The sequence below is a fragment of the Rickettsia fournieri genome (assembly GCF_900243065.1).
GTDB classification, from domain to species: Bacteria; Pseudomonadota; Alphaproteobacteria; order Rickettsiales; family Rickettsiaceae; genus Rickettsia; species Rickettsia rickettsii.
Genome location: NZ_LT978482.1, coordinates 1,922 through 59,592, shown reverse-complemented (window position 1 = coordinate 59,592; position 57,671 = coordinate 1,922). Strand labels below are relative to the sequence as shown.

The following is a 57,671-nucleotide window of genomic DNA, read 5'->3' as shown; positions in this document are numbered from 1 at the left end:
TTAAATGTTTCTCTTGATCATATTGATACATATATCGGCATTTCTTCTCAAGGAGAAGGAGCGTTAACTGAAGGCTGGGATAGAGATATAGTAAAATGGGATAGATATGTTTTTACTTATAAATATCGTGATAAAATCAAGGAATTTAGAGAAAAAGATGAATATTTCCAAATAGTAAATAAATATTTAGAAGCTTTGCTTGAAGAACATGAATGCCATGAAATAAATCGCATATGTCTTGAAGCTGGTAATAAATTATTTTTTAATCAATATAGTGTTAATCGTCCATGCTGGAGTGAGCAAATTAACTATCAATGTAGTAGTGAGCCAAAATATGGGTGTGATCATTTAAAGAAGCAAGGTTGTGAACTTGCAAGGAGCAATTGTGTTAAGCAAGCTGCTAGTATTTGTTTGCAATGGCACAAAGATTATATATGTATAGCCCAGAAAAAAGAGCTTAGCTCCTCTATAGCAGGATCAAAAATGTTTTGTTTAGGAGGGAATTGTCATACTGCAACTATTGTGCCAAATAATGATATTGCAAGTATTGGGCACCTTGCCATGTTAAATGAAATGAAAAAAGATATGCAGACAAATCCGATTTCAGTATTTAAGGGGCATGCCAGCAGTTGCCGCAAAGTAAATATTGGCAATTTTCTTAATTGTTGTTCTGGATTCAAAGGTTGGGGACGGGATCTAGGGCTTAGCAGGTGTAATGCAGAAGAAAAAGCCTTAGCCTTAAAAAGGGCAAAAGGTCAGTGCTACTATGTTGGGACATATTGTGCCAAGAAAGATAAAATATTTAAGACATGTATTACTAAAAAATCTACTTATTGTTGTTTTAATTCAAAACTTGCAAGAGTTTTTCAAGAGCAAGGTAAAGCTCAATTAGCTATTAGTTTTGGCACAGGGCAGCAGGCTAATTGTCGTGGGTTTACAGTAGAAGAGTTACAAAGAATAGATTTTTCTAAATTTGATTTAGAGGAGCTATTTAGTGATTTACTTGATCATGCTAAAAGTAAAATGAATAAGAGCTTTCCGCAGCAACTAAAAAATCAGATGCCTATAATGCAACAACAAAGGTTTAATAATAATCGTACTGATTCAAATTTATCTTATTAAAATAATGAAGTGGCTAGTAAACACAATAATTAAATCATCACTAGCTATTATATTATTAGTAATTAATTTATTGTTATTAATTAATGATTGGTCAAATCATGCATTTGCCGGTACTATGGAGTTAGATAGTAGTAATAAAAATGAAATGATTAGATTTAATGTAAATAATCAGTTTTGGCAACAACCTCAAGGGTTTTTATGGTATAACGAGGATCATGCTTACAAGCCAGAAATATTAAAATTTTCTCAAGATAAAAAAAAGCAAGAGCCAGAACTTGAGCCTTATGATGAAAGGATAGACGCTTTAAAGAAGGAATTTAATAGAGCACAGCACAAAGCCTTAGATGATCCTACTCTTGAAAATGTCATTATTGCTCAAAGGTTACATAAACAAATTTTAGAAAAATCACATAAATTTGCTACCATGTGGCAACTAGCAACGATATTAGATTACAAGCTAGTAAACATGGATGAACCAGTAAATTCCTTACATAAAAAATTATATGAAGTAAGGCAAGAAGAAGAAAACAGCAAAAAACTAAGATTGTTAGCTAAGGATTGGGGATTAATTCTGCAAGTAAATCAAGGATGTGAGTATTGTCATGCATTTACTCCCATTGTACTAGAATTTGCCAATAAATATAAATTTCAGCTGTTATTTGTCTCCAATGATGGAGAAAATTTTGAACATATAAAAACTACTAGGGATACTGGGTTGCTCAGTCGTCTTAATCCTACAAATTTTGTTCCGGTATTGTATTTAGTGGATAGCAGCGGCATACAAATATATCCAGTTGCAAGAGGAATTATTAATGAAGATAAAATTGCTAAAAATATTTTATTGATAGTTCAGCACTATAATGGACTAAAGGTTAGTGATTATGATTGGTAACAATAAGTTTAGAAGAGTGATCTATATAAAGCATGTGATGTATATTCTCATGATAGTTTTATTGTTACAAGCAACAACATCTTATGCTTGGGATTTACAGGATGTATTTCAAGGCATGAGCGTTAATGTCACTAAACCTGGTGCGTATCAGACTCAAGCAGCTGGCTATTATGCGGCAGGAGGGTTATCTATCAGAACTAATAAAACATCTTTCAATCCGATTTCTATTACTCCTCCCTCGTTAAACATGAGCTGTAGCGGTATTGATTCTTATCTTGGTAGTTTTTCGATTATCTCAGGAGATGAGCTAGTCCAGCTGATGAAAAATATAGGCTCGCAAGCAAAAGCTTATGCATTTTCATTGGGCCTTAAGACCTTTGCTCCGCAAATAGAAAATGCCTTAAAAGATTTAAGAAATCTTGCTATGGAAATGAATCAATTTGCTAAGGGCGATTGTGAAATGACTAAAGCTATTTTCGCTTCCATTTTGCCTAAAGATTCAGCCATGAGAGAATCAGTTTGCAAGGATTTACAATCCAGCTCTGGCTTTGATTATTTTGCTGCCGGTAAAAAATGTCGTAGTGATTTAGAGCAGAAACAAGCTTTAGCGAATATCCAAAATAAAGATCCAGAGCTAATGCTAGATAATTATAATATTTTTATCAAGGCAGCAGAAAAAGCAGGGATTCCTGAAAATATGAGAAATGCCATTATGTCAATGACAGGAACTATTATAGTTCGAGATAATAATGTCTATTTTCTTGCGTCACTTGCTCAAGATGAAAAGAGCTGGATTGCTCATTTAAAAGGCGGTGAATCTGCCTAAATTTATACTTGTGATAATATTCATTGTTTAAATCCAGTAATAAGACGCAATATTGTTATTTCGCCAGATCAATCATATCAAGGCAAGGCTAAAACAAAACTAGATGAATTAAAGAGTAAACTGGCAAGCAACAATGAGTTTAGTAATGCAGACATATCTTTCCTATCTTCAATAGGGGAAGCATTTCCAATATATGATTATATTACCTTAGAAGCAATATCAGGAGTTACTATTTTAGAGAGTTCGTCAGAGTTAATTGCTAGTTACAGTTTATTGCAGCATTTAAAGGAAGTAATCTCTGAGGTCAGAAAAGCAGTAACTATGCTAAAATCCAAGCAAGTAGCAGATCATCATTTAACTGCCTACTTAAAAGCTTTAGATCGAGTACAAATTTTTGCTCAGGAGAAATGGAGTAATATGCTAACAAACAGCGATCAAATAGAGCGAAGAGCAAGATTAATAGAACAACATTTAATCGCCAAAGAGAAGGCTTAAAAATTAATTATAAATTAAATTAGCAAGCAGATAAGCACAAGTACCAAAATAAGCACAAAGCAGATAAAAATATAAAAAGAATATGGCAGATTACGTAATACATATATTTGGGGAGATATATTATGGCAAGTTTTTAATGGCATAGGAAGAGTATTTAGCTCAAATAGTGAGTATTTTACACCGGTAGGTAAATTTGCTTTGACAATTGGTGGAATTTGGGCAGCAACTCGTGCTATTTTTAGAGGCAATATCGGTATTTTTGCCGTGGAGTGGTTTTTTCCATCTTTTTTTATTTTTGTATTTTTATTTGCTCCAAAAGCAAAGGTGTGGCTTAAGGATGAAATATCAATGCAGGCTCCTGTGAAAATTGATAATATTCCAATAGGTGTTGCTTTATTTGCGTCAGTATCATCAAAAATAAGTTATTCCTTATCAGAGACGCTCGAAAAGCATTTACTTCCACCTAATGAAGGGTTATCAAGCAGGAAGAATGGGATTATGTTTGGAGCAAAAGTAATTGGTAAAATTAAAGATATTCAAATAGAGGATCCAGTAACTTTAAGCAATACAAAAGAATTTTTAAGACAATGTTTTATGAAACCTTATATAATTGGTAATATTTTAGGTAAAAAAGCAGAAGCACAAAGAGCAAGTGACATCATTGCTTTTATCGAGCAAAATATGCCCAATAATTTTGGTATTTATTATAAAGATCCAAGTAATTCTGCTATTTCTTTTAAAACCTGCAGGCAGGTAACTCCTCTAATTAAGGCAGCTGTTAATAAAGAATTAAATGATGGCTTGTTGACTCAATTTGCAAATATCATAGGGATTACCTCTGATAGGCAAGAGATATTATCTAGCAGATTACAAACTATGACCTCTGACACTCTAAAATATCTAAAAAAAGAACAAACAGATATTCATCAGTGGATGAGGCAAGCAATGTTACTTAATGCTAATCGTGAAGCTTATGATGACTTGCGAGAAAAATTCTCACTTCCTAGAATATATCCTCAGTTAGTTAGTATGAATGCTACCCGCGGATTATTTCAGCAATCATTTTCCTATCTTATTGCAGGAGAGATGGCAGCAAATATAATGCCTATCTTACAATCAGTATTTTTTGCCTTGGTGATTTGTCTCATTTTTGTAGTATTTCCAATGTCGCTGCTGCCGGGCGGTTATACTATCTTTAAGACCTGGATAACCTTGATTATTTGGGTAACTAGCTGGCCAGTATTTTTTACCGTAATTCATTGTTTAGGGATGATTAGCCTAGCTGGTAAAAGTGCAAATCACCTTACTGGTTTAAATATCTTATCACAGGGGAGTTTTTCAGAAATTCTGTTGCATGAGTTTGCAACGTTTCAGATGCTAGCAGCTTCAGTTCCGATGTTATCCTGGGCAGTATTAAAGGCGTGTGCCCATGCAACAACTACTTTGGCCAATCAATTTTCTCCAGTACCGGTTGCAAGTAATATTGGTGCTAATATTGCTGATAATAACCTTGCTATGGATAATTATAGCATCGGTAATAGAACAATTGCTCAGCAAAATCTTACCCCAACTCTGCAATTGGCAGGAGGGATTATTGATGATGGAGGAATGAGAGTAACCAGTACTGATAACGGTAGACAAGTGCTGACTCAAGCAGTAGACTCACTTGTTAACAATTACCGCTCTTCTAAATTATTACAGGATAGTTATCAATCTCAGTTTATGAGTTCACAAAATTATCTTGACTCACTCAATGATCGATATAGTGATTTAACTACTACAGGAAATTCTATAGCAACTGAAATAGGCAAGAGATTAAGCTATGAAGAGGCAAAATCCATTGGTATTACTGATAGCCAGTATCTAGCCTTGCAGCAGATGAATTCAGACAGCACATCTGCTACTGATCATACAGGTAGTAGTAATAGAAAAGGAACTAGTACTAGCACTACAGGAAGTATTGGTGTGAATACTATGTTTGGTAGTGGAATTATTGGAGTTACATCAACTAATCAACATGAACAAGATAAAGGGCAATCAGTAAATCAACAGCAATCATATAATGAAGCATTATCTAAGATTAAAAGTGCTACTAAAGATGGCAGACTAAGCAGTGCAAATAGTAATACGCAGTCACTTAGCAATAATCTAAATAGTAATTTTTCTGAGCAACAATCTGTAGGGCAAGAAATAGCACAAACTAAACAAAATATCGAGCAATTAAGTTATAATATGAATTATATAGCACAAAACTCTGCTGCTATTGATCGTAATTTAAATGAACCAGTATTAAACGCAATAGTTGCTAAAAATATCCCTGGAGTAAGTAGCAAAGAGCAAGCTGCTACTTGGGCTAATAATCATAGACAAGAAGCAGAGCAAATAGCTTTAGACATAGCTAAAATTAATAATACTATACCGCAAAACTTAAATTCTGAAAGTAATATCAATATTCTAACTAAAGAAAGCTTGAGATCAAGTTTTGATGAAAATAAACAACGATTAAATGATCAAGCTGCTATTAGTAGTATTGATGATAGAAAAAATGATATTTATGATAAAAATGTAAAACAAATGCTAATTAATAATGTAGGTAATAATGAAGTAGAAAAAGTAAAGATTCTTGAGCAGTTATCTGATAAAGTAAAAGATAAGATGGAACAAATTGAAGATGAATTTAATAAAACTCCTGAATCAACAATTGTCAGAACTGGCCAGCAAATAGCGGATAATCTTGGCATTAGTGATAAGGCAATAAAGAAAAGAAACATTAAACTACCAGGCTATAAAAATGAAAATAATTGAGGATAGATTTATGCAAAACATCGAAAAATTAGCATTCATATTTATCTTATCATTAATATTTTTCAGTACTGCTTTTGCAGAAAACTTGATTAATCCTACTAATGCAAAACAACAACAAATCGATCAACAAAGCAAAATTCAGGATCCAAACATTTTAGCAGAAGAATATTTGAATATTGGTAGAGCATTTTATAAATTAGGTAAATATGAAGAAGCAATTAACAATTATAATTTAGCAATTAAATATAAACCTGATTGTGCTAAGTGCTATAACAATAAAGGCATGGTATTAAATGATTTAGGAAAATATGAAGAAGCAATTAATAATTTTGATTTAGCAATTAAATATGATTCTAGTTTTGCAGAGACATATAATAATAAAGGAGTATCGTATAAAAAATTAGGTAAATACCAAGAAGCAATCATGTTATATGATATAGCTCTAAAATATAAGCCATATTTTGCAACAGCTTATAATAATAAAGGTAGTGTGTTAAATGACTTAGAAAAATATCAAGAAGCAATAGAAAATTATGATTTAGCACTTCAATATAATCCACGATATCCAGAAGCATATTATAATAAAGGGATATCTTTAATAAACTTAGGGCAGTATCAGGAAGCAATAGAAAACTGTGATTTAGCGATTAAGTATAAACCTGATTATGCAAACGCTTATTATAATAAAGTGACATCTTTAATGCAGCTAGGAAAGTATCAGGAAGCCATTAAAAATTTTGACTCAGTTATCAAATATCAATGTGACAATGAAGATACATATAATTTAAAAGGGTGTATATTCAGTATATTAGGTAAACAGCAAGAAGCTATTAAAAATTATGACTTAGCTATTAAATATAAACCAAATTTTGCATCGGCATATTGTAACAAAGGTACATCTTTTAGAAAATTAGGTAAATATCAAGATGCAATTAAGAGCTATGATTTAGCTATTAAGTATAAATCTAATTATGCTGAAAGTTACTTAGAAAAAGGTATTGCTTTAGTTAATTTAGGTAAACATAAAGAAGCTAAAGAAAATTTTAACTTAGCTCTTAAATACAAATCTAATCTGATAGAAGAATATGAAGCAATAATTAAAGCTTTAAAGCAATTAGGTAATGATCTGATGGCTAATGAGTTTGAAGAAAAATTAAAGATATTAAAAAATAATTTATAATTTATGCAACCACAAAATCAAAATAATTTTACTCGTGGTTCACAAATTTTTGCTCATCAGATGAGAATGCTTGGGCAAGGCAGTATTAATGCTTTAATAGCCGGGTTAGTATTTACTGTAGTTTGGTTAATGTGGCGTATATATCAGAAATTATCCTTAGTAAGCTTATATTATTTTATTATAGAGAGATATGCGGAGTTAAAACTTGCTATAGGAGAACATTTTTATCCTATAGATCAAATAGGTATTAAATTTTATTATTTAGAGCAAAAAGCTTGGGTTTACCGTAATGCTGAAGAATTTGTTCATAAATTTTGGCATGTTACACCGCATTCGCATAATATCAATCAATTTGGGCAATTCTTATTGCATTCAGCTTGGCAAGAAGGTATTATTACTTTTACTATTGGTCTGTTTACTGCTATAATCTTTTTTATGTATCGAGGTAAAAAAGCTGTTATCCAAGATAAGATTAGGGGAGCAGATTTTGTCGAAGCAAGTATTTTAGCAAAAATGCTTTATAAAAACAAACAAGCTGCTAATATTTGCTTTTCTGGATTACCATTGGTTAAAGATAGTGAGAGAAGACATATTCTTATTACCGGTACTACAGGTAGCGGTAAAACCAATATGATAAATGAGCTATTACCTCAGATTAGAAAAGAGTGTGGTAGAGCAATTATTGTTGATTTAACAGGTAGCTTTACTGATCGATTTTTTGATCCCAAATGTGATAAGATACTTAATCCCTTGCAAGAGAATACTTCAGCATGGCTACCGTGGAATGATTGTCATGACATTTGGGATTATAATGATATAGCCAGTAGTTTTAGCAATTATAATCCCAAATTAGATGATTTTTTTGCTAAAAGTGCTGAGTTAGTATTAGCTGAAGGATTAAGATTATACCAGGATAGTAAAGACATCAAAAAGCTAATAAATACTATTCTTTATGCAAATAATAAAGAATTTGTTAGGATCTTTAAAAACAGTGCAGTGTCTGGTATAATTAGCAGTAGTGCACCTGAGACTTCTTCAGGTATTCAAGCAACTGTTAGTAAAAATATTGAAGCTCTGCAACATTTAAAGCCTGATGGTAGTTTTAGTATTAGAAAGTGGTTTACTGCGGACAAAGGTTGGTTATTTATAACTAGTACTCCTAATCAAAGAGTAATGCTACGACCACTTATTGCTGCATGGATTAGCATAGCGATAAAAGCATTAATGAATAGGAACATCAATAATACTCATAGTAATATGTGGTTTGTGATTGATGAGCTACCAGCTTTACAAAAGATATCTTCACTCCCTATAGCTTTAGCTGAAAGCAGGAAATATGGTGGCTGCGTTGTTGCAGGCATGCAAAACATTCATCAATTAGAGGAAATATATGGTCATGCAGGAGCAGCTTCAATGCTTGATCTATTTGGCAGTAAATTTATTTTTCGAGTAAGTGATCAGCAGACAGCACATAAATCAGCTTTAATGCTTGGTGAGCAAGAAATTATTGAAACTCAAGAAAGTCTCTCATACGGAGCTAACTCCATGCGTGATGGAGTGAATATGAACCACCTAGAAAGAAGAAAATTATTAGTAATGCCATCTGAAATTATGAATCTAGAAGATCTTACCTGTTATGTAAAACTTGCGGGTAACCTCCCAATTACTAAATTACAAATGAATTTACAAACTTGATTTAAATCTAAAAAGATAAAACCATTTTAATGGCATTTTTAAAAGATTTTAATTGTTTGATAGGAAGGGATACCTTATAAAGAAAAATCCTATTATAATGCCCCTTTAAATCGCTCATTTAGTATTACGAGTTTTAGAGGTAAGCTGTGTATAAAAAACTTTTTTGTTATTTCAGAATTTTTTATAAATGATTTTTCAAACAGCAGAGTAAATTTTACAAGAAATATGTTTACTCTAAAGAACTAATAAAAGCTTCATCAAGACCGGTTACACTAGAAATTAAAGCAATATTGCAACCTTGAGCTAACATTTTCTTTGCTACCTCTACTGCTTTATTATATTCCCCTTCAGCTTTTCCTTCAGCTTTTCCAATTTGGATACCTTTAGCTTCACCAACTTGTAAGCCTTCAAGAATACCTAGTTCTTTTCCTTCTTGTTGCCAATGCTCTGCTAAACTTCTCATAAGCCTTGTCCCTATTTCTGGATTTAACTTTGTTGATAATAAATTCTCTAGTTTTATTTTATCAGCTTGCTCTATCTTCGTCAATGTATAATATAATATCATTTCTAGATAATCATAGCCTATCGTTATTTTTGTTAATTCCGGTAATATATCTGATATTTCTTGCCATCTCTTTAATAATTCTCTCTCATGTATATGCTTGAGAAAAAATTCTAATATCCCTGACCATATCCTTTGTTTAAACTCTTCATCAGGAATTTCATGGACATTCACTAACTGGTAATCATTAATCCATAATTCTTTTGCTAATTTGTTATTGGCAAACAAATCCCACAAATTCCTTGCAACATTATATTTCTCCTGACCATTGAAGAATATCATGGGGTATATTAATGGTAAAGTCTTAGCTTTAGGATTTTGTATTAAATATCGCTCACAAATATTAATCATATATTTAAATAGCCTAAAAGCCATAAAATGATCTGCTTTTGATTGATGTTCTACAAGCAAAAATAAATATCCGTCTTGTTTATCAAATTTGCATGAGAATAAAACATCAGAGATAGAATCTTTTAAAGAGCTTTCTACAAAAGTGGTATTTTCCATTGCTAAACTAGGAAAATCTATTAAACTTTTAATATCTGGGGGCAAGTGTGCATTAAAGAACTCATGGGCAACTAGAGGATTCTCGAGAGCCTTACGAAATATCTTATCATGCTTAGCTTTCTTCTTATCCTTATCTGGATCACCCAGCAGGTTTCCTTGTTCACTCATATATTTACATTTTTTAAACTTGATAAATATTTATTACACTATACTCTAAACTCTTATTCCTTGACTAAGCTTGTGCTTAGATACTTGCTTTACCGCACTTTTTATTTCTTTAGCTATTTCTGAGCTTGGACTTACATATTGCATTACTTGTTTATCCCTTCCTATTGCATTTAAGTAATCTTCAGGGACGAGATGACTTTTACCTTGAAAATCATATATTACTATATCAGAAAATTTTTTATCACCAAAATTATAATTAGGATCAAATTTACTTTTCATAATTTGTAAATCCTCTTGTATCTTCTTCTCTATTGCTGCTATGCAAATCTTGTTACTATAAGCAGTACAAGAATCTATACCTTTTTCTCTGTAGAGTTGCATAGCAGTATCGATATTTTCTGCTGTGCCAAACTTGGCTAGAGCTTTTATTTGCTGTTGCTGCAAATTATTTAGTTCGTTATTATCGTTATTTGCAAATTTTGAACATAGTAATTCTATAGATTTAATTTGTGATTTTCTATTATCATTTGTTTTCAATGATGATTTAAGTTCAGCTACATTACTAGCTGCTGTTAATTTTGCTATTTCAGGCTCTAGAAGATTTCTAATAGATTTTGCTCCTTGAGATTTTAACATATCATTAAAATCGCCTTTTTCTGGTGGTCGTATTATTGAGTCGCTCCTTTGCTAATTAATTCTTCTTGAGCCTTAATTACAGTATTAACTGATACTGCTTCTTTACCATCATTATCGGCAGCAATTATTATTCTTTCTCCTTTGATAGGCTCATAGTTCCTGATGTTACTTATACCTAAACTACAAAGAATTTTGCCTTTAATACCAGCTTCTGCAATGCTTAAAGCCGTCTCTACCCCTTCTGCTATAATCGTTACATTACTTGCTGAATTATTACCATCTTTACTGCTTTGTACGTTCTGCTGTTCATTATTTTTACTAATCTCAACAAAAGAACCTCTGATTCTGCCAAAAGAACGTTTATTAACCTCAATATCAGCTTTATTATTTGTGTCTTTATTTAAATAAATAGATTGACCTCCGGTAATATTGCCATCTTTATTTCTGGCAAATGCTATTATTGCAGGATAATATTTCTTACTGCTATTATCCCACATCATATCAGTTCTAAGATCAAAGCTTAGTTGGTATCTTGTTAATACTTCTTTAATTCCACGATGTTCTGATAAATATCTTTTTGCTACATTATTTGGCATGACATATTTTATAGAGTCTGATTTTTCATATAAGCTTATAGCTCTATTAATTTTTACTATTTCAGCCTCTTGCTCTGTTTGAGTTTTAATTTGTTGATTTTTGTTTGCTGCTAAATTTACTGCTAGATATTTACTGTTTGTTGACACACCAACCATATTTTGTAAATATTTCTTAGCTTCTACAAAATCACAATTTCTTTTTCTTTGTACTAAGGTAAATAAATCTCCTCCCTCTCCTTTACTAAAATCATACCATATGCCGGCTTTACTGCCATTTATCTTCATTGCTATTTTACCATCTTTCTCCCAGCGAAGTAACTGGCTATTTGATAAATGCTTATTTGGATTACCAAGTAAGCTTCGTCCTATTTCTTCAGCTTTAAATGATAATTTTTGTTTTAATTCCAGTGCTTTTTGTTTATTAATAGCATTATAATCTATTTTATTCTTTGCCATAATATCCTCTTGTAACTTGACACTTATTGTTGTATCTTGTTTATTACAATTCGTAAGGTTATAAGAAGAGCTTTTTCGCTCTTCTTGGGCTTTATGGCTTGTGGCAAGATTTGTGCTAGTGCTTCTTAGGATCTCTGCTACTTTAGCAGGTTGCTTTAACTTCACTCTTAAGTGATAATAGTTATCATTACTGTGTAATCTATCCTTAATATCTTCTACTACCTCTTTAAACCAATTACCTACTTTATCTATAATATTAGGACTCTTATTTTGATCTTGAATCGCTACTAATTCTTCTAAAGTTTTAAAATTAATGCTAGATAGCCTATTATCTATTTTACTAAGTTGTGATATTAAACTGGCCATATTCCTGGTAGCTTTCCTATTATAGTAAAGTTTTACCTCTTCTATATGTCTAGTCATGGCTACATAAGAATTTCTGCTATTTCCTGCTAGATTATGTAATACATAGACATCTTTAATTGATGCTCCTTGAGCCTTATATACTGTAGATGCATAGCCATGTTTAAAGCTTACTTCTTGAGGATTAAATTCTATTTCTTTCCTACTATCTGTTTTAGCAATAAATTTATCATTACTTACTGAAGTTATCGTTGCAAATTCACCATTTTCTATTTGTAAATCTTTATTTGTACTTTTAAACAAAATACGATCTCCTGCTATATAATCTTCATGCTTTTCAGATGATAGATAACGTCTATATTCTTTACCGGTAAGTAAACCTCTAGCTTTTAGTAACTCCCTGATGCCTTGATTAATACTATCTACTTCAGCATTACGCATGGTAATTATTAAACGCTCATTTAGAGCAAATTTGCTGTTACTCCAATCATTAATTAATCTTGCCATTGATTCTTCTAATGTATGATCAATCTTTAAACCATTATGCTGTTCTAATAACTCCAGGCCACCGGCAATATCTGATCTTGCAAAGCATGAAGCCATTTCTCTTGCCAATACTTTACTTTGTCTTCTAATTCTACTCAACTCATACGAGCCAAACCTACTTGCAAATACAGCAAACATTCCTCCTCGCTCAACGGAAGTGAGTTGTCTCTCATTTCCAGCAAGTATTAAATTACAATTATTACTCCTTGCTACTTTCAGTAATTCTAAATAATCACTATTACCTACCATTCCTGCTTCATCTACTACTAGCAGGCTATTTCTTGGCAGATCAGCTTTGCCATTATATAATTTAAATAAAAATCCTTTTACTGTATAACATTGCCGGTAACCTTTACTTGTAAGCTCTGATGCTGCTTTATGAGTAGGAGCTAGTCCTATAATATTTTGTCCATGATGAGTAGCAATTTTATAAGCCTCAGCAAGTACTTGCGACTTACCGGTGCCAGCTCTACCTTGCAAGATCCTAATCCCTTGATTATTAATTAAAATATGCTGCAGACTTTCTCTTTGTGCTTCATTAACACTTGCAAGATTATCGATAGCACTTTTAAGCTTAATAACATTATTAAAATGAACCTGGCTATTTACCTTATCAGCTATTCTAACTATCCTTAATTCTTCATCCCGTATGTCTATAGTAGTATAGTATTTAGTATCCGTGCCATCTTCATTATATAGTTTTACCAGCCTATCTGAATGTAATACTTCCTTTACCAGTTTTTGCTTTTCTGATTCTTCCGGGATTTCTTTTACTGCTTTTTCCATATCCAATTTAGTAAAAATAGCTTGATGACGAATAATACGGTTTAATACCCCATCTGCTCCTTTAATGATTTCAAGATGTGCTAGCTTACATATTTTATTTTGCTCAGATATTTCATTAATAATACTTCTCATTCTAGTAGGGCCAATATGTTGCTGTGGCATAAAACTTATGGGATCCACACGTTTTTCTAAACCTAACTGAGCAAAATATTTATTGATTACTTCTTTAGCTCTCTCATGAATTATCTGATCTTCTGGGATAATAAATGCTTTGCCCTTAACTTTGGCAAATTTAGGATTTAAATCTACTGCCTTAGCTCCTAAAGCTTTACCATTTTCTGTAAATCTTCTGGTAGTCACAAGCAGATGAGCATGCCAATTCTTTTCTCCATCATGTGGCTGATGAATATCAACCTGAACTCCTAGACCATTTCTTACCCATCCCATCTCTTCGATTATTTTATGGGACTGTTGCGAGATGAGAGGATAGCAGGTATAATTAAAAAAAACAAAAAATATGTTCATATGTCTGAGTATCAAATGATAATGGTAAGTTTAGATGAGTTAATAAGTGTGGATCATCAATATCGTAAATTCAAAAGTTTATTCAATTTTAAAGCAGTTGAAGCTGAGTTATTAGCAGTAGAATGCGAAGCTAACTATAAAGGCTATGGTATAGTGAGGCTGTTTAAATGTTTGCTGCTGCAATTTATGGAAGACTTATCGGATCGGGAATTGGAACGTTATTTAGCTGATAGCACAGCGGCAAAATGGTTTTGTGATTTTGCTCTTACAGAGAAGACGCCTGATTATAGTGTATTTAGTAAAATACGTAAAAAAATAGGCACTAATTTACTATCAAAAATATTTGTAAAATTCCGAGATCAACTACGAGCACAAGGCTATATGGGTGAAGTATTTACCTTTGTAGATGCTTCTCATTTAATCTCAAAAGCTAATCTTTGGGAGGAACGTGATAAACTAAGAACACAAAAATATGATAAATTGAATAATGAGACTCTGCCTAAGGTTGTAAAGGATAAACAAGCTAAAATTGGCTGTAAGGGAGCAAATAAATTTTGGTATGGTTATAAAAAACATGTGAGTGTCGATATTCAATCAGGAATGATCAATAAGGTTGCAGTTACCCCTGCAAATGTTACTGATAGCAAAGGTTTTAAGCATGTTATGCCAAGCTCCGGTGCTACATATGTTGATAAAGGTTATTGTACAATCTCTGCCAAGAATGCAGCAGCTAAAAAGGGGTTCCATCTTTGCTCAATAAAGAAAAATAATATGAAAGATAAGAATTTTGACCTTGATAAATATTATACGAAAATCAGAGCACCTTTTGAGAGGGTATTTTCAAAAGATAATAAACGGGTTAGATATATAGGAATTGCCAAAAATCAATTCTCTGAATTTATGAATGCCATATGTTTTAATTTAAAACGATTAGTGGTTTTAACAACTTTAATAGCTTAGAGAAATTTGTTAATAAAAATCCTAACTCTGTAAACAAATCTCTATTAAATTACTATACTATTGAATAAATTTTATCTCAATATTAAACAGAATTTCTTTTTAAAAATATTTGGACAGAGCTAAATATTTATTTATCTGTTTTCCTCTCATTTTACTATTAAAAATTATCTCGCAACAGTCCCATAATAGGTAAACCTAAAGGTCTAAGTTTACCTTTTCGTTTGGGAATATACACACGCTTGATCGGTTTAACAGATGATAGATTATTATTTGCTAACTTCTCCATTAACAAATTTCTTTCTTTATCTGTATTAACAACTATTTTATCAATACCAGGGCTTCTTCGCCCTCGATTGATTTGGGTAATACTATACTACTATAGACATACGGGATGAAGAATTAAGGATAGTTAGAATAGCTGATAAGGTAAATAGCCAGGTTCATTTTAATAATGTTATTAAGCTTAAAAGTGCTATCGATAATCTTGCAAGTGTTAATGAAGCACAAAGAGAAAGTCTGCAGCATATTTTAATTAATAATCAAGGGATTAGGATCTTGCAAGGTAGAGCTGGCACCGGTAAGTCGCAAGTACTTGCTGAGGCTTATAAAATTGCTACTCATCATGGACAAAATATTATAGGACTAGCTCCTACTCATAAAGCAGCATCGGATGGTAAAGCTGAGCTACCAAGAAATAGCCTGCTAGTAGTAGATGAAGCAGGAATGGTAGGTAATAGTGATTATTTAGAATTACTAAAAGTAGCAAGGAGTAATAATTGCAATCTGATACTGGCTGGAGATGAGAGACAACTCACTTCCGTTGAGCGAGGAGGAATGTTTGCAGTATTAGCTAGTAAATTTGGCTCATATGAATTAAGTAACATTAGAAGACAAAGTAAAGTATGGGCAAGAGAAATGGCCATGCTTTTTGCCAAATCAGATATTACTGGTGGTTTGCAATTACTAGAACAGCATAATGGTTTAAAGGTTGATCATACATTAGAAGAATCAATGGCAAGATTAATTAATGATTGGAGCAACAGCAAATTTGCTCTAAATGAGCGTTTAATAATTACCATGCGTAATGCTGAAGTAGATAGTATTAATCAAGGGATCAGGGAGTTATTAAAAGCTAAAGGCTTGCTTACCGGTAAAGGGTATAGACGCTATCTATCACTTAAGCAGTATGAAGATTATATGGCAGGAGATCGTATTTTGTTTAAGACAACTAACAAAGATTTACAAATAGAAAATGGTGAATTTGCAACAATTACTTCAGTAAGTAACGATAAGTTTGTTGCTAAAACAGATAGTAGGAAAGAAATAGAATTTAATCCTCAAGAAGTAAGCTTTAAACATGGCTATGCATCTACAGTATATAAGGCTCAAGGAGCATCAATTAAAGATGTCTATGTATTACATAATCTAGCAGGAAATAGTAGGAATTCTTATGTTGCAATGACCAGGCATATAGAGGAAGTAAAGCTCTATTATAATAGAAAGGTTACCAGGAATATGGCCAGTTTAATATCACAACTTAGCAAAATAGATAATAGGCTATCTAGTATTAATTTTAAAACTTTAGAAGAATTAGTAGCGATTCAAGATCAAAATAAGAGTCCTAATATTATAGATAAAGTAGGTAATTGGTTTAAAGAGGTAGTAGAAGATATTAAGGATAGATTACACAGTAATGATAACTATTATCACTTAAGAGTGAAGTTAAAGCAACCTGCTAAAGTAGCAGAGATCCTAAGAAGCACTAGCACAAATCTTGCCACAATCCATAAATCCCAAGAAGAGCGAAAAAGCTCTTCTTATAACCTTACGAATTGTAATAAACAAGATACAACAATAAGTGTTAAGTTACAAGAGGATATTATGGCAAAGAATAAAATAGAAATTCTATTAATAAACAAAAAGTAGTAGAATTAAAGCAACGATTATCATTTAAAGCGGAAGAAATAGGTAGAAATTTGCTAGGCAGTCCAAACAAGTATTTATCAAATAGTCAAGTGTTACGTTGGGAGAAAGATGGCAAAATAGTGATGAGGATAGGTGGCAGTAAAGCTGGCAGATGGTATGATTTTAGTAAAGGAGAGGGAGGAGATTTATTTACCTTAGTACAAAGAGAAAAAAATTGTGATTTTGTAGAAGCTAAGAAATATTTACAAGATATGGTTGGTATATCAAACAATAGCAAGTTATTAGAAGATAAGATAAAAGAGCAATTTGACCAAAAAGTTAAGAATCAAGATCAACAAGCGAAATATGCTGAAATATCTAAGATAAAGAGAGCTGAAGAATTATATGAAAAATCAGATTCTATAATCTATATGACGCCAAATAATATAGCAAAAAAATATTTATTAGAACATCGTGGAATTAAAAAAATATTAACAGGATATCAACTAAATAATGATCTTAGAACCAATATGATGCGGGACAGTAATAGCAAACAATATTATCCTGCATTAATTGCTTTTGCTAGAAATAAAGATGGTAATATTACCGGTGGACAATCAATTTATTTAAACAAAGACACAAATAATAAAGCTGATATTGAGGTTAATAAACGTTCATTTGGCAGAATCAGAGGTTCTTTTGTTGAGATTAGTAAAAATAATGAACAGCAGAACATACCAAACAGTAAAGATGGCAACAATTCAGCAAGTAATGTAACGATTATAGCAGAGGGGCTCGAGACCGCTTTAAGTATTAGGGAAGCTGGTATTAAAGGCAAAATTCTTTGTAGTTTAGGTGTAAGTAACATCAGGAACTATGAACCTCTCAAAGGTGAGAGAATAATAATTGCTGCTGATAACGATGGCAAAGAAGCAGTATCAGTTAATACTGTAATTAAGGCTCAAGAAGAATTAATTAGCAAAGGAGCGACTGTATCAATAATACGACCACCGGAAAAAGGTGATTTTAATGATATGTTAAAATCTCAAGGAGCAGAATCTATAGACAAGCTTATAGAGCCTGAAATAGCAAAATTAACAGCAGCAGCTAGCAATGTAGCTGGCCTTAAATCATCATTGAAAGCAAGTGATAATAGCAAATCCCAAATTACATCTATAGAATTATTATTTTCAAAAATGGTAAATAACGATAATAACGGACTAAATAATTTGCAGCAACAGCAAATACAAGCTCTAGCAAAGTTTGGCACAGCAGAGAATATCAATACCGCAATACAAATCTACAGAGAAAAAGGTATAGATTCTTGTATGCTCTATAGTAACAAGATTTGCATAGCAGCAATAGAGCAGAAGATACAAGAAGATTTACAAATTATACAGAATAAATTTGATCCTAATTATAATCTTGGTGATCAAAGATTTTCTGATATAGTAGTATATGATTTTCAAGGTAAAAGTCATCTCGTCCCTGAAGATTACTTAAATGCAATAGGAAGGGATAAACAAGTAATGCAATATGTAAGTCCAAGCTCAGAAATAGCTAAAGAAATAAAAAGTGAAGTGAAGAAAGTATCTGAGGTAAAGTATAATCAAGGAATAAGAGCTTAGAGTGTAGTATAATAATATTTATCAAGTTAAAAAATGTAAATATATGAGTGAACAAGGAAACCTGCTGGGTGATCCAGATAAGGATAAGAAGAAAGCTAAGCATGATAAGATATTTCGTAAGGCACTCGAGAATCCTCTAGTAGCCCATGAATTCTTTAATGTACATTTGCCTAAAGAGATAAAAGCTTTAATAGATTTTCCTAGTTTAGCAATGGAAAATAGCACTTTTGTAGAAAGCTCTTTAAAAGATTCTATCTCTGATGTTTTATTCTCATGCAAATTTGATAAACAAGACGGATACTTATTTTTGCTTGTAGAACATCAATCAAAAGCAGATCATTTTATGGCTTTTAGGCTTTTTAAATATATGATTAATATTTGTGAGCGATATTTAATACAAAATCCTAAAGTTAAGACTTTACCATTAATATACCCGATGATATTTTATAATGGTCAGGAGAAATATAATGTTGCAAGGAATTTGTGGGATTTATTTACCAATAACAAATTAGCAAAAGAATTATGGATTAATGATTACCAGTTAGTGAATGTCCATGAGATTCCTGATGAGGAGTTTAAACAAAGGATATGGTCAGGGATATTAGAATTTTTTCTCAAACATATACATGAGAGGGAATTATTAAAGAGATGGCAAGAAATATCAGATATATTGCCGGAATTAACCAAAATAACGATAGGTTATGATTATCTAGAAATGATACTATATTATACTTTGACAAAGATAGAGCAAGATGATAGAGTAGAGCTAGAGAATTTATTATCAACAAAGTTGAATCCGGAAATAGGAACAAGGCTTATGAGAAGTTTAGCAGAGCATTGGCAACAAGAAGGAAAAGAGCTAGGTATTCTTGAAGGCTTACAAGTTGGTGAAGCTAAAGGTATCCAAATTGGAAAAGCTGAAGGAAAAGCTGAAGGAAAAGCTGAAGGAAAAGCTGAAGGAAAAGCTGAGGAAAGAGTTGAAATAGCAAAAAAAATGCTATCCCAAGGTTGTAATGTTTCTTTAATTTCTAGTGTAACCGGTCTTGATGAAGCTTTTATTAGTTCTTTAGAGTAAACATATTTCTTGTAAAATTTACTCTGCTGTTTGAAAAATCATTTATAAAAATTCTGAAATAACAAAAAAGTTTTTTATACACAGCTTACCTCTAAAACTCGTAATACTAAATGAGCGATTTAAAGGGGCATTATAATAGGATTTCTCTTTATAAGGTAAACATCCCCCTATCAAACAATTGAAATCTTTTAAAAATGCCATTAAAATGGTTTGATATTTTTAGATTTAAATCAAGTTTGTAAATTCATTGGTAATTTAGTAATTGGGAAATTACCCGCAAGTTTTACATAACAGGTAAGATCTGGTAGATTCATGATTTCAGTGTAATAGTTGAGATTAAATCTTATATTTAGTAAAATAAATTAATTATTAAATGGAGATGAAAAATGAACTTAAATCAAAAAATAATAAAGCCAAAAATAGGGTTACTAGAACTAGCTAAGAGTCTTGGTAGCATATAGTCAGCATGTAAAGCGATGGGCTATAGTAGAGATAGTTATTACAGATTTAAAGAACTGTATGAAACTGGTGGCGAAGAGGCATTGTATGAAATTAGTCGAAGAAAGCCAATAATAGCGAATAGAGTTGATCCAGCGATAGAGAAAGCAGTAATGGATATGGCAATAGAATATCCAGCATATGGACAGCTAAGAGTATAAAATGAGCTTAAGAAGAGCGGTATACTTGTATCGCCTGGAGGAGTGAGATCAATTTGGTTACGTAATGATTTAAACAATATCAGTAAAAGGCTTAAAGCATTAGAAGCAAAGATGGCTCAGGATGGTATTGTTCTTACTGAATCTCAATTACAAGTGCTAGAGAAGCGTCGTAATGAAAAAGAAGCTCATGGAGAAATTGAGACGCAGCATCCAGGTTATTTAGGATGTCAGGATACGTATTATGTAGGTAATTTCAAAGGTATAGGTAAGGTTTATTCTCAGGTATTTATTGATAGCTATACTAGGGTAGCTGATGCTAAACTATATACTGATAAAACAGCTTTAACTGCTGCTGATATGCTTAATGACCGCGTGTTACCATGGTACGAGACTCAAGGGATACCAATACTTCGTATTCTTACAGATTGTGGGGCAGAATATAAGGGAAATATAGAGCATCATGCTTTTGAATTATTTCTAAGTATTGAAGGTATAGAGCATACTACTACTAAAGCATATTCTCCTCAAACAAATGGTATGTGTGAGCGTTTTAATAAAACCATGAAACAAGAATTCTTTGATACAGCTATGCGGAAAAAGATTTATACAGATCTTGATGATTTACAATTAGATTTTGATATTTGGTTAGAGCATTTCAATAATGAGCGACCACATTCAGGAAAATATTGTTATGGAAAAACTCCTATGCAAACTTTTAAGGATAGTAAAAAATTAGCTGTTGAAAAGAATAATGAAATCTTGTATCTTGAATACGTCTCTGACAGTCAAAATTTAACTGACAATCAGGTGCAAAATTTATAGTGTCTGTAAGATCAAATCTTGACTTCTACAAGTAATTCGCTTGTACGGTTCTTTGGGAGGAAAGCACCAATATGGTGCCTACCTACCCGCTTGCTTACAAATTTTTTAGCGAATAAAGCTTCTTTTCTATTATAATCTTCTTGTTTTGTGTTTAATAACGCTGCTGCTCTAGATTTAGTGGTTTCTGCTATGTTTTTATCTATAACTAGCAATATATCCCCTTTTTTTACTATTTCTCCTTGATGTGCTGAGACTTGTTCAACTACTCCGGTGGCATTGGCATAATAATCACGACTATTATCATTCTGGCATTGCCCTACAATATTAAATATGTCGTAAAGCTCGGCAATTTGTACTTTAGTTGCTTTTACTCCTGTAATTTTTTCTTCTTCCTTTTTACTTGCCATAGTAGAAAGCGAGATAAGTAAGGTAAAAAGAACAATAAGTTTTGCAGACATCATATTATACTCTAAGGTGAATAGGTGTCATCATAGTAGTTTGTCCACGGCATCTAGGAAAAGCAACTAAAAGTGTATGTTGTTGTGACATTTTTAGCTGGATACTGTGGACAAGCTACTAGATGACAAAGTATGCTTTTTAAGTTCCTCATCCGTTAACCATTTATATTCTTTTTCTAGAATTTCAAATCTAATTTTTTCTAATTGTGCATCAAGAACAGGTTCAGGAACGATAGCAGAACCGGTAAACTCAAATCCTTGATAGTTAATTTTTAGTTTCTTACAAATTTCTTGTAATGATAATAAATTTTCTTCTATATCATCGATAAATATTATTGATTGTGGATAATAATTTGTTTTTCGTAATACATACTCAAGCATGCTTCCTTTATCATATTCCGCAGTGTAAATTATTCCGTCTTTTAATGTAGGTTTACCGTAACCGGCATTAAAATCTTCTATTATTATCTCATCTTCTAAAGGTGAAAATTCTTGAAAATTTACCTTTAATTCAGTGAGTTCACGAATTCTCCATTCGATCATATCTTCAATTACGCCGAATTTACCGGTAGGAAGTTTAGTAAGACCCATTGCCGGTACATTTTTTTCCGTAAGTAGAGCAAATATCGTTAAGATATCTGGGTTAACAAATCTAGCTTTCCTATCTTTAAGAACAATACTAAGTAATAATTCACATTCTTTTCTAGTAAGTCTTTTTTCAATGTTCTTCATTAATTCTTTTCTATAATCATGTGTTAACCTAGATTCATCACTATCCATTACAATTACTTCATCTACATCAAAAAGCACCAAGCTAGTATTATCGGCTTGTTTTACCGCTTCTATAACTTCTTTAAAATCATGAACTTTATTTATTTTGCTATACATATTTATTGTTTATTTAATATTACTTAAGAGTCTAATTACTTCTTCTAAGGAATTTGTCATTACCTTTAAATCTTCTTCTCTAGATAAATTATGGTGACCGTCTTTAATTAGCTTCATTACTATTTGTTTGCTCGTTATTTTTTCTAATAATTTTACTGAAACATTATAAGGCACGTCTTCATCTAACATCCCATGAATTAGATGTACCGGTATCTTTATATCAATCTGTTTCTTTGTCAATAATAAATGTTTTTTTGCATCTTCTATCAGTTTATAGCTTATAGGATATTTATGCTCACAATTTTTACCGCTTACTTCTAGTATTCCCTCTTTTTGCATCTTATTTTGATCATTTAGAGATATATTTTGCCAAATATTTTCAGTACAATCTGGAGCAGGGGCTACACACACAAGTCCCTTTATTTTATCAGGAAATCTTAAAGCCGCAAGAAGTGCTAGCCATCCTCCTATGCTCGAACCTACTAATATCGCCTCCGTATTAATTAATTTGTCTAAAATTAGTGATACTCCTTCTAACCAATCACTAATTGTTTGATCCTTAAATTGTCCTGATGCGTTTCCATGGCCGAAATTATCAAAAACAATAAAATTATAATTGTTTTTTTTACAATAATCTATTAAATAGATAGCCTTAGTTGATTGCATACTAGACATCAAGCCGTGTAAAAAAATTACAGATGGAATATTTGTATTAATTATTCTATAATTATCATAGACAATAAATTTGTCTTGTGTTTTATTATAAAGCTTGTGCATTTTAAATAATTATTTTAATAGATTGAGATTTAATGCCTTCATTAAAGTCAAGTAAACGATACAATAAATATACTATTTTGCAAGTAGTGCCTGCTCTAGTTTCAGGAGGGGTTGAAAGAGGTACTATAGAAGTTGCAAAATATCTTAAAATTCTCGGTCATACTCCTATCATAATTTCAGCAGGCGGTACTCTAGTTAAAGAGTTAGATAAGGAAGATATATTGCATATTGAAATGAATAGTAACAGTAAAAATCCTTTTGTAATTCTGAATAATGCAAAATTGATAGCAGAAATAATCAAAAAATATAATGTTGATATAGTTCATACAAGATCAAGAGCACCGGCATGGAGTTCATATCTAGCAACAAAATGGACAAATGCTAAATTTTTGACTACCTTTCATGGGGTTTATAATATTCCGAATAGTTTTAAAAAATATTATAATAGCATAATGCTAAAAGGCAAGAAAGTTGTTGCCGTGTCTAATTTTGTAAAACAACACTTGCTCGAAAACTATAAAATTGATGAAGATAAAATAGTAGTAATTGAGCGTGGAGTGAATTGTGATTATTTCGATCCCGCAAATTTAACGCCGGAAAAACTTGAAAAATGTTGTGATAAATATGATGTACCGAGTAACGTGCCGATAATATTAATGCCTTCTAGAATGACAAGCTGGAAAGGACATCTTGTTCTAGTAGAAGCATTAAGTAAATTAAAACATAGAGACTTTTATTGTTTAATGGTCGGTGATATATCTAGACATCCCAATTTTACTAATAGAGTAAAAGAGCTTATAGCTAATCTAAAACTTCAAAATAAAATTCAAATTTTCGGTAATGATTCGGATATAATAAACCTATATGGGATTTCCGATATTATCATTTCTGCCTCAATCGAGCCTGAAGCTTTCGGGCGTACTATTATAGAAGGGCAGGCGATGGAGAAGCTTGTTATTGCAACTAATATCGGCGGGGCAGTAGAGACAATAAATAATAATATAACCGGTTTCCACGTAGAGCCAAATAATGCCGAAGCGTTAGCACAGAAAATCGATTATTGTTTCTCGATTTTAGGTACTGATATTGCTAAGAAAATCCAAGAAGCGGCAAGACATACGGTAATTAATCATTTCTCTCTTGATCTGATGCTAAGAAAAAACCTTGAAATCTATAAAGAAATCTTAAAAAACTCCCATAATTGAACATCTAGATTTAGTATATACTCATGATAAATGAAAAGTAGTCAAGTATACAGGGTTGAATAGAATAGCTATTCTCCTAATAATTTTATTTCAGCATACAAATCTTCAAGATTTATATACTGATCATAAAAATTATTATAGTCATGAGATTTACCGTCATGATGCACTACAAGCATTAAAGTTTCCGGTAAAAATTCTTTTAAAGTTTGTTGTGCATTTTTTATAGATATTTTATCAAGATTAGCAAATACCTCGTCTAAAATTAATATTTTAGGGTTTGAAATTATAGCTTTAATGATTCCAAATTTTTTCTTTTGACTTGCCACTTGGTGCATTTATTACATCATAATTTTTATCACTTAAGTGCGTAATTAATGTACCTAGATCTAATTTTATAAATAGTGTGTTAATTTTTTCTTCTAATAATTGCTTATTACTTTTAATGATTGATTGATCAAGGCAGGAGGTTATTATTTCAAATAAAGTAGATTAAACCGGTATGTAACTATTCTGATCAATAAATATTATTTTTGGATTTTGATAATGGGTAGGTATGGCAATTTCACCAACGCTATGGCATGGATCAGCAATACAATTGACTAAACTCTTTAAAAAAGTAGTGTTGCCTTTTCCTAAGGAAGCTGAAAGAAGATCATGTGCTCATAGTTTGAATACTAATTTTTCAAAACTCAAAATAGTGCTTTCTTCTATAATTAGGTTATAATCAGAAATTACAAGTTCATCGTTTGTATCATTAGTAGACCATGTTATTCCTTTTTTATTCTCAGAAGAAATTGCCTCTATTAATTTTGTAATTCTCGCTTGTGATATAACTGCTCCACTAAAGATTATTTTTCATGAGGAACTTGTTAAGAATGATTTTAAGGTTTCAAGCCAAGGATTAAGTAGTAGAGCTTGCTCAGTCGTAATCTCTCCATTTTTTACTTTATAAATATAGTAAAGTGATTTTATGAATTTATCGGAGATATCTAGTACAGTAGTTATAGTATTTTTTGTGCTATCTAAAAACAACATTTTCTTTGATATTTCTTTTTTAGCTTTAAGTTGCTTGGCATATTGATTTTGTACAAATTGAGCAGAATCAGTTAACAAGATATTTGAAGTATTAGAGGATATATTTCTTACTATAGAAGCTTTATTTTCGTTAATTTTCTCTGTTTCTTGCCTGTAAGAAATATCCAGTTGATATAATATATTTAAAAATCCTTGCTTAATATTTTCAAACGCATTAAATATAATAGCTCCTGGAACTAAATTCATTATATCTTGCAATGCAATAAGCTGTATAATTTTTTGAGTGGTTAAATTCCCTAATTGTAAAATTCCAATAGTGAAAGTATTATTAAGATCATTAAATAAATTATTAGTAATAGCTTCTATATCCTTTAATCCTAAGATTTTACTTTTATATTCCTCGTTTAGTAACAGTTCTAAAGTTTTTTGTTCGATTAAATCTTGAGTATTTTGTGTTAAAGAAGCTTTATATGATTGGAATAGTGTGCTGATTATATTTTTTCCACACCATAAAATACTGATTTTTGCTCCTTGAGAAACAAGAGGTCCTATAGCAGCATTAGGGTCCTGTATGAGTAAGGTTAATGCAATTAATGTATTGCCATCATTTCCGGTATAGTTAATAAAACTACTATTTATGTATGCTTCAATTAAATCTAAAACCCTTGGGTTACATCTTTAATTTCATTTTTTGAATCATTTTTAAAATTGTTAGAAAGTATATTAGGATCAATTACCCTAATATTAGGAGTTAAGTTTATCTGAATTTCTTGTAAATTTTCCTGATAATTTAAGAAATCAGTCCCATAATATGCTAAGCCTACTATTGCAGCTGTAGAAGTTAAATAAATTGGTACTGAATAATTAGGAAAAGTTGTGATGAGATTTGTAGTAATAGGGTAGATTAAACTTCCTTTAAATGTGGCAGAAGTAAGATAATGTTTCTGAAAATATCCTTCGGTTATTAAGATTTCATCAGCAAGAGTTGCCGAAACAAAAAAACTGCTTTCTGTTGTCCCATTTACAATAAAACCAGTTATACCTCTAATTATTAAATGCGTTCCATATGCTAACTTCTTGGAAAAGGTAGAATCAGCGTTATTTTTATTAAAAATAGATATCGTTATTGTGAGCGGGCGTTGTTGTGTGTATCGAAAAAGGCACTCGGTGTTATACCGTGGTTTGACCACGGTATCCAAAAACAACTGAAAAACTGATCCACGCAGCAATACCTTTCGAGCGATTGAAAGTAGCGTGGCACCTCCATAAAAATAATAAAAAAATGCTAAAAATTAGCATTTTTATACTTCCTTGCTTCGTCAAAAATTACAGTTTTTTCTTAGCTCAGACGTTAAATTCTTAACTAATCTATCTTTAATAAACGCTACTGAATTAGGTGATAAGTTGTATTATAGTATAAAGAAAAAATGTAGGTGTAGGGAAGAAAGTAAAAAGGCAGATAAATAAAACCTGCCTTTTTATAATTATTAACGGGAATATAACTCGATTACTAAATGCACTTCTGCTTCAAAAGGATATGGGACATCAGAAAGAGCAGGAACTCTTAAATATGTACCGGTTAATGAAGGTACATCAAATGATAAATACCCCGGTGTTGTTTGACCTTGTTTTGAAACGGATTCTTGGATAAGCGGTATTTGTTTTACGGATTCTTTAACTTCTATAACATCGCCTGCCTTTAGTCGTATGCTTGCGATATCGGCTTTCTTACCGTTTAATTTAATATGTCCGTGTGAAACTAACTGTCTTGCAGCAAAAATAGTTGGAGCTATATTCATTCTATAAACTACAGTATCAAGTCTACTTTCAAGTAACCCAATGAAATTTTCACCGGTATTACCTTTCATTTTTTGAGCAAGTGCAAAAATATTTCTAAATTGTTTTTCAGTGACACGACCGTAGTGGCATTTCAATCTTTGCTTAGCTTTTAAATGTAAACCATAATCTGAAGTTTTAATCATGGTATTCTGCCCATGTTGCCCGGGACGATAATTTCGTGTATTGAAAGCATCCTTGCTATCACCCCATAGACTTACTCCAAGTCTTCTACTAGCTTTATATTTAGAACGAACAATTTTTGTCACTGATAATATCCTTAACTTATTATTTATTATTTGAATTAAAAAAAATATATACATTTCTTGCATCAAAGTCAATCATTGATTTTTAACCTAAAACTTTTTATATTTAATTAAAAAATATTTCATATGAGTTCTTTAGTAAGACCAATTAATTTAGGTAAAATCAATCATTCACAAAGTACTGTTAAAGACTATATTTTACTTATGAAACCGCGTGTAATGTCGCTTGTGATTTTTACGGGTTTTGTAGGTATGTGGCTTGCTCCTTATTCCGTGCATCCGTTTATTGCTGGTATTGCAGTTGTTTGCATAGCTCTTGGGGCAGGTAGTGCAGGGGCAATTAATATGTGGTACGATAGAGACATCGATAGCTTAATGAAACGTACCCAAAAAAGACCGATAGTAAGAGGAGTTATAGAATCTGATGAAGCTTTATCTTTTGGTTTGATAACGGGATTTTTTGCAGTATTTTTTATGGCTTTATGTGTTAATCTACTTGCATCCTTTTTACTGCTATTCACTATTTTTTATTATATATGTATTTATACTATCTGGTTAAAGCGTCGTTCTATACAAAATATCGTTATTGGTGGAGTATCGGGAGCCTTACCTCCTGTGATAGGTTATGCAGCGGTAAGCAATACTATATCTCTAGAGTCGATTATATTATTTTTGATTATTTTTATTTGGACGCCGCCGCATTCATGGGCTCTTGCTTTATTCTGTAACGATGACTATAAAAACTGTAAAGTACCGATGATGCCTGCAGTAAAAGGGACTTTATATACTAAAAAACAAATTCTAATTTACAGTATTCTTTTATTTATTGTTTCGCTAATGCCTTTTTTTATTGGAATGAATAATTTTATATATTTAATAATTTCTGGTATTCTTGGGGTAGTATTTCTATATTATGCCGGTTCTTTATTCTATGACACCCCTGATAACAAACAAGCTAAACGATTTTTTGTCTATTCGATATTTTACTTGTTTTGTATATTTTTACTTTTGTACTCAACTAACACTATATCCACTATTAGCTGAGAGATAAATAGTGTTGGGTTACTTTTATGGAAGATAAAATTGAAACCCAATGTGAAGAAACATATTATAAGTGTATTTTCATGCAAGTGATTTTTTATTTATAACTGTAGTTTTTAAATTTTATGCTTTTGTTTCGTAATTTTGATAAGTAGGAAGAGTTAGAATATATATCGTATTTTATTCCATGGGAGCAACCTGTCATGCAACACACTCCATCGTTGGAGAAAACTACTCTTAATACCGGCTTTATAACGTACCGCCTTGCCTCCATATTCTCTTACTTTATTTTCCTGTATAATTTGGTTGCCAAATTAAAGCTTTACTCTCTAATCTATTTGGGGCAATATTTCTTTCATGCTGCTTATTATGCGTTAAAAATATGCATTCCGCTTTTATAAACGGTTTATATTGGTTATTTATGTATTGAGCTAAATCTTCAAATAACTTTGCATATTCGGTAAGCCAGCCTTCATAAGCAATAATAGGAGCAAAGTTTAGATGAACTTCGTAACCTGCTTCAATAAAAATATTCACCGCTTTTATTCTCTCGATAATTGGACTCGTTTTTGGCTCTAATATCTCACTCATTCTTGCCGGCATCACACTAAATCTAATCCTTATTTTGTTTTCATGATTAAAATTAAGTAATTTAGGATTGACATATTTAGTAGCAAAAGTTGCTTTAGCACGTGGATCTTCTTTAAAGAAATTAAATATCTTTAACCAATTAGTGTGTTTCCAATGCAAACTTACATCGGTAGAACAACCTATATCATATGTCCAATATTTAGAATCTGTTTGATTGGAAATTTTAGTCGGTAAATTTGCTATATGTTTATCCAATACGTCAAGTATTTGATCTATATTTTCATTGATATATAATGTCTCATAGTTATGACGCATAACATAACAATAACTATTGCTGCAACCTCCGGCACAGCCATACATGAAGTTAGGCGTTATGTAATCAGCTGATCTTCCATTAGGACATACGTGCAAAGCTTTCGTATTTTGTACTATTTTCTTAATCATACGATTTTAAATTAAAGTTTATTTAAAATACTTACTTAGCTTTACAAACTTCAGATTTATTTACTTACATTGAAATTGTAGTTATAAATTATTAATTACAAATATATCATAAGTTATGGAAAAACCAAGCTATCTAAATTTTGATAATAAAAGTTATAAATGGAAAAATGATATTGAGTATCGTAAATGCCCGGAAAGCTATAGAGTAGGTAAAGGTGAGCAAGGAGTATGCATTTGTCAACCATATAAAAATGAAATTTTGCCTTATTGGAAGTTTAAAACTTCTGAAATTGCTAAAGAAAGTAGTGAAAAAATATCTCGATCTTCATAACAGATATCCAATATCAAGAAGAAAAAGACAATCTACGAAAATTCGTTGAAACTGATCCTGAAGAACTTTCAAATTTTATTGAAACTTATGATAAAACTGAAAAATATAACAATAGAGAAGCTGAAATTTTTCATAGTTTAAGTTCTATTTTAATGGAAAAACAACAAGATAATGCGATTAAATCATTAAAGAAAGCTATTGAACTAGATCCAAGTAAAGCATACTCTCACGAAGAGTTTTTTAATAAATTACATAAAATAAATCCGGAGGAAGCACTCGCTTCTATCAAAAGAGCTATAGTGTTAAATCCAAATAGAAAATCATTATATGAAGACCTTATTATTTTGCTGAAAAAGGCAAATTATGATGAAGAAGCAGCAAAAATTACTCAAGTAATTCCAGATTTCCCTAAAAACATATCTAATTTGGTATTAGATACTGAGGAAACAAAGGATGTGTATCCAATTAGGTTTGGCACAGGAATAACTGTATCAAAACGTGGGTATTTATGAGTTTTGCACTGTCATCTAGTTTGCTTGCTAACTAAGTCTAGAAAAAATAACTTCAACATTGTTACTACACTATATTATATGTTGTGCTGGATGATGACATAGAGAGGAATAATAAGTCACACAACACCCGTGACGGTCACATTAAAACAGTTTCTTCAATCCTTTTTGTAGAAGCTTATTCACAGGATCTGCTTGTTGGTTTTCCTGCAGAGGGCTGCTTTGTTTCTCTGTATTTGTATCCTTTTTCTTTCTGAGACCCAAAGCATCTTTAATAATATTTTCAGGTTTCTTCTCTCCGCTTTTTAAGTCTTTAATAACGCTATTAAATACGTTTTTAACTAAATATGTTTGAAAGGCTTGAACGTCTAATTTATGCTGCGGATTATTTATGAATCCGTATAGTTTAACGGCTATAGGCGGTAAATCCGCAATAGTAACGCTTGCACTAACATCCATCATATATTGTGTAAGTTAATTTGACCTCTTGCATTTGTTGTGGCAGGTGAAGCATCTAAACTACATTCATTTAAATTAAGCTTGCCTTGCGTTATATTTCCGCTGGCAATTAAATTTTTAAAAGATGTGGATCCGCCACTAAAGGAGCTGCTAATAAGTCGCAATACTCCTTCGGTATTTTTAGCATTATTTACCGCATCTGCGATTCGGTTTAAATCAAATCCGCTTATTTCCCCGTTATCGCTATTTACGTTAAATTGTCCATTTAGATTATTAACATATGTATAAACGCTATTACCGCGAGAAGTAAGATCGGCTTTAAAGCTTAGTCGCCCATCAGTTATTTTTATTTTATCCGATTGCGGAGTGAAACTTTTGAGATAGGCATTTTTTAAATCGATTTTAATTGCAGCGTTTTGATCTTTGGCTGAACTCACATAACCGGTGCTACTTAGTTCGCCACCGTAAATGCTTGCATTAACTGAAGTAATATTCAGCGTGCCGCCAGTGATATTTAATTTTGCTTTTAAATTATTTATGATTAATGAGTCGTTAGTTAATTTATCAATATTTGCGGATAATTGCCCTTCAATTTCATTTAAAAAACCTAAATTAATAGGATTATTTGACCAAGGAGAATTATTTTTATCTGTAGGTATGTTTTGAGTAGCAGGACTATTAGTTTTATTTGGAGCAGGAGTAGGACTATTACTTGTAAGAATTTTATCCAAATTAACTAACGGACTATATAAGTTAAGATTAAAATTGGGCTTCTGAGTTGCTAAATTAATATCTCCTTTAATAGATATATTAGTATTAAAAGCGGATATTTTATTATTAATATGGAAAGTATCTTTAATTTTTTGCACTCCTCCGTTTAACTGCAATACTCCAATCTTACTTAAATTACTTACTCCCATAAGAGACATAAACGACTCAAAATTATTAATTTTTAGATTGTGCGAAATAGTTATATCTTGTGCTAAATTTTTAAGCTCAATATTTCCCGTTAGATTACTATTTGCAGCCGATAAATTAATATTTTGTAATTTTATTGCTTGAGAATTACTAATTACATTAGAAGTAAGTATAAGTTTTTGGTTAATAATAGACGGTAATTTATCGGTCTTTAGTTTTAGAGCATCAAGTATAGGTTTTAAACTATCAGCTTGTAGAATAATATTTGTCTTATCTAAATTAGAGCTAATTTCGGTTATAATGTTACCGGGATTGATAATAATATTTGATTTTAGGTTATTACGCTCTATATCATAATTTGCATTTGCTAGTAATTCTATATTTGGATAATTAAGTCTAGCATCTTTAATAGCTATATTTTTACTATCGGCAGTAATTGCCGTAGTTAGCTCGTAGTCATTTTGTAAATCAGCAGGCATACCTAAAGTTTTAGTATTACCTTTAATATTTGCGTTACCTATGAACGAATTATTTTTGCTATCAAATTTTCCTTCGATTTTAATTTTTTCACTGGCAAGATTAATATTGGCACTTAACGGAATTATTTTACCGATTTCTTCAATATTTCCGTCTATATTAATTTGCTGTTCCAAAGCCTTTAAAGTTAAAGTCAAATCTATAGGACCTTTAAGGCTTTTAATTTTAGTCTCTAAGTTAATATCGTTAAATATTTTCTCACTGTTTTTTGCTATATATATTACTTTGCCGTCTATAATTTTAAAATGACTAATCAAAATAGGAAGTGCTAATTCAGTTTTAGTATCGGTAGATTCTACAGGGCTAATTTCATTTGTTTTGGATGCATTATTAGGTGTAGAAAATTGCCAATTTTTTTGTCCATTACTTAAAACTTCTAGATTTATAATCAGTTTTTGCAGTTCTATAGAAGCTACTTCAATTGCTCCTCTAAAAAGAGGAAAAAGTCGCAATGACGCTTTAGCACCTTCAACGGAAACTAGATGAGGTTCTTTTGTACCGTTTATTGATGATAATTTAATTTCTGATAGTGATATTGCGGGATTCGGTAGTAAAGCTAATTTTATGTCGCCGTTAATAGTTAAATCTCTATTTGTAGCCTCTTTAACTTTATCTATTACTATTCCTTTATAATGATTTAAAGGAATAAAGAAAGGAATAACAATTAATAATAATATTATACTTATAAATATAATAAGTGAGTATTTTAAAGTTTTAGGCATAGAGCTTAATCTTCTATTTATATACATATATTAATTATAGTATTTAAGGATTAATTGTCAATTTTATATAATTTACTCAATTAAGGATTGAAATAATTATATTCTATGTCATTCCCACGAGGCGTTGTTGCGTGGATCGGTTTTTCCGTCATTGCGAGTAGGCATTGTTGCGTGGACCGGTAAAACCCACTGTGTCACCCCGTGGCTTGACCATGGGGGCCATAAAAACAATAAATACTAATAAATTTAGTATTTTTAACTGGATCCCGTGGTCACGCCACGGGATGAGACAGTGATGAATAAGAATCGTAGGGTACTATAAAGAAATTGAAAACTACGGTAAATTATTCAAGCTTCTCTTTAATAATTTAAAATCACATAATCTTTAGTTATAATAGGAAAAAATTCTTTATTGAAAGGTAATAATTCGGTTGTTTGATCTGAAAATGCTATTTCAATTATGTCACCGGCACCAAAGTTAAGAATATTTTTAATTTTGCCTATTTCTTTATGATCTTGGTTTAATACCGGTAAATGAGTTAAATCCGCTATATAAAATTCATCTTCTTCTAGTTCTGGTAAACTTGCTCTTAAGCAAAATATTTTATAACCTTTTAAATTTTCAGCTTCATTTCGAGTAGCTATATCATTAAATGTACAAATTAATTCTCCTTTGGCATTTTGGCTAATTAGCTTAATATGTATATTTGCTCCTGACTCATTTACTAAATTTCTTTCAAGTATTTTTGTAGCAGGGTCGGTAAAAGATTTTAACATTACATGACCTTTAATTCCATGACATGATTTTATTACACCGACTAAAATTAAATTTTCTAAAGAATTCATTAATTTGCCTTTAAATTTTGATGATTATATATAATAATATATTTAAAAACTTTTTTACAGACATGATAAAAAAAATAGCTGCCGGCGTCATAATTTGTTTCTCATTATTGTTATTTATAATGTTTGGTGCATTATCGTTTGTTAACTATAATTCGGTTACTAATAATTTTACCAGTCATTTAGGAATTGCGAAAGAAAATATCGGAAAAATAAAGATGAATAAATTTCCTTTGTCCTATTTAGTTATTGAGACGATAAGAGAAGAAGGAAAGTTAGATTTAGAGCAGATTAAAATTCATTTTTCGTTGTGGTCGCTTATAAAATTTAATCCTAAAATTAATAAAATAGATATATTAGATGCTAAATTTTATTCACATTCTAATGTATTAAATATTTATAATCATGAAGAGTTAATAAAGAATTTCTTTAAATATAAATTACAAAATATAAATCTAAATGTTACTAATCTAAGTATTATTAATAAACAAGATTATTCTATTTTAAATTTTAATAATTGTATATTAAAAAAAGAAAATGCTTTATCGTCTAATTACATATTTAAAACTACAAGTAACTATATAGGTAAAATTTCAGGTTCAATTAATAAACGTGACGATATAGTAGATTTTAGTCTTAATATTGATAATAATGATTATGGTTTTAAGTTATCGCAAATTTACAAAGATTCTAAGCTTACTAGCGGTAGTGGTGAATATCAGATTAAAAATTTAGCATCGGTAGTGTATAATATATTACCGGATTTAAATCATCTTTTTAATAAATTTAATCAACATGAGGCAATAAACATTAAATTTAATATTTCAAATAATGAAGATGAAATAGAGCTAAAAGACATAGTCATAGCATCGTCTTTTATTATTGGTCATGGATTTGTTAACATTGCTAAAAATGATAATATTACTACTAATGTAAAACTAGATTTTCCTAAAATAGATTTAAGTTCGTTAATTTCTCCAAATGCAGAGGTAACATTTAATACTTCTTCTTCAAATATTAGATTTATTTTTGCCGATAAATTACTTAAAGCAGACGTGGCAATTAACGAAATAATTTTAAGTAATAATGAAGCACTAGAAAAAATAGTCTTTTCTTCTAACTTATCAAAGGGTACTTTAAAGATAAATGAATTTTCAGGTAATATTAAATCAGGTGGAGAATTTAAGCTTACAGGTAATGTAACACAGAATGCCGTTAGAAGTATGTTCGATGGACAGCTATATTTAAAGCACAACGATATAAATTCGTTACTGAATATTTTAGGATTTAACGACGTTACTATTAAAGAAGCTATTCCTTTTAGCTTGTCATCGGATTTAAAACTCACTTTAATAGATTTATTTTTTAAAAATTTATTACTCAAAACAGATAATTTAAATTTATCAGGAAATTTTTCTAGTAAATTTATTGCTCAAACACCTCGTTTAGACGCTACGCTTAATATATCTTCGCTTGACTTAAGCAGTAGAACGTATCCAATAATTTCGCCGCTTATCGAATTTACAAAAAATTTAACTAAAGATATGAAAGCGCTAGATTATCCAAGTAAATTCATCCCTATTAGAACAATAGGATATTTAGCTCATTTAGATATTCTGATAGATAGCGTTAAGTATAACGATCATGTATTTGACAAAATGAATTTGCTTGCTAAAATCGTACCAGCTAATATAAAAATTAGTAATTTAGATTTTAAAACTGCTAACAGCTATTTATCAACTAGCTGGAACTTAGATGCATCGAGTGTATTACCGTCTTTGACCGTAGAAATTAAGGACGGTAATCTTACGACTGATTTATTATCACCGGCAGGAATGCTTAATTTAAGAAATAAATTAATAAATGATTATAGTTTAGATAAAGCTACCTTACAAGTTTCCGGTACATTGTCGACATTATTACAAAATGATTTAATATTGAAAAATGTTAAATTTTATGTAGCAAATAATAATAATTTATTACAATTTAATAATATTGAAGCAGAATTATTAGGCGGTAAGCTTCAAGGTAACGGCAATATTTTATTAAAACCTTATGCTATAAATTTCGTATATGCTTTAAATACAATAGATTTAAACAAAGTTTCAGCTCTTATGCCTAAAATATTTACTGCAAGTGGTGGAAAAATAAGTATAAGCGGTAGTTTAGGAACTAACGGTAACACTCTTCAAAGCCAGCTATATAACCTGACTACAAAATCACAATTTGCTATAAACAATATAGATGTTAATAATTTTGCAATTGATTCTTTTATAGAAAAAATTGATACAGCTGATTATAAGGTACAAAATTTAGATAAAGATATAAATAGTGCTATAACCACAGGACAAGAAAATATTAGAGGTATAAGCGGTGATATTGAACTACAAAAAGGTATTGCCCTTTTAAAGAAAGTAAAATTTGCAACACAATATAGTAGCGGTGCGGCCTCTTTTGCAGTTAATATATATAATTTTGATATGGATGCATCTAGCATTTTATCATTTTACGTGCCGGCAAGGCTTGTTAAGTTAAATACCTCAAATACAAGTTCTGATAAAGATAGCTTGGCACATCTTAATATAAAAATGCAAGGGAGTATTTTTGCTCCTAAGAAAACTTTTGATAGTAGTGAGATAAAAAAATTACTTATACCCCAAACAACTGAAGACACAACTACTACAGATAACCATTAAAAAATAAAAATAAATGACTAATACTAAAACTTTAGAAGCAAATATTAGCTTTGAAGAAGCTTTAAAAGAGCTTGAGGAAATTGTTAAAAAAATAGATAACGGACAAGAGAGTCTAGAGACGGCAGTTAATAGCTTTGAAAGAGGTATTTTACTTAAGAATCATTGTGAGAAAAAACTAAAAGAAGCTCGGTTAAAAATTGAAAAAATTACTAAACTTGCTGATTCTACAGTAGTCTTAGAAGAGACGGAAGTGTAGTGTTGACATAAAGCATACATTGTACTAATATCATAAGATGACAAAGAAATGTAATTATAGCTTTTCTGCTGAAAAAAATTATAAGTTAATAAGTGAGCGCAAGGTAAGTTTTGAAGAAATAATATCAGTTATAGAAAGTAATTGTTTATTGGATATAATAGAACATCCAAATCCTAATAAATATTCAAAGCAAAAAATGTATATAGTTAAATTTAATGAATACGCCTATTTAGTGCCTTTTATTATTGAAGTTGATGGAACAGTTTTTTTAAAGACTATTATTCCACGTCGCAAAGCTACTCAGAAATATCTAAAAATAGGAAAAAGTAATGAGAAATAAAGAGAATATATCAAATATAATACTAGATGCTGAAGAAAACGCATTGCTGGAGTCTTTTGAAAATGATGAATGGCAAAGAATTAAAAATTTTGAACAAGAGAAACATATAGCACAAGTGGCAGCAGCTAGTTATTTAAAAAAAGATACTCGAATAAATATTCGTATTTCTAGTAGTGATTTAATGAGAATAAAACAAAAAGCTGCTTATGAGGGATTACCTTATCAAACTCTTATTTCTAGTATATTACATAAATATTCAGCAGGACATGGTTAATAATACCTATGTAATCATATAATTGACTTTATCTATACCGTTCCTAATATTGTTTTGATGAGTTTTTGTGCTGGATGTTTATATTTAACAAAATACATTATTCCTAATAATTTTCAAAAAGAAGAGCTTGGAAGTTTTGGTGGGTTTTTATCGGGTGTAGTTTGTAGTATGTATGCGGTATCAACCGGTTTTGTATTAATTTATTTACTCGGTAATTTTAATAAAGCACAAGAAGGGGTGGCAGCAGAATCTATAGTGTTGATGAGGCTTGCAGATAGTGTAGGTTGGCTTCCTCATGAAATGAGACCTACAATTTATCTAGATATTAAAAATTATACCAAAGGTGTAATGCAGCGTGAATGGCAATTAATGAAAGACGGCAAGCAAATCGGTCATGAAGCTCTTAGTTTCCTCCAAGATATTAATAAGAGACTACAAGCTTATAAAGCAAGCGAGCAAATGCAGCTATTGACTAAGCAGGAAATCATCATTGAGGAGATAAAAGAGCTTTATACAGTAAGGTATAACAGAAATGTCCTATTTCCCCTTAAATATTCAATATTGGATAGTTGTATGTATAATGACTGCTATTAATTTAATTTTTGTCTGTATGCTTGGCACCAAGCTTTATTTACATAAGATTTCGGTTGGTTTAGTTTGTATCACTTCATCATCAATGCTTTTGTTATTATTTATATTAGACAAACCTTTTCGAGGTCCTTTCGCCGTAAATCAATATGACCTTATTAAGGCTATACATTATATTGAGAGATTAAATTAGTGATATCTGTAACAACATAACGCCATAATTTATCCATGCCTTTAGTAATACCTATACGAGCAGTAGTAGAGTAGGGTAGCTTTAAGCCGATATCACCGACAAAAAATTCGTTGTTATTTATAAGATCGCATTTATTATGAGAAATATTAATTCCTAAATATTTGCATAATTTACCCGGACCGTTGAGGTATAGATTTTCAGGCGAAATAACATGTACGCCTCTTATTAAGGTCGCAGCAGGGAAGCCTTGAGCTTCGGTTACGAAATTTAAACAATAATACATTCCGTAAATTAAATAGACATAGCTAAAGCCTGCAGGACCAAACATTATATCCGTTCTTTTTGTTCGCCCTCTTGCTGCATGGCAAGCAGGATCATTCTGTCCTATATAGCTTTCAGTTTCAGTAATGATAGCTGTTTTACCTTGGAAATAAAGAGCTTTACCGATTAACTCAGTGCTTACTACATTAGTATCTCTTGCAAAAAATTCACGAGGTAAAGGGATTAGTTTATTCATGTTTTTGAAAAAAATATTTAAATTCTTATGCCATTTTGTAGGAGTGAAGTTAGTAATTTCATATTCAGCTATATTATTTATATAAAAAGGATCTTCTCTTAATATATCTTTAAGCTGACTTAGTTTTTCTATATTAGCTAAAATAATACCGCCAATTCTTGGATGTATAGGACCTAATAAAATATCCTTTATCATAACATGTATCTAAACATTTTCTATGTTCCGTAATAAATTTTTCAACAGAAGAAAGGTCTAAGCCTAAGGTATATTTAAGGTTTACAATAAACATAATTTATATTTTTTTATTAAGTGTTTTAGAATTTTTTATAGAGATTGGAACGGTATCATATCCGCCGTCGCAAAACGGTTGACATTTGATGATTCTTTTAAAGGTAAGCCACAAGCCTTTTATGCTGCCGTGTATTGATATAGCTTCTTTGGCATATTCAGAACAAGTGGGGTGAAACCGGCAATTATTGCCAAGTAGTGGAGAAATGAAATATTGATAAAATCTAAGTAATAATAATAAGATTCTAGTCATTTTGAAGTTTGTCTATTATTTTTCCCATTTTTTCTTGAGTTAGATCTTCATAATAATCGTCATTAATCTGTACGACCGGAGCGTTAACGCATGCTCCCAAACATTCTATCTCGCTTAAAGTAAATTTTTGATCTTCAGTAGTTTCTTTGAGTTTTACACCTAATTTCTTTTCGCAAATTTTCATTATATCATCACTACCACGCAGCCAGCAAGGAGTAGTAGTACATACTTGAATATGATATTTACCAACTCGCTTTAAGTTAAACATAGTATAAAATGTTGCAACCTCATAAGCCCGTATATAAGGCATTGCTAACATATTTGCGACATATTCGATAGCAGGAACAGGTAGCCAGCCGCCGTTTTGACGTTGTGCTAGATCAAGCAGCGGAAGTATTGCACTTCTTTTTCCATGCGGTGGATATTTTTTTATAATCTCTTCTGCTAGATTTAAATTTTTCTTATCAAATGTAAAATTTGTAATTTTTGTATTCATATATTTTTAGTACGGTATAGTTTTATGTCATTCCTGCACAAGCAGGAATCCATAGAACTATTTAATTAAATCTTTCCATTCAGGATTAGTTTTTTCTATCAGTTCTATTTTCCCACTACGTTGCCATTTTTTCAAGTTTTTTTCTCTTGTAAGTGCTTCTTGAATATCAGTAAATTCTTCTTTATAAACAAGCTTTATAATATTATATTTTGCGGTAAAACCTTTTATTATTTTTTGTTTATGTTCATAAGCACGACGTATTATATTATTAGTAATACCAATATATAAAGTACCATGCTTATTAGAGCATAATATATATACCCAATACATTTTTTTGTTTTTTAGTTTTATTTTATGGATTCCTGTTTTCGTAGGAATGACAGAGCAACGCAAGTACAAGCCCACGGCATGACAAATATATTACCTATCTATCTCACCAAATACTATATCAAGCGTTGCAATAATAGTAATAACATCTGCCATTAAATGACCTTTAGACATAAAATCTAGTCCTTGCAAATGAGCAAAGCCGGGTGCTTTAATACGACATCTATAAGGTCTATTACCTCCTTGCGAGTATAAATATATACCAAATTCGCCTTTAGGGGCTTCTACGGCTTTATAGGTCTCGCCGGCTGGGACGTCATATCCTTCCGTATAGAGCTTAAAATGATGAATCATTGCTTCCATAGATTCTTTCATTTTGGCTCTTGTCGGTGGTGTTAATTTAGGATCATCGGTTTTAACTGCACCTTTCGGCATTTTTTCTATACATTGCTTGATTATCTTGATTGATTCGTACATTTCAAGCATACGAACGAAATATCTGTCGTAACAATCACCGTTTTTGCCGATTGGTACTTTAAAGTCCATTTCATCGTAAACGTCATAAGGGTTTGACTTACGTAAATCCCAAGCTATACCCGAACCTCTAAGCATTGGTCCTGAAAACCCCCAGTCCATTGCCTCTTTTTGAGACGCAACGCCGATATCTACTAAACGTTGTTTCCATAATCTATTTTCATTTAGTAGACTTTCAATATCGTGAAGTTTAGGAGGAAACTGTTCTATAAACTTATCTATATCCTCAAGTAAACCTTCGGGTAAATCTGCTGCAACCCCGCCCGGTCTAAAGTAGTTTGAATGCATACGAGAGCCGGAAACATGCTCGTAAAATTCCATGATCTTTTCTCGCTCTTCAAAGAGCCATAATAAAGGAGTAGTAGCACCGATATCTAAAGCTTGGCTGCCAATATTCAAAGTATGGTTCAAAATCCTTGTTAGTTCTGAGAATAGTACCCTGATAAACTTAGCTCTTCGTGGGACTTCGCATTCTAATAACGACTCGACAGCTAAAGCAAATGCATGTTCCTGACACATCGGTGAAACATAATCAAGACGATCAAAATATGGTATAGCCTGCAAATATGTTTTATGCTCAATAAGTTTTTCCGTACCACGATGAAGTAACCCAATATGAGGGTCGGCATTATTTACTACTTCCCCGTCCATCTCAAGGATTAACCTTAAAACTCCGTGAGTTGCCGGATGCTGTGGACCAAGGTTTAGAGTTATAGTTTTGGTGTTGTTAGTCATAGTATTTTTCCTACTGTCACCTAGTTCGCTTGACCACGGGGTCCAGTCTTTTTTATTTTTTCTGGATCCCGTGATCAAGTCACAGGATGACATTTATTTTATTTCTGGATTCCTGCTTTCGCAGGAATGACATCGGTTGCCTTCTCATCACCTGGCAATACATAACTCGGGCTATGCCAGTGCGAGCTAAAATCAAACTCACGATATTCTATGTCTAAATCGACCGGTTCATAAGCTACTTTCTTTAGCTTCTCATCATATTTAACTTGTGTATAGCCTGTTAACGGGAAATCTTTACGTAATGGATGCCCCTCAAATTCGTAATCGGTTAGTATGCGTCTTTTATCGTCATTACCCTCGAAATTTACCCCGTACATATCATAAACTTCACGCTCATACCAACAAGCGGCACTAAATATATTCATTGCTGAAGGTATAGTTTCTTTTTCAGATATATATACTTTTATTATAAGACGCTTATTTAATTTTAAGCTTAATAAATTATATACTACTTCAAACCTTTTATAGTCAATTGATTTGGACTCGCCTACATTGTCGCTCGTCGCTTTCCTATTAGTTATAGGCTTCGCGCCTTGCTCCTTGTGGCTAAGCCCAACTGAATTGACTACGTTATTCTGAGGAAAATCAGCTCCAAATAAATCAGTAAGTAAAGTGAAGCGTAATTCTTCCGATTCTTTTAGAGCTTTTAAAAACGGCAATAAAAAATTCGGCTCGATTTTATAAGCTAGGTAATCTTTAACCGTGATCGGAGTTATTAAAATGCTAGATTTAGCTGCAAGTCTTTCAATGAGTTTGTCTAGCGTCATACTTAAAACCTGTAGTGCGTTTAATTTTTTTCTGTAACTGCATAAGCCCGTAAATTAATGCTTCAGCGGTAGGAGGGCAGCCAGGGACATATACGTCAACCGGTACGATTCTATCACAGCCACGCACTACCGAATAGGAAAAGTGGTAATAGCCGCCGCCATTGGCACAGCTACCCATTGAAAGCACCCATTTAGGTTCAGCCATCTGATCATATACTTTACGTAGAGCCGGTGCCATTTTGTTAGTAAGCGTTCCTGCAACTATCATAAGGTCGGACTGTCTTGGACTTGGTCTAAATAACATACCGAAGCGATCCATATCATATCTACTTGCTGCTGCCTGCATCATCTCAACAGCACAACAAGCAAGCCCAAAAGTCATAGGCCATAAGGAATTAGCTCTCGCCCAGCCTATAACGTCATCAACTTTAGTGAGTAAGAATCCTCTATTAGAAAGCTCATTACTTAATAATTCGTCTTCTTGATAAAAATTATTTTTCATATTACTACCAGTCTAAAGCTCCTTTCTTCCATTCATATATGAACCCGATAATAAGTACGAATAAGAAAAACATCATTGAGAAAAAGCCTATTTTACCTATCGTATTAAGACTAATAGCCCAAGGCACTAAAAATGCAATTTCAAGATCAAAGATAATAAATAAAATAGCAACTAAGTAAAAACGTATGTCAAATTTTGCTCTTGCATCGCTAAAAGGCTCAAAACCGCACTCATAAGGTTCTAGCTTATCTTTATTATATTTTTTTGTCGATAATAGGTTAGGTAGAATCATTATTAAACCGGAAACCAATACCGCAATACCGAAAAATATAGCAATCGGTAGATATTCTTGTAAAAGTTCTGAGTTTTGTAGCATATGTTTTTTATTATATTGTTCCGTCATTGCGAGAAGAATTGCACAGTAATGCGACGAAGCAATCTCAGGATATTTGATGAGATTGCCACGCAGCCTACGGCTGCTTGCAATGACGTAGATTTAATGACACTTAACTCTATATTTACCTCAAATAGCATCAATTATCAATGATAATATCAGGTTTAACTAGTAGCTTCATTAAAACTAGTACCCAAATACCGCTTGATATCCACCATATTTGCCAAATATTATATGAAATCATGCCGATAATATAGTAATTTATAAAACATGCATAGGAAATTGCTTTGAAATTTTTATTTTTGAGATTACTAATTTGTTTGAGATATTTATAAACTAAGCATAAAAATAATATTAAACCTATTATACCGAGTTCAAGAGTAATTTGTAATATATTATTATGAGGATGAAGCGGCAAAGGATGCCATTTTTCTCCGTTGTAATCGATCATTTCACTATCATCAGCTTCGATATATTTAGAAGAAGCTAAGCCATAGCCTAAAATCGGCTTTTCAATGATTTTGTTTGCGACGAAATGCCAAATAAATAAACGATGAGCAGCGGAAGGTTGTGTAGCTAAATATTGTTCAGATAAATCTTGTGGTTCTATTTGTTTAGCTATCACAGGAAATAGTAACGAGCCGGTAATTAAACTTATTGCGATTAATTTGAAAAATATCGGCTTCATAAATCGTGTTAAAATAAATATTACTCCTCCTATACCGAAGCCTAAAAAACTTGCTAAACTATCGGAAATACTTAGTAAATAAAGTACTAATATATATAGCATTAATGCATGTCGTTTTTTACCGTTAGAAAGTAAAATTATAATCGCTACCCAAGCGGTAATTGAAAGTAAAGCACAACCACGATCTAGCATATATAAGCCAAAACTAGTTTTGAATATTCTTGTTAAAAATCCATGAGAAGAATATTCGATGAAGAATAATAATATTGCTGTGAGAATTCCGAATATTAAGGCTTTTTTAAGCTGTAAGCGATTTTGAAAAGGAGAAGAATTACTAACTGCAAAGCCAAGAAATAAGAGTATAAAAACTTGAGTAAAAGTAGCTAAGCTATTAATAAGATGAATTGCGAATAAACAAGATATAAAGCACCAAGCGGTGAATAACATTGTCATCCCGTGAGCTTGTAGTGGGATCCAGTCTTTTTTTATTTTTTGGATACCGTGGTCAAGCCACGGTATGACATTGTTACTGGATTGCCACGCTCCTTTCAGTCGCTCGCAATGACTATTAATACTTCGCAGGAATGATATAAGCAAAAAAATTGTAACAGTAGCTGCAGCGGATAAGCCCGCCAGCATCCCAAGGCTTGGAATTAAAAATATTAAACTTGAAATTAAATATTGCATCTAAAAACAATCTTTAGCAAAAATTTCGTAGATTGGGTGTTCAAACGTTGAAAGTGAAATGCTTGAAGAAATCATCCATCCTTGAAAGAGTAAATTAGGATCTTCGTCTATTTTATATTCCGTTATGGTCATCAACAAATAATTATCTTCATTATATGGATCAAGGTTTTTTATACATTTGTGCAATTTGATTTTTATATTACCAAAATATTTTTCTTCTCCGACTTTAAAATCTATCTCTTCAGAAGTAGCAGTAATGTTATTTAGAGCAATAATTTTGCCATTTGTATAATTCTTAAACTCAGAACTATCATTAATATTATCGTTTGGATTTAAAATAGGATGATTTTCATCAAGAGGGATAAATACGTCATTTTCAATATCTTCGGTTGTAGTAACCGACTCTAAATTTTCTGCGAATATAGGAAAATTAATGCATATAGTAATGATAAAAATAATTTTTAGTAATTTCATAGATAAATATATTATTTTTCAAAATTATATACTATAGGGGATTAATGGCAATGATAATTTATGATAAGGTTTTAAGGTCATTGCGAGCGATTTCAAGGAGCGTGGCAATCTCAGGAATCTTGCCTGAGATTGCTTAGTCAAAACTTACAATTTTTCCTCGCAATGACGATGTAGGTACAATATGCTCCACTCTAAAGAACTCTTAAATTCTATTTTACGACAGGATTTTCATAGTTTTATAATTAAGGTATTTAATACTATTAATCCTGGAGCGGAGTATTATCCAAGTAAGCATATAAGAATAATTACCGATTATTTAAATGCCGTGTAAAGCGGTGATATTAATCGTTTAATAATTAATATACCGCCAAGGAGCTTACTACAATCTATTTGTGTTAGCGTTGCTTGGCCTGCTTATTTATTGGGGGTGAATCCTACCAAAAGGATTATGGTTGTCAGCTATTCTCAAATACTTAGCATTAAACACTCACTAGATTGTCGGTTCATTTTAAATTTTGATTGGTATAAAGAACTTTTCCCAAGTACTATCCTTAGTAAACCCCATAATCAAAAAAGTAAGTTTTTAACGACAGCTAATGGCTTTAGATTTGCAACATCGGTTGGAGGATCAGCAACAGGTGAGGGCGGTGATATCTTAATGATCGATGATCCTCATAACCCCACGCAAATTCATTCTTATAAAATACGTAAGAAAGTTATAGATTGGTTTGAGCAAACTTTTGTTAGCAGACTAAATAATCGTAATAAGGGAGCGATAGTTTTAGTTATGCAGCGTCTGCATACGGATGATTTATCCGGTTATCTACTTAATAATAGCAATTCATGGCATCATTTAAAAATTCCGGCGATTAGCATTCAAGATTACTCCTTTAAATTAATGAATAAAGAATATCAATATCTTAGTGGTAAAGTTATTAGACAGCTATAAAGAACCTCCTGATTGTTTAATGAAATTAGAGCAGGAAATAGGTAGCTATAATGATAATGCTCAATATTTACAAGAACCGATAGCACAAAGGTCATCGTTACTGAATATGGAAGATATTAGCTTTTATGAAAATCTACCTTCAAGATTTGATTATTTTGTGCAAAGCTGGGATACGGCAATTAAGATTTCCGAAGATTCCGATTATAGTGTTTGTAATATATGGGGGATTCTTGAACAGAAATATTATCTAGTATCATTAGTACGGAAAAAAATTAATTATCCTGAGCTTAAGAATTTGACGGAAAAACTAACTAGAGAATATCAGCCAAAATTTATATTAATCGAAGATAAAGCAAGTGGTCAACAATTGATTCAAGATATAGGATTTTTAGGTGGTAATATTAGAGTGATAGGGATTAAGCCAAGCTTTGATAAAGTTACAAGATTCGCCTCGGTAGTTCCTTTATTTCAATCAGCTAGTGTTCTAATACCTAAACAATCAAGCATAATTTTAAAGGAATTACTGAATTTTCCCCATATTAAAAATGACGATATAGTAGATTCAGTTAGCCAGTTCTTGAATTTTATGAAGGATAAATCGTTTAAATATCCTGCAAGGATTAGGAGTTTAATATAAAAATAGTTGCTTTTTTGTATGGATGTTGGTAGTATTTACGTTATTCCCGTGAAAGCGGGAATCCAGTACAAATACAATTATCTGTTTATGGATTCCTGCTTTCGCAGGAATGACATAGGATTGTGGTATGATAATGATTAGGCTGGGTAGCAAAGTGGTAATGCCGTGGACTGCAAATCCTCTATTCGTCGGTTCGATTCCGACCCTGGCCTCCATTATAGAAATTAAAACATCTTATGGCATTTATTGCGCAATTCCTAGAAATGCTTTTAGCCGAGAGAGCATTGTCAAAAAATTCAATACTTAGCTATAAGCGTGACTTATTCGATTTTCAAAATTATCTTGCTAAACAAAAATTATCCGAATTAAATATTACTACTGAGAATATTAGAGACTGGATTGAGTATCTAGCAAGTAATGATTTGCAAGCACGCTCAATCAACAGAAAAATCTCAACTATAAAAAGTTATTATGAATTTTTAATTAGCGAAAACCATACCGCGTTTAATCCGGTTCTTAACGTAGATTTGCCCAAATATCAAAATAAACTTCCCGAAATATTATCTATAACTCAAATTAAATCGTTACTTGAACATTGCTCTCACGATAATTCTCCTGAAGGTATCAGGCTTAATGCTATGATTCATTTGCTTTATGCTAGTGGTCTTAGAGTCTCGGAGCTTGTTAGTCTTAAGCTTGCTGATATTCTGACTAATAAAACGTCTAAAGGAGAAGTAAGAAAAATATTTTCGGTACTTGGTAAAGGTAATAAGGAAAGAGTCATAGTAATAAATGAACAGGCAGTTATCAGTATTGCTAAATATCTTGCAATTAGAGATGTTTTTGTGAATAAAGCTAAACCAAGCAATCTAATTTATTTATTTCCCTCATCAGCTTTAGCGGGTTATATGACTAGGCAAAATTTTGCTATTCTGTTAAAATCTGCTGCCCTTTATGCAGGACTTAACCCTGAGTATATTTCTCCGCATATATTACGTCACAGTTTTGCAAGTCATTTGCTTGAGGGCGGAGCAGACTTAAGAGTAATTCAAGAGCTGCTTGGTCACGCTGATATATCTACTACCCAAATATATACTCATCTTCAAACTAATCATCTCAAAAAAGCATTGTTGCATCATCCTCTCAATAAAAATTAATTTATCTTAATCTTCTATAAAGTACTTGTTAATATTTCTTAACTAAATATAATACTCCTTATTAAATGTAAGGAATAAATTATATGAAGCTAAAAGACATTATGAGCTCTTGTATTAGTAAACCTAGAGAAATTGAAGAAGAATATCCTGGATTAGCTCAAAAGAAAGAATCAGGATACAATGTTTATGCCGGGTTAGGATGCAAAAATCAAGAAGTAAAATTTAGCAACTATTATGAGTTACTTAAAAAAATTCAACAAGGAGAAATAACTTTAGAAGTTCTAGAAAATTTAAGGAAATTAAAAATAGATGATAAAAAATCTTTTCTAGCAGATGTAGAAGAGATTATATCTAACAATAGGTTACATGAGCTTAATGCAACAATAATGAAACATGCTTTAGATTTAGTTGATTATAAAGATGCAGCTTTTTTACTTCGTAGAACAAAAGAGGATAGTATATTTCGAGATCTAATATATTTAGAAGCAAAAGAAAACATGTTGACTGTAGAAATTGATAAAAAAGGAACTTTGAAAATTAACCTTCCTAGTGGGGTACTTGAGCTTTACAAGCTATTAATTGATAATTTCTATTTGAAAAAATTTGCGGAGGAGGCATTGCAGAAAAAATTATATCAAGCATTGTTCAGTGATCTCAACATTCCTTTTGAAGAACTAATTGAAAAAAAGGAATTGCAGAAAAAATTATATCAAGCATTGTTCAGTGATCTCAACATTCCTTTTGAAGAACTAAATTTTTTTGAATATTTTATGGAATGCTTAAAAGGCTTGTATATTAAAAATAGTTTAGCACAAAGCATAATGAGTTTATTTGTAAGTAGAGATATTAAAGAACATGCTGTATGTGAAGAATTACTTGAATTAGATACATTTAAAAAATTATTTGAGGCAAAAATGTCATTATATGGAACTTCTGATGATTCTAAATTATTAGTAGTTGATTATGTATTAAATGATGTACAAGGTGTTTATATTACCAATTTAGCATCTTCAAATATTTTAGATTTAGTAATGCATAGTCAATCGAATAATGAAACAATAGAATCAATAGAAATTTTGGGTAATAGCTCAGAACCAGTATGACTTTGCTAGATACTGTTTTAAAGTTTTGATTATAAATATAGTAAAAACATCTAGAAATTAATTTAATCTATCATTAATATTTAAATAATTATAAGTGAGATTAATACTAAATATGGCTACAAAAAATAAAAAAGAAACAGTGAATACTGAAACAAAAAATTTAGCAAATTTAGTTATCCAAGAAATAGGTAACAAAAATTTTGATTTTGTTGTTTTGCAAAAGATGCAGCAGGCTTTTAGTACTGCAAGTAAGCAAAAACAAAGAGAAGCTTTTATAAGTTTGTTAGATAAAAAGCTTAATAAAGAGCAATTACATAAACTCAATCAAGCAATAATGGAAAATGCAAATGAATTAATGCCGGATAACGATCCTAATTTCGTTTGTCGTACTCCTAATAATAAAGTTTTTCAAGAAATATTATTATTGGAAGCCAAACGTTCAGGTATGAAAGCAAAATTTAATGATAAAGGAGAATTACAATCTCTTGATGTAAAAGATATAACACAGGAAATATTAGATCACTATCGTATTTTACAAGAAAAATTTTATCCCAAAAGAGATTCTAAAGATTTGATAGATAGTAGAATAGCTCAAAGTATTAATTTTTTATTATATGCTCCACTTTTCCGAGAATCAGATATATATACAAAATTAGGTTTAAAATCTGCTGAGATAGAGCGAGAAATACAAGATCCTAACGGTAAGTATGCTAAACAATTAGTAGATGCTAAAATAGGAACTAATATAAATTTTAATACCAAAGAAAATTTAGAAAATAAAGCACATGAAGGAAAAGAAACTAAGATATCTTCAATAATTGAAAAAGCAATAACAAAACTCAAGAAAGACAAAAAAGTAAATATTGAAGATAAGAGACAAGGAGAAATAAAAAGGCATTTATCTAAATCCTTAGAAGGAGCTTCTGATTATATATTAACATTCAAAAAAAATGATTTAGTAGATGTAATATATCAAGGATTAGATAAAAGACAAACTTGGTGGTCAAAGATTGTTAATTATATAGGTAAAATCATATTCCATTTCTAAAAAAAATCTTGAGAAAATAGGCACAATAATAAATAGTGAAATGAAAAATTCTCATACTCCTTTAAAGATAGAAGTACAAGAACAGTTAAAACAAATCTCAAAAGAGTTAAATAGATTAAATAATCTGGTATTGCCGTTAGAGGCTAAAAAGGTTCAGGAAAAATCTAAAAAACCGCCTGTTCCTCCAAAACCTGAACACCTCAAAAAAAGAAATCATGGATTGTGATGATTTTGTTGTGTGACTTGAAAAATACAGTTGTCATCCCGTGATTTATTCACGGGATCTAGCTTAAAATACTAATATTATTAGTATTTTTTATTGTTTGTATGGACCCCGTGGTCAAGCCACGGGGTGACACAGTGGATTTTATTGGTCCACACAAGCAAGTCTTTTGCGGGAATGACATTAATCCCTACAATAATTTATAATTTATTACTTCCCATAATATTATAACCGCAATCTACATAATGGATTTCACCGGTAACACCTTTAGATAATTCACTAAATAAATATACTGCTGCTCCTCCTACATCTTCTTGGGTAGTATTACGTTTTAACGGTGCGGTTGCAGCGTGAGATTTAAGCATAGTACTAAAATCACCTATTGCACTAGATGCTAAAGTTTTGATAGGTCCTGCCGAAATAGCATTTACCCTAATATTATTTTCTCCCATATCGTTTGCTAGATATTTTATACTAGCCTCAAGTGCAGCTTTGGCTACTCCCATAACGTTATAATTAGGTATAACTTTTTCAGCGCCGTAGTAAGTTAATGTCACAATGCTTCCGCCGTTATGCATTAAGGCTTCTGCGGACCTTGAGAGTTCTAAAAGAGAGTAACATGATATATGTAAAGAATTATGAAAATTTTCTAAGCTAGTATAAACATAACGTCCTTTTAATTCATTTTTATCGGCAAAAGCCATACCGTGAAGTAAGAAATCGAAGCTACCCCATTTCTCTTTTATATCATCAAATAAATTACTAATTGATTTTGGCTTCGTAACATCAAGTTCGCTAACAAAATTACAACCTATTTCCTCAGCGAGTGGTTTAACTCGTTTTTCTAGTACTCCCGATTGATAAGTAAACCATAGCTCTGCTCCGTGTTTTTTAGCAAGCTGTGCAATCGCCCACGATATTGACATATTATTTGCAATACCTGTAATTAAGCCTTTTTTTCCTTGTAGTAATCCTGTAGTCATTTATTTACTCATTATATTAAAACTTGCTGAAATGATAGCATGATGTATTATTTTGTAAACAAATAATCGATAAAAATGTATAAACCTAAAATCATATGTTTACTGCTCGGGATATTAAGCGGTTTAGTTTTTGCTCCGACTTTCTTTATACCGGCATTATTAACGTTATCTTACTTATGTTATATAGTTCAAAAATCCGAAAATTGGCAAGAAGCCACAAAATTTGGTTATTTATTCGGTTTTGGGCATTTTTTAAGTGGAATATATTGGATAAGTATCGGTGTTAGCGTTTATATTGCAGATTTTTGGTGGGCAATTCCTTTTGCGTTATTTGGACTACCTATAGTTTTAGCTTGCTTTATATCAGCAAGCTGCACGCTTAGTTTTTTTGCTAAAAATAATAAATATTACCAATTTATATTCTGTTTATGTTGGGTATTATTTGAGTGGGTACGTTCGTGGATTTTTACCGGTCTTCCTTGGAATTTGATCGGTTATGCTTTTTCGTTTTCAGATATTTTAATACAGCCTTTAAGTATAATAGGGATATATGGGCTTAGTTTTATAGTTATATATATTTCTACATCAGCTTATCCTTTATTTAGCAAGCAATTTACTCAGTTAAAAATATTGCTAGCTAGTTCAGTCCTAGTATTAACCATCATTGTCATTTACGGAGCAGTAAGGCTAAGTAATAACCATACAAATTTCACGGATATAAAAGTACGATTAGTGCAACCTTCAATACCTCAAACCGAAAAATGGAATGAAGAAGAATTTTGGCATAATTTAATGCTACATATTAATTTATCGGAAAATTTGGAACCTACCGATTTAATTATTTGGTCTGAGGCAGCATTAGTAGTACCTGATGATATACCGCAAGTTAAATCAAAATTATTAAAAATGCTAAATTCTACAAATGCTATTTTGATAACAGGAGGAATTTCGGATAATAAAAAACAAGGTGATGAGTTTGAACTTTACTCAGCTATGTATGCTCTTGATAAAAATGATCATAAATTATTTGAATACCATAAATCACATTTAGTACCTTTCGGTGAGTATATGCCCCTTAAAAAGATACTACCGTTTAAAAAATTAACTCATGGTTTAATTGATTATAAAGAAGGAAACGGAGGGCTTGTTTATCTTGAAAAATATAATCTTAAAATTAAACCTTTGATTTGTTATGAATCTATTTTTTCTGATTTTGTACGGACTAATAATGAAATAGCCGATGTAATAATTAATATTACAAATGATGCATGGTATGGTAAATCCAGCGGTCCATATCAGCATTTTCATATTAGTAGAAGTAGAGCCGTAGAGAATGGTTTACCTATGATTAGAGTAGCGAATAACGGTATTTCAGCTATAGTAGATCCTTTTGGCAGAACAATAAAAAAACTAAATCTAAATGAAATAAATTATACTCAAGGTTTAATTCCTAAAAAACTAATCTCTCCCACTATATTCTCGCAATTTGGTAATTTTACTATTTTATTACTCATCGTTTTTATACTTTTAATTAATTATTTATTAGCCTTGATTCTTGATAATCAAAGGGTTTTAGCATTATTATATTAAATTTTTAATAAAGTTGCTTGATTAAATATAAAGTAATATATACTACATTTAAAGTTGAATAGCCTTTATTAATAATTAATTTTAATTAATTAAAGCTTATTGTTAAAATGAATGATTCAATAAAACATCCAGACAAACTCGCAAGTGAACGTTTAAAAGAACGACGTCTTGCTGTAGGTATTAGCCAAAAAGAATTAGGGCAAGCTTTTTCGATATTAGTGCTCTCCAAGTTAAAAAATATTAAGAAGGTTTAAGTAATATACCTATAAGTAGGTTATATGTTTTTGCAAAAGTTTTAAATACGCCTTTAAAATATTTCTTTAATAGTTCTGAAGAAGAAAAGTTAAAAGCTGACAATGAAAATACTCCTAATAATAAAATTGAATATCTATTCAAAGAAATAGAAAGTGATTTCTTAAATAATATTGCTGAAGAAGAAGGGCAATATGAACATGACGTCTCTTTTGATTATAAATGAATTATCAAGGACTATGGAAAGAGCACTTTTATCGTTAACTAGAGCATTTACTAGAGTACAAAATCCAAATATTAGAAAAATAATCATTGAACTTGTCAGATCAGTATAGATACCTTGTGAATAATATTTAAATTTTCATTGACTTAGCATTACCAAAGTATTAATTTTGGTTAAGGTTTAGTAAATTCTGAACTGTCAACAATTATTAAATATATTGGAGGAAGGTTATGAGTAAAAGTAAGGCTATTGAAAATAACCGGTATTAGTAATACCAATAGTCCAAATGGTAAATATATGGCCCCAAGACCGGAAGGAGTAAAACCTACCTGTGTAGTAATTACTTATTCTGTAAGCAAGGATATTAAGGCTGTTCGTGAAGTATTGGATGAGCGAGGTGCAAGTGTTCATTACATAATTGATAAGGATGGGACTCAAAAAGAATATCATAATGATTTAACAGATCAAGCTTTTTATGCAGGCAAGAGTAGTTGGAAAGGAGAAGTAGGTGTTAATAAGTTTGGTATTGGAGTCATGCTTATTAATGATGCAAAAAGTGATTTTCCTGAAGAGCAAATAGGGAAATTAAAAGAATTTCTTAAGGATGTAGCAGAAAGATATCCAAATTTAGATTTAAAACATGATTTAGTCGGTCTTGGTGAAGTAACTGTAAACCGAGAAGTCAATGCTCATATAGCTCCTGGATCAAAATTTCCTTGGAAAGAATTAGCTGAAGCTGGTTTTGGTAGATATTTTGAGACTACGCAAGAGCAAAAGAGTGAATTATTATTAAGTCTTGATAGTACTGGAGAAAAAGTTAATACTTTACAGGAAAATTTAAAAGAATATGGCTATGGAGTAGAATCCACAAGTACATTTGATCAATTTACTCAGCAAGCAGTTAGAGTATTTAATGATCGTTATGGTACAGGTTTACCAAACGAAGAGCCACCTGTAAGTTGGACTGAAAGCAGGTCAAGATGTTCTATCGCAATTACTAGGGCAAACGGTATTAGAACAAACAGAAAATGCATAGTTTAAGAAATGAATTCCTTTTTCATTTTATAAGCCTTGCTGCATGGGTACTGAATCGTCATTAAGAGGATGAATGGCTTGTTTAGGTCATTCCTGCGTGGATCGATTCCACCCCTGTCATCCCGCGACTTGATCGCGGGATCCAATTTAAAATACTAAAAATTTAGTATTTTAAAGTTACTTTTATGGATGCCGTGGTCAAGCCACGGTATGACACCAAATACATTTTTCGATCTACGCAACAATGTTATGCGGGGATGACATCGAGTAGGTTTTTTGTAGCCGTGCAACAACTTTATGCAATAATAACGTTTCGTAAAAGCGGTTATGACATCGAAGTATAGGCTATCTCAAGTAATTCTTTTAGGCAATACTATTTATTGGTTATTGACATAATCTAAAAATGGTGCTAAACATTAAAAATTAAGAGGCTATCTGTAAATAAGTTTTAATTAGCCTTAAAATTTATTTACAGATAGCCTCTAAGGTAGAGCTTTCTTGACTATTTAGATTCTAGTCAAAGCAAGATAAGTTTTTTATCTTTACTTTATATTTCTACAGTTAAAAATATTTATGATATCTTTAAAGGTTAATAGTTTAATACAAAATTGGCGTTGGCGTAGATAATTTTTTGCGTTTATGTGTTTGCTATATGCAAATTTAAATTTTGATTATTAAATTATAACTTATAACAGGATATTAAAATGTTTATCTCTAATATTTTTCAAAAATTTTTTTCTTTTCTTTTTGTTTTATTCATCACAGCTGCAGTTTATGCGGATCAAAAAAAAGTAGCAGTCATTGTTCCACTTGAACATGCCGCAATGACTGAGATTATATCAGGAATTAAAGAGTCGCTAAAAGATATAGATGCAGAAATTATAGTTAAAAATGCTCATGCTGATTCTAATATTTTACTTGCCATTATAAATAAAAGATCAGGATATTGATGTAATAATTCCAATAGGTACGACAGCCAGCCAAACTGTTATTTCTCATATAACAAATAAACCGATTGTGTGTGCTGCTGCTATGATTAATAGTAAAAACCTACCTTTAGTTACCGGTGTTAACGATGAGATACAAATCACTGACACCATTAGTAAATTACCTTTTTTACAGAATATCACTTTAATTTATAGCAGTAGCGAGAAAGTTATACCTGAAGTAGAAATGTTAAAATTATATGCTGGAAAAAACAATATTTCTCTGTATACGGTAATGATACAAAATTTCAATGATATGCCTGTGGCTGTAAAAAATGCTCCTGAAAATACGCAGAGTTTTATAATTTTGAAAGATCATTTAATAGTCAGTGGGATTAATATTTTAAAGCAAGAAGCATTTAAACGCCGTATTCCGATAGTTGCTTCCGATGAAGGTTCGGTAATTAGCGGGGCAACTATTGCGGTAGGAGTACAAGAGAAGCAAATAGGCGTAGAAGCAGGTTTAATGGCAAAAAAAATCTTACAAGGAATAGAACCGAAAGATATTCCATTTGGGGATATGAAAGACTTAACTTTATTTATTAACCTTAAATCATTTGTTAAACAAGATATTCTTACTAAAGAAAATTTATCCGTACTTCCTTTCGCGCGTAAAGAACTTGAAGAGTAGTAACATGAACATTTTAGTTACTGCTCTTGAGCAATCCTTAATAATGCTGCCGCTTATTTTAGGGATGTATATAAGTTATCGGATTCTCAAAATTACCGATCTTACCGTAGACGGTACTTATGTACTTGGTGCGGCAGTGTTTGCCCGCAGCCTTTCATTTGGGTTATTTCCTGCATTAATATTTGCCGTAATAGCAGGCGGAATTATAGGCAGTATAGTTAGTATTATGGGACTGTTGCGAGATAATTTTTAATAGTAAAATGAGAGGAAAACAGATAAATAAATATTTAGCTCTGTCCAAATATTTTTAAAAAGAAATTCTGTTTAATATTGAGATAAAATTTATTCAATAGTATAGTAATTTAATAGAGATTTGTTTACAGAGTTAGGATTTTTATTAACAAATTTCTCTAAGCTATTAAAGTTGTTAAAACCACTAATCGTTTTAAATTAAAACATATGGCATTCATAAATTCAGAGAATTGATTTTTGGCAATTCCTATATATCTAACCCGTTTATTATCTTTTGAAAATACCCTCTCAAAAGGTGCTCTGATTTTCGTATAATATTTATCAAGGTCAAAATTCTTATCTTTCATATTATTTTTCTTTATTGAGCAAAGATGGAACCCCTTTTTAGCTGCTGCATTCTTGGCAGAGATTGTACAATAACCTTTATCAACATATGTAGCACCGGAGCTTGGCATAACATGCTTAAAACCTTTGCTATCAGTAACATTTGCAGGGGTAACTGCAACCTTATTGATCATTCCTGATTGAATATCGACACTCACATGTTTTTTATAACCATACCAAAATTTATTTGCTCCCTTACAGCCAATTTTAGCTTGTTTATCCTTTACAACCTTAGGCAGAGTCTCATTATTCAATTTATCATATTTTTGTGTTCTTAGTTTATCACGTTCCTCCCAAAGATTAGCTTTTGAGATTAAATGAGAAGCATCTACAAAGGTAAATACTTCACCCATATAGCCTTGTGCTCGTAGTTGATCTCGGAATTTTACAAATATTTTTGATAGTAAATTAGTGCCTATTTTTTTACGTATTTTACTAAATACACTATAATCAGGCGTCTTCTCTGTAAGAGCAAAATCACAAAACCATTTTGCCGCTGTGCTATCAGCTAAATAACGTTCCAATTCCCGATCCGATAAGTCTTCCATAAATTGCAGCAGCAAACATTTAAACAGCCTCACTATACCATAGCCTTTATAGTTAGCTTCGCATTCTACTGCTAATAACTCAGCTTCAACTGCTTTAAAATTGAATAAACTTTTGAATTTACGATATTGATGATCCACACTTATTAACTCATCTAAACTTACCATTATCATTTGATACTCAGACATATGAACATATTTTTTGTTTTTTTTAATTATACCTGCTATCCTCTCATCTCGCAACAGTCCCATAAAGAAAGAAATTTGTTAATGGAGAAGTTAGCAAATAANTTATGAATGCCATATGTTTTAATTTAAAACGATTAGTGGTTTTAACAACTTTAATAGCTTAGAGAAATTTGTTAATAAAAATCCTAACTCTGTAAACAAATCTCTATTAAATTACTATACTATTGAATAAATTTTATCTCAATATTAAACAGAATTTCTTTTTAAAAATATTTGGACAGAGCTAAATATTTATTTATCTGTTTTCCTCTCATTTTACTATTAAAAATTATCTCGCAACAGTCCC

The 57,671-nt window shown here is 31.3% G+C and carries 43 protein-coding genes, 1 tRNA gene and 12 pseudogenes (1 of these 56 cut by a window edge); 30 read left to right on the top strand and 26 right to left on the bottom strand.

Annotated elements, in window-relative coordinates; genetic code table 11:
* The 6 genes and pseudogenes from C4Q30_RS00330 to C4Q30_RS00305 form a co-directional block, all read left to right on the top strand.
* Positions 1-1,122: the 3' portion of a conjugal transfer protein TraN gene (locus C4Q30_RS00330; RefSeq protein ID WP_209445180.1), read on the top strand. It extends 666 nt beyond the left edge of the window; 1,122 of the gene's 1,788 nt are visible here — the last part of the coding sequence; its start codon lies off the left edge, out of view; the stop codon is at positions 1,120-1,122.
* Between the two features lies 1 nt (position 1,123).
* On the top strand, positions 1,124-2,014 hold the full coding sequence (locus C4Q30_RS00325) for a conjugal transfer protein TraF (protein WP_103896853.1): 891 nt from the start codon (positions 1,124-1,126) through the stop codon (positions 2,012-2,014).
* Positions 2,004-3,335, top strand: a pseudogene (locus C4Q30_RS00320) (conjugal transfer protein TraH). Before C4Q30_RS00325 ends, C4Q30_RS00320 begins: the two are co-directional and overlap by 11 nt.
* Positions 3,336-3,440: 105 nt before the next feature.
* The gene (locus tag C4Q30_RS00315; protein ID WP_410525777.1) at positions 3,441-6,140 is read left to right on the top strand and encodes a conjugal transfer protein TraG N-terminal domain-containing protein; all 2,700 of its coding nucleotides are present in this window, start codon (positions 3,441-3,443) and stop codon (positions 6,138-6,140) included.
* A 10-nt stretch (positions 6,141-6,150) separates the two neighbouring features.
* Complete coding sequence (locus C4Q30_RS00310; RefSeq protein ID WP_103896945.1) at positions 6,151-7,320, top strand: tetratricopeptide repeat protein; 1,170 nt, start codon at positions 6,151-6,153, stop codon at positions 7,318-7,320.
* Positions 7,321-7,323: 3 nt separating this feature from the next.
* Positions 7,324-9,015: a type IV secretion system DNA-binding domain-containing protein gene (locus tag C4Q30_RS00305; RefSeq protein ID WP_103896852.1), complete on the top strand. Its 1,692-nt coding sequence runs from the start codon at positions 7,324-7,326 to the stop codon at positions 9,013-9,015.
* Between the two features lie 229 nt (positions 9,016-9,244).
* Here C4Q30_RS00305 and C4Q30_RS00300 read toward each other — a convergent pair whose 3' ends face one another.
* Positions 9,245-10,252, bottom strand: a complete 1,008-nt coding sequence (locus C4Q30_RS00300; RefSeq protein WP_103896851.1) for an Rpn family recombination-promoting nuclease/putative transposase — start codon at positions 10,250-10,252, stop codon at positions 9,245-9,247.
* Between the two features lie 45 nt (positions 10,253-10,297).
* Positions 10,298-14,103, bottom strand: a pseudogene (locus C4Q30_RS00295) (AAA family ATPase); the annotation flags it as partial.
* On the opposite strand from C4Q30_RS00295, the gene C4Q30_RS00290 reads away from it, so the two are divergent.
* On the top strand, positions 14,104-15,120 hold the full coding sequence (locus C4Q30_RS00290) for a transposase (RefSeq protein ID WP_245207395.1): 1,017 nt from the start codon (positions 14,104-14,106) through the stop codon (positions 15,118-15,120). It abuts the pseudogene before it with no gap.
* Between the two features lie 157 nt (positions 15,121-15,277).
* Here the strand turns inward: C4Q30_RS00290 and C4Q30_RS10140 are convergent, their stop codons facing one another.
* On the bottom strand, positions 15,278-15,406 hold the full coding sequence (locus tag C4Q30_RS10140; protein ID WP_280641656.1) for a hypothetical protein: 129 nt from the start codon (positions 15,404-15,406) through the stop codon (positions 15,278-15,280).
* Positions 15,407-15,486: 80 nt separating this feature from the next.
* Between C4Q30_RS10140 and C4Q30_RS00280 the strand changes: the two are divergent.
* Both C4Q30_RS00280 and C4Q30_RS00275 read left to right on the top strand, forming a co-directional pair.
* A pseudogene (locus C4Q30_RS00280) lies at positions 15,487-18,653 on the top strand (AAA family ATPase); the annotation flags it as partial.
* Between the two features lie 43 nt (positions 18,654-18,696).
* Positions 18,697-19,728 carry an Rpn family recombination-promoting nuclease/putative transposase gene (locus C4Q30_RS00275; protein WP_103896850.1) on the top strand — a complete coding sequence of 344 codons (1,032 nt, stop codon included), beginning with the start codon at positions 18,697-18,699 and terminating at the stop codon, positions 19,726-19,728.
* A gap of 230 nt (positions 19,729-19,958) precedes the next feature.
* On the opposite strand, the pseudogene C4Q30_RS10610 reads toward C4Q30_RS00275, so the two are convergent.
* Positions 19,959-20,051, bottom strand: a pseudogene (locus C4Q30_RS10610) (type IV secretion system DNA-binding domain-containing protein); the annotation flags it as partial.
* A 63-nt stretch (positions 20,052-20,114) separates the two neighbouring features.
* Between C4Q30_RS10610 and C4Q30_RS00265 the strand changes: the two are divergent.
* Positions 20,115-21,209: pseudogene (locus tag C4Q30_RS00265) on the top strand (IS481 family transposase).
* 92 nt (positions 21,210-21,301) lie between these two features.
* On the opposite strand, the pseudogene C4Q30_RS00260 reads toward C4Q30_RS00265, so the two are convergent.
* The 3 genes and pseudogenes from C4Q30_RS00260 to C4Q30_RS00250 form a co-directional block, all read right to left on the bottom strand.
* A pseudogene (locus C4Q30_RS00260) lies at positions 21,302-21,670 on the bottom strand (efflux RND transporter periplasmic adaptor subunit); the annotation flags it as partial.
* A gap of 90 nt (positions 21,671-21,760) precedes the next feature.
* Positions 21,761-22,555: a DUF2608 domain-containing protein gene (locus C4Q30_RS00255; protein WP_103896849.1), complete on the bottom strand. Its 795-nt coding sequence runs from the start codon at positions 22,553-22,555 to the stop codon at positions 21,761-21,763.
* Between the two features lie 9 nt (positions 22,556-22,564).
* Positions 22,565-23,332 (bottom strand): alpha/beta hydrolase, encoded by a 768-nt coding sequence (locus C4Q30_RS00250; RefSeq protein WP_014014163.1) that lies wholly within the window; start codon positions 23,330-23,332, stop codon positions 22,565-22,567.
* 32 nt (positions 23,333-23,364) lie between these two features.
* On the opposite strand from C4Q30_RS00250, the gene C4Q30_RS00245 reads away from it, so the two are divergent.
* Positions 23,365-24,537 carry a glycosyltransferase family 4 protein gene (locus tag C4Q30_RS00245; protein ID WP_103896848.1) on the top strand — a complete coding sequence of 391 codons (1,173 nt, stop codon included), beginning with the start codon at positions 23,365-23,367 and terminating at the stop codon, positions 24,535-24,537.
* A 68-nt stretch (positions 24,538-24,605) separates the two neighbouring features.
* On the opposite strand, the gene C4Q30_RS09310 is transcribed toward C4Q30_RS00245, so the two are convergent.
* The 4 genes from C4Q30_RS09310 to rpsD all read right to left on the bottom strand — a co-directional run bounded on the left by C4Q30_RS09310 (position 24,606) and on the right by rpsD (position 27,677).
* Positions 24,606-24,863 (bottom strand): ATP-binding cassette domain-containing protein, encoded by a 258-nt coding sequence (locus C4Q30_RS09310; RefSeq protein ID WP_245207377.1) that lies wholly within the window; start codon positions 24,861-24,863, stop codon positions 24,606-24,608.
* A gap of 529 nt (positions 24,864-25,392) precedes the next feature.
* Positions 25,393-25,818, bottom strand: a complete 426-nt coding sequence (locus C4Q30_RS09305) for a hypothetical protein (protein WP_245207376.1) — start codon at positions 25,816-25,818, stop codon at positions 25,393-25,395.
* 410 nt (positions 25,819-26,228) lie between these two features.
* The gene (locus C4Q30_RS00220; RefSeq protein WP_245207375.1) at positions 26,229-26,801 is read right to left on the bottom strand and encodes a hypothetical protein; all 573 of its coding nucleotides are present in this window, start codon (positions 26,799-26,801) and stop codon (positions 26,229-26,231) included.
* 258 nt (positions 26,802-27,059) lie between these two features.
* On the bottom strand, positions 27,060-27,677 hold the full coding sequence (gene rpsD / locus C4Q30_RS00215; RefSeq protein ID WP_103896943.1) for a 30S ribosomal protein S4: 618 nt from the start codon (positions 27,675-27,677) through the stop codon (positions 27,060-27,062).
* Positions 27,678-27,800: 123 nt separating this feature from the next.
* Between rpsD and cyoE the strand changes: the two genes are divergently transcribed.
* Entirely contained in the window at positions 27,801-28,718 is a 918-nt protein-coding gene (gene cyoE, locus C4Q30_RS00210; protein ID WP_014120700.1) for a heme o synthase, read from the top strand.
* A gap of 282 nt (positions 28,719-29,000) precedes the next feature.
* Here cyoE and C4Q30_RS00205 read toward each other — a convergent pair whose 3' ends face one another.
* On the bottom strand, positions 29,001-29,750 hold the full coding sequence (locus C4Q30_RS00205; protein WP_103896847.1) for a spore photoproduct lyase family protein: 750 nt from the start codon (positions 29,748-29,750) through the stop codon (positions 29,001-29,003).
* Between the two features lie 115 nt (positions 29,751-29,865).
* Here C4Q30_RS00205 and C4Q30_RS00200 point away from each other — a divergent pair, with 115 nt between their 5' ends.
* Together C4Q30_RS00200 and C4Q30_RS00190 are read left to right on the top strand one after the other, a co-directional pair.
* Positions 29,866-30,081 carry a DUF4385 family protein gene (locus C4Q30_RS00200; protein WP_012737014.1) on the top strand — a complete coding sequence of 72 codons (216 nt, stop codon included), beginning with the start codon at positions 29,866-29,868 and terminating at the stop codon, positions 30,079-30,081.
* A gap of 152 nt (positions 30,082-30,233) precedes the next feature.
* Positions 30,234-30,593 carry a hypothetical protein gene (locus tag C4Q30_RS00190; RefSeq protein WP_103896942.1) on the top strand — a complete coding sequence of 120 codons (360 nt, stop codon included), beginning with the start codon at positions 30,234-30,236 and terminating at the stop codon, positions 30,591-30,593.
* A gap of 141 nt (positions 30,594-30,734) precedes the next feature.
* Here the strand turns inward: C4Q30_RS00190 and C4Q30_RS00185 are convergent.
* Both C4Q30_RS00185 and rimM read right to left on the bottom strand, forming a co-directional pair.
* Positions 30,735-33,226 (bottom strand): annotated as a pseudogene (locus tag C4Q30_RS00185) (AsmA family protein).
* A gap of 360 nt (positions 33,227-33,586) precedes the next feature.
* Positions 33,587-34,072: a ribosome maturation factor RimM gene (gene rimM / locus C4Q30_RS00175; protein ID WP_103896845.1), complete on the bottom strand. Its 486-nt coding sequence runs from the start codon at positions 34,070-34,072 to the stop codon at positions 33,587-33,589.
* A gap of 62 nt (positions 34,073-34,134) precedes the next feature.
* Here rimM and C4Q30_RS00170 point away from each other — a divergent pair, with 62 nt between their 5' ends.
* The 5 genes and pseudogenes from C4Q30_RS00170 (at position 34,135) to C4Q30_RS00150 (ending at position 38,416) form a co-directional block, all read left to right on the top strand.
* Complete coding sequence (locus C4Q30_RS00170) at positions 34,135-36,765, top strand: AsmA-like C-terminal region-containing protein (protein ID WP_103896941.1); 2,631 nt, start codon at positions 34,135-34,137, stop codon at positions 36,763-36,765.
* A gap of 13 nt (positions 36,766-36,778) precedes the next feature.
* Positions 36,779-37,021, top strand: a complete 243-nt coding sequence (locus C4Q30_RS00165; RefSeq protein ID WP_014014175.1) for an exodeoxyribonuclease VII small subunit — start codon at positions 36,779-36,781, stop codon at positions 37,019-37,021.
* 37 nt (positions 37,022-37,058) lie between these two features.
* Positions 37,059-37,361 (top strand): toxin, encoded by a 303-nt coding sequence (locus tag C4Q30_RS00160; RefSeq protein WP_103896844.1) that lies wholly within the window; start codon positions 37,059-37,061, stop codon positions 37,359-37,361.
* Complete coding sequence (locus C4Q30_RS00155) at positions 37,351-37,635, top strand: CopG family antitoxin (protein ID WP_103896843.1); 285 nt, start codon at positions 37,351-37,353, stop codon at positions 37,633-37,635. Before C4Q30_RS00160 ends, C4Q30_RS00155 begins: the two co-directional genes overlap by 11 nt.
* A gap of 57 nt (positions 37,636-37,692) precedes the next feature.
* A pseudogene (locus tag C4Q30_RS00150) lies at positions 37,693-38,416 on the top strand (bestrophin-like domain).
* Here the strand turns inward: C4Q30_RS00150 and C4Q30_RS00145 are convergent.
* From C4Q30_RS00145 to C4Q30_RS00095, 10 genes are all read right to left on the bottom strand, one after another.
* The gene (locus C4Q30_RS00145) at positions 38,388-38,933 is read right to left on the bottom strand and encodes a DNA-3-methyladenine glycosylase (RefSeq protein WP_103896940.1); all 546 of its coding nucleotides are present in this window, start codon (positions 38,931-38,933) and stop codon (positions 38,388-38,390) included. The pseudogene C4Q30_RS00150 and the gene C4Q30_RS00145 overlap by 29 nt on opposite strands.
* Before the next feature lie 292 nt (positions 38,934-39,225).
* On the bottom strand, positions 39,226-39,474 hold the full coding sequence (yidD, locus tag C4Q30_RS00135) for a membrane protein insertion efficiency factor YidD (protein WP_103896842.1): 249 nt from the start codon (positions 39,472-39,474) through the stop codon (positions 39,226-39,228).
* Entirely contained in the window at positions 39,467-39,970 is a 504-nt protein-coding gene (nuoE, locus tag C4Q30_RS00130; protein WP_016926163.1) for an NADH-quinone oxidoreductase subunit NuoE, read from the bottom strand. Before nuoE ends, yidD begins: the two co-directional genes overlap by 8 nt.
* A gap of 57 nt (positions 39,971-40,027) precedes the next feature.
* Complete coding sequence (locus C4Q30_RS00125; protein ID WP_103896841.1) at positions 40,028-40,300, bottom strand: GIY-YIG nuclease family protein; 273 nt, start codon at positions 40,298-40,300, stop codon at positions 40,028-40,030.
* Positions 40,301-40,390: 90 nt separating this feature from the next.
* A complete protein-coding gene (nuoD, locus tag C4Q30_RS00120; RefSeq protein WP_103896840.1) occupies positions 40,391-41,566 on the bottom strand; it encodes an NADH dehydrogenase (quinone) subunit D in 1,176 nt (391 codons plus the stop codon).
* A 98-nt stretch (positions 41,567-41,664) separates the two neighbouring features.
* A complete protein-coding gene (locus tag C4Q30_RS00115; protein WP_103896839.1) occupies positions 41,665-42,393 on the bottom strand; it encodes an NADH-quinone oxidoreductase subunit C in 729 nt (242 codons plus the stop codon).
* Positions 42,371-42,895, bottom strand: coding sequence for a NuoB/complex I 20 kDa subunit family protein (locus C4Q30_RS00110; RefSeq protein ID WP_004995988.1), 525 nt, complete (start codon positions 42,893-42,895; stop codon positions 42,371-42,373). The genes C4Q30_RS00115 and C4Q30_RS00110 overlap by 23 nt, the downstream gene beginning before the upstream one ends.
* Before the next feature lie 4 nt (positions 42,896-42,899).
* On the bottom strand, positions 42,900-43,271 hold the full coding sequence (locus tag C4Q30_RS00105) for an NADH-quinone oxidoreductase subunit A (RefSeq protein ID WP_014014184.1): 372 nt from the start codon (positions 43,269-43,271) through the stop codon (positions 42,900-42,902).
* Between the two features lie 157 nt (positions 43,272-43,428).
* Positions 43,429-44,664, bottom strand: a complete 1,236-nt coding sequence (locus tag C4Q30_RS00100; RefSeq protein ID WP_103896838.1) for an O-antigen ligase family protein — start codon at positions 44,662-44,664, stop codon at positions 43,429-43,431.
* Positions 44,665-45,138, bottom strand: coding sequence for a DUF2155 domain-containing protein (locus C4Q30_RS00095; protein ID WP_004995979.1), 474 nt, complete (start codon positions 45,136-45,138; stop codon positions 44,665-44,667).
* A gap of 448 nt (positions 45,139-45,586) precedes the next feature.
* Here C4Q30_RS00095 and C4Q30_RS09300 point away from each other — a divergent pair, with 448 nt between their 5' ends.
* From C4Q30_RS09300 to C4Q30_RS00065, 6 genes and pseudogenes are all read left to right on the top strand, one after another.
* Positions 45,587-46,087 carry a hypothetical protein gene (locus C4Q30_RS09300; RefSeq protein WP_245207373.1) on the top strand — a complete coding sequence of 167 codons (501 nt, stop codon included), beginning with the start codon at positions 45,587-45,589 and terminating at the stop codon, positions 46,085-46,087.
* The gene (gene terL / locus C4Q30_RS09295; protein ID WP_245207372.1) at positions 46,062-46,724 is read left to right on the top strand and encodes a phage terminase large subunit; all 663 of its coding nucleotides are present in this window, start codon (positions 46,062-46,064) and stop codon (positions 46,722-46,724) included. Before C4Q30_RS09300 ends, terL begins: the two co-directional genes overlap by 26 nt.
* Before the next feature lie 140 nt (positions 46,725-46,864).
* Positions 46,865-46,939: transfer RNA gene (locus C4Q30_RS00080), tRNA-Cys, on the top strand.
* A gap of 21 nt (positions 46,940-46,960) precedes the next feature.
* A complete protein-coding gene (gene xerD, locus C4Q30_RS00075) occupies positions 46,961-47,881 on the top strand; it encodes a site-specific tyrosine recombinase XerD (RefSeq protein WP_103896837.1) in 921 nt (306 codons plus the stop codon).
* 83 nt (positions 47,882-47,964) lie between these two features.
* A complete protein-coding gene (locus C4Q30_RS00070) occupies positions 47,965-48,984 on the top strand; it encodes a DUF5410 family protein (protein ID WP_103896836.1) in 1,020 nt (339 codons plus the stop codon).
* Between the two features lie 112 nt (positions 48,985-49,096).
* A pseudogene (locus tag C4Q30_RS00065) lies at positions 49,097-50,258 on the top strand (DUF5410 family protein).
* 197 nt (positions 50,259-50,455) lie between these two features.
* On the opposite strand, the gene fabI reads toward C4Q30_RS00065, so the two are convergent.
* A complete protein-coding gene (fabI, locus tag C4Q30_RS00055; protein WP_045805466.1) occupies positions 50,456-51,238 on the bottom strand; it encodes an enoyl-ACP reductase FabI in 783 nt (260 codons plus the stop codon).
* 75 nt (positions 51,239-51,313) lie between these two features.
* Between fabI and lnt the strand changes: the two genes are divergently transcribed.
* From lnt to C4Q30_RS00035, 5 genes and pseudogenes are all read left to right on the top strand, one after another.
* Positions 51,314-52,828 carry an apolipoprotein N-acyltransferase gene (gene lnt / locus C4Q30_RS00050; RefSeq protein WP_103896835.1) on the top strand — a complete coding sequence of 505 codons (1,515 nt, stop codon included), beginning with the start codon at positions 51,314-51,316 and terminating at the stop codon, positions 52,826-52,828.
* 107 nt (positions 52,829-52,935) lie between these two features.
* Complete coding sequence (locus C4Q30_RS10135; RefSeq protein ID WP_198913010.1) at positions 52,936-53,082, top strand: hypothetical protein; 147 nt, start codon at positions 52,936-52,938, stop codon at positions 53,080-53,082.
* A 451-nt stretch (positions 53,083-53,533) separates the two neighbouring features.
* Positions 53,534-54,339 (top strand): annotated as a pseudogene (locus C4Q30_RS00045) (N-acetylmuramoyl-L-alanine amidase).
* A gap of 703 nt (positions 54,340-55,042) precedes the next feature.
* Positions 55,043-55,955, top strand: a pseudogene (locus C4Q30_RS00040) (ABC transporter substrate binding protein).
* A 4-nt stretch (positions 55,956-55,959) separates the two neighbouring features.
* Positions 55,960-56,184, top strand: a pseudogene (locus C4Q30_RS00035) (ABC transporter permease); the annotation flags it as partial.
* Positions 56,185-56,365: 181 nt separating this feature from the next.
* Here the strand turns inward: C4Q30_RS00035 and C4Q30_RS00030 are convergent.
* Positions 56,366-57,388, bottom strand: coding sequence for a transposase (locus tag C4Q30_RS00030; protein WP_209445172.1), 1,023 nt, complete (start codon positions 57,386-57,388; stop codon positions 56,366-56,368).
* Positions 57,389-57,671: the final 283 nt, after the last annotated feature.

Coding starts and splice junctions, on each gene's coding strand:
- C4Q30_RS00105 (WP_014014184.1), bottom strand. CDS start 43,271: ATGCTACAAAACTCAGAACTTTTACAAGAATATCTACCGATTGCTATA.
- C4Q30_RS00100 (WP_103896838.1), bottom strand. CDS start 44,664: ATGCAATATTTAATTTCAAGTTTAATATTTTTAATTCCAAGCCTTGGG.
- C4Q30_RS00255 (WP_103896849.1), bottom strand. CDS start 22,555: ATGTATAGCAAAATAAATAAAGTTCATGATTTTAAAGAAGTTATAGAA.
- xerD (WP_103896837.1), top strand. CDS start 46,961: ATGGCATTTATTGCGCAATTCCTAGAAATGCTTTTAGCCGAGAGAGCA.
- C4Q30_RS10140 (WP_280641656.1), bottom strand. CDS start 15,406: ATGGAGAAGTTAGCAAATAATAATCTATCATCTGTTAAACCGATCAAG.
- C4Q30_RS00170 (WP_103896941.1), top strand. CDS start 34,135: ATGATAAAAAAAATAGCTGCCGGCGTCATAATTTGTTTCTCATTATTG.
- C4Q30_RS09305 (WP_245207376.1), bottom strand. CDS start 25,818: ATGAATTTAGTTCCAGGAGCTATTATATTTAATGCGTTTGAAAATATT.
- C4Q30_RS00155 (WP_103896843.1), top strand. CDS start 37,351: ATGAGAAATAAAGAGAATATATCAAATATAATACTAGATGCTGAAGAA.
- C4Q30_RS00095 (WP_004995979.1), bottom strand. CDS start 45,138: ATGAAATTACTAAAAATTATTTTTATCATTACTATATGCATTAATTTT.
- C4Q30_RS00125 (WP_103896841.1), bottom strand. CDS start 40,300: ATGTATTGGGTATATATATTATGCTCTAATAAGCATGGTACTTTATAT.
- C4Q30_RS00110 (WP_004995988.1), bottom strand. CDS start 42,895: ATGAAAAATAATTTTTATCAAGAAGACGAATTATTAAGTAATGAGCTT.
- lnt (WP_103896835.1), top strand. CDS start 51,314: ATGTATAAACCTAAAATCATATGTTTACTGCTCGGGATATTAAGCGGT.
- rimM (WP_103896845.1), bottom strand. CDS start 34,072: ATGAATTCTTTAGAAAATTTAATTTTAGTCGGTGTAATAAAATCATGT.
- C4Q30_RS00305 (WP_103896852.1), top strand. CDS start 7,324: ATGCAACCACAAAATCAAAATAATTTTACTCGTGGTTCACAAATTTTT.
- C4Q30_RS00250 (WP_014014163.1), bottom strand. CDS start 23,332: ATGCACAAGCTTTATAATAAAACACAAGACAAATTTATTGTCTATGAT.
- C4Q30_RS00165 (WP_014014175.1), top strand. CDS start 36,779: ATGACTAATACTAAAACTTTAGAAGCAAATATTAGCTTTGAAGAAGCT.
- C4Q30_RS10135 (WP_198913010.1), top strand. CDS start 52,936: ATGAATGATTCAATAAAACATCCAGACAAACTCGCAAGTGAACGTTTA.
- C4Q30_RS00300 (WP_103896851.1), bottom strand. CDS start 10,252: ATGAGTGAACAAGGAAACCTGCTGGGTGATCCAGATAAGGATAAGAAG.
- C4Q30_RS00310 (WP_103896945.1), top strand. CDS start 6,151: ATGCAAAACATCGAAAAATTAGCATTCATATTTATCTTATCATTAATA.
- fabI (WP_045805466.1), bottom strand. CDS start 51,238: ATGACTACAGGATTACTACAAGGAAAAAAAGGCTTAATTACAGGTATT.
- C4Q30_RS00275 (WP_103896850.1), top strand. CDS start 18,697: ATGAGTGAACAAGGAAACCTGCTGGGTGATCCAGATAAGGATAAGAAG.
- C4Q30_RS09300 (WP_245207373.1), top strand. CDS start 45,587: ATGGTTGTCAGCTATTCTCAAATACTTAGCATTAAACACTCACTAGAT.
- nuoE (WP_016926163.1), bottom strand. CDS start 39,970: ATGAATACAAAAATTACAAATTTTACATTTGATAAGAAAAATTTAAAT.
- nuoD (WP_103896840.1), bottom strand. CDS start 41,566: ATGACTAACAACACCAAAACTATAACTCTAAACCTTGGTCCACAGCAT.
- C4Q30_RS00030 (WP_209445172.1), bottom strand. CDS start 57,388: ATGGGACTGTTGCGAGATGAGAGGATAGCAGGTATAATTAAAAAAAAC.
- C4Q30_RS00160 (WP_103896844.1), top strand. CDS start 37,059: ATGACAAAGAAATGTAATTATAGCTTTTCTGCTGAAAAAAATTATAAG.
- C4Q30_RS00145 (WP_103896940.1), bottom strand. CDS start 38,933: ATGAATAAACTAATCCCTTTACCTCGTGAATTTTTTGCAAGAGATACT.
- C4Q30_RS00115 (WP_103896839.1), bottom strand. CDS start 42,393: ATGACGCTAGACAAACTCATTGAAAGACTTGCAGCTAAATCTAGCATT.
- C4Q30_RS00200 (WP_012737014.1), top strand. CDS start 29,866: ATGGAAAAACCAAGCTATCTAAATTTTGATAATAAAAGTTATAAATGG.
- C4Q30_RS00245 (WP_103896848.1), top strand. CDS start 23,365: ATGCCTTCATTAAAGTCAAGTAAACGATACAATAAATATACTATTTTG.
- yidD (WP_103896842.1), bottom strand. CDS start 39,474: ATGACTAGAATCTTATTATTATTACTTAGATTTTATCAATATTTCATT.
- cyoE (WP_014120700.1), top strand. CDS start 27,801: ATGAGTTCTTTAGTAAGACCAATTAATTTAGGTAAAATCAATCATTCA.
- C4Q30_RS00190 (WP_103896942.1), top strand. CDS start 30,234: ATGGAAAAACAACAAGATAATGCGATTAAATCATTAAAGAAAGCTATT.
- C4Q30_RS00205 (WP_103896847.1), bottom strand. CDS start 29,750: ATGATTAAGAAAATAGTACAAAATACGAAAGCTTTGCACGTATGTCCT.
- C4Q30_RS00070 (WP_103896836.1), top strand. CDS start 47,965: ATGAAGCTAAAAGACATTATGAGCTCTTGTATTAGTAAACCTAGAGAA.